This window comes from Streptomyces sp. CB02058, assembly GCF_001905505.1.
Classification (GTDB): Bacteria; Actinomycetota; Actinomycetes; order Streptomycetales; family Streptomycetaceae; genus Streptomyces.
Genome location: NZ_LIPG01000009.1, coordinates 115343 through 156726 on the forward strand (window position 1 = coordinate 115343; position 41384 = coordinate 156726).

36 protein-coding genes and 3 pseudogenes (1 of these 39 cut by a window edge) are annotated in these 41384 nt (G+C 70.1%); 16 read left to right on the forward strand and 23 right to left on the reverse strand.

From position 1 onward, the window contains the following. Positions 1-288 (reverse strand): annotated as a pseudogene (locus AMK10_RS38830) (transposase); its annotated part reaches 27 nt to the left of the window's first position; the annotation flags it as partial. A 205-nt stretch (positions 289-493) separates the two neighbouring features. Continuing rightward, a complete protein-coding gene (locus tag AMK10_RS35525; RefSeq protein WP_073753705.1) occupies positions 494-1318 on the reverse strand; it encodes an NAD(P)H-binding protein in 825 nt (274 codons plus the stop codon). Positions 1319-1400: 82 nt separating this feature from the next. Between AMK10_RS35525 and AMK10_RS35530 the strand changes: the two genes are divergently transcribed. Then, positions 1401-2375: a helix-turn-helix transcriptional regulator gene (locus AMK10_RS35530; RefSeq protein ID WP_073753707.1), complete on the forward strand. Its 975-nt coding sequence runs from the start codon at positions 1401-1403 to the stop codon at positions 2373-2375. A 24-nt stretch (positions 2376-2399) separates the two neighbouring features. On the opposite strand, the gene AMK10_RS35535 is transcribed toward AMK10_RS35530, so the two are convergent. Then, positions 2400-2669, reverse strand: a complete 270-nt coding sequence (locus AMK10_RS35535) for a hypothetical protein (RefSeq protein ID WP_073753709.1) — start codon at positions 2667-2669, stop codon at positions 2400-2402. A gap of 271 nt (positions 2670-2940) precedes the next feature. On the opposite strand from AMK10_RS35535, the gene AMK10_RS35540 reads away from it, so the two are divergent. Continuing rightward, complete coding sequence (locus AMK10_RS35540) at positions 2941-4035, forward strand: winged helix DNA-binding domain-containing protein (RefSeq protein WP_073753711.1); 1095 nt, start codon at positions 2941-2943, stop codon at positions 4033-4035. Between the two features lie 117 nt (positions 4036-4152). Here AMK10_RS35540 and AMK10_RS35545 read toward each other — a convergent pair whose 3' ends face one another. Together AMK10_RS35545 and AMK10_RS35550 are read right to left on the reverse strand one after the other, a co-directional pair. Then, positions 4153-4626: an FAD-dependent monooxygenase gene (locus AMK10_RS35545; RefSeq protein ID WP_241839800.1), complete on the reverse strand. Its 474-nt coding sequence runs from the start codon at positions 4624-4626 to the stop codon at positions 4153-4155. A gap of 111 nt (positions 4627-4737) precedes the next feature. Further along, positions 4738-5844, reverse strand: a pseudogene (locus AMK10_RS35550) (MFS transporter); the annotation flags it as partial. Between AMK10_RS35550 and AMK10_RS35555 the strand changes: the two are divergent. Continuing rightward, positions 5843-6100, forward strand: a pseudogene (locus AMK10_RS35555) (hypothetical protein); the annotation flags it as partial. The pseudogenes AMK10_RS35550 and AMK10_RS35555 sit on opposite strands and share 2 nt — an antisense overlap. Positions 6101-6242: 142 nt before the next feature. Here the strand turns inward: AMK10_RS35555 and AMK10_RS37230 are convergent. The 5 genes from AMK10_RS37230 to AMK10_RS35585 all read right to left on the reverse strand — a co-directional run bounded on the left by AMK10_RS37230 (position 6243) and on the right by AMK10_RS35585 (position 14148). Next, positions 6243-8603 (reverse strand): ATP-binding protein, encoded by a 2361-nt coding sequence (locus AMK10_RS37230; protein ID WP_143195008.1) that lies wholly within the window; start codon positions 8601-8603, stop codon positions 6243-6245. Between the two features lie 153 nt (positions 8604-8756). Then, on the reverse strand, positions 8757-9269 hold the full coding sequence (locus AMK10_RS37235) for a hypothetical protein (protein WP_143195009.1): 513 nt from the start codon (positions 9267-9269) through the stop codon (positions 8757-8759). A 193-nt stretch (positions 9270-9462) separates the two neighbouring features. Beyond that, a complete protein-coding gene (locus AMK10_RS37560; protein WP_073753715.1) occupies positions 9463-11565 on the reverse strand; it encodes a tetratricopeptide repeat protein in 2103 nt (700 codons plus the stop codon). A gap of 818 nt (positions 11566-12383) precedes the next feature. Then, positions 12384-13235, reverse strand: a complete 852-nt coding sequence (locus tag AMK10_RS35580) for a hypothetical protein (RefSeq protein WP_073753719.1) — start codon at positions 13233-13235, stop codon at positions 12384-12386. 328 nt (positions 13236-13563) lie between these two features. Beyond that, complete coding sequence (locus tag AMK10_RS35585; RefSeq protein WP_107428565.1) at positions 13564-14148, reverse strand: TetR/AcrR family transcriptional regulator; 585 nt, start codon at positions 14146-14148, stop codon at positions 13564-13566. A gap of 110 nt (positions 14149-14258) precedes the next feature. On the opposite strand from AMK10_RS35585, the gene AMK10_RS35590 reads away from it, so the two are divergent. The 3 genes from AMK10_RS35590 to AMK10_RS35600 all read left to right on the forward strand — a co-directional run bounded on the left by AMK10_RS35590 (position 14259) and on the right by AMK10_RS35600 (position 16640). After that, positions 14259-15272 carry a zinc-binding dehydrogenase gene (locus AMK10_RS35590; protein ID WP_073753723.1) on the forward strand — a complete coding sequence of 338 codons (1014 nt, stop codon included), beginning with the start codon at positions 14259-14261 and terminating at the stop codon, positions 15270-15272. Between the two features lie 410 nt (positions 15273-15682). Continuing rightward, the gene (locus AMK10_RS35595) at positions 15683-15892 is read left to right on the forward strand and encodes a hypothetical protein (protein WP_032769956.1); all 210 of its coding nucleotides are present in this window, start codon (positions 15683-15685) and stop codon (positions 15890-15892) included. Positions 15893-15908: 16 nt separating this feature from the next. Next, the gene (locus AMK10_RS35600; protein ID WP_107428566.1) at positions 15909-16640 is read left to right on the forward strand and encodes a restriction endonuclease; all 732 of its coding nucleotides are present in this window, start codon (positions 15909-15911) and stop codon (positions 16638-16640) included. A 239-nt stretch (positions 16641-16879) separates the two neighbouring features. Here AMK10_RS35600 and AMK10_RS35605 read toward each other — a convergent pair whose 3' ends face one another. Continuing rightward, positions 16880-17452, reverse strand: a complete 573-nt coding sequence (locus AMK10_RS35605; RefSeq protein WP_073753725.1) for a hypothetical protein — start codon at positions 17450-17452, stop codon at positions 16880-16882. Between the two features lie 428 nt (positions 17453-17880). Between AMK10_RS35605 and AMK10_RS35610 the strand changes: the two genes are divergently transcribed. Next, positions 17881-18540, forward strand: a complete 660-nt coding sequence (locus AMK10_RS35610) for an MSMEG_1061 family FMN-dependent PPOX-type flavoprotein (RefSeq protein ID WP_073753727.1) — start codon at positions 17881-17883, stop codon at positions 18538-18540. A gap of 65 nt (positions 18541-18605) precedes the next feature. Here AMK10_RS35610 and AMK10_RS38390 read toward each other — a convergent pair whose 3' ends face one another. Next, complete coding sequence (locus tag AMK10_RS38390; RefSeq protein WP_241839807.1) at positions 18606-18974, reverse strand: IS3 family transposase; 369 nt, start codon at positions 18972-18974, stop codon at positions 18606-18608. A 45-nt stretch (positions 18975-19019) separates the two neighbouring features. On the opposite strand from AMK10_RS38390, the gene AMK10_RS35620 reads away from it, so the two are divergent. Then, positions 19020-20408, forward strand: a complete 1389-nt coding sequence (locus AMK10_RS35620) for a CoA transferase (protein WP_073753729.1) — start codon at positions 19020-19022, stop codon at positions 20406-20408. A 220-nt stretch (positions 20409-20628) separates the two neighbouring features. Here AMK10_RS35620 and AMK10_RS35625 read toward each other — a convergent pair whose 3' ends face one another. The 7 genes from AMK10_RS35625 to AMK10_RS35655 all read right to left on the reverse strand — a co-directional run bounded on the left by AMK10_RS35625 (position 20629) and on the right by AMK10_RS35655 (position 27240). Beyond that, positions 20629-21084, reverse strand: a complete 456-nt coding sequence (locus AMK10_RS35625) for an SgcJ/EcaC family oxidoreductase (protein ID WP_073753731.1) — start codon at positions 21082-21084, stop codon at positions 20629-20631. 45 nt (positions 21085-21129) lie between these two features. Further along, entirely contained in the window at positions 21130-21585 is a 456-nt protein-coding gene (locus tag AMK10_RS35630; RefSeq protein WP_073753733.1) for an SgcJ/EcaC family oxidoreductase, read from the reverse strand. A gap of 34 nt (positions 21586-21619) precedes the next feature. Continuing rightward, positions 21620-22102: an SgcJ/EcaC family oxidoreductase gene (locus tag AMK10_RS35635; RefSeq protein ID WP_073753735.1), complete on the reverse strand. Its 483-nt coding sequence runs from the start codon at positions 22100-22102 to the stop codon at positions 21620-21622. 45 nt (positions 22103-22147) lie between these two features. Beyond that, positions 22148-22603, reverse strand: a complete 456-nt coding sequence (locus tag AMK10_RS35640; protein WP_073753737.1) for an SgcJ/EcaC family oxidoreductase — start codon at positions 22601-22603, stop codon at positions 22148-22150. A 189-nt stretch (positions 22604-22792) separates the two neighbouring features. After that, complete coding sequence (locus AMK10_RS35645) at positions 22793-24376, reverse strand: MFS transporter (protein WP_073753739.1); 1584 nt, start codon at positions 24374-24376, stop codon at positions 22793-22795. Positions 24377-24563: 187 nt separating this feature from the next. Next, positions 24564-25745, reverse strand: a complete 1182-nt coding sequence (locus AMK10_RS35650) for an acyl-CoA dehydrogenase family protein (RefSeq protein WP_073753741.1) — start codon at positions 25743-25745, stop codon at positions 24564-24566. Positions 25746-25794: 49 nt separating this feature from the next. Then, positions 25795-27240 carry a nucleotide disphospho-sugar-binding domain-containing protein gene (locus tag AMK10_RS35655; protein WP_073753743.1) on the reverse strand — a complete coding sequence of 482 codons (1446 nt, stop codon included), beginning with the start codon at positions 27238-27240 and terminating at the stop codon, positions 25795-25797. Positions 27241-27439: 199 nt separating this feature from the next. Here AMK10_RS35655 and AMK10_RS35660 point away from each other — a divergent pair, with 199 nt between their 5' ends. From AMK10_RS35660 to AMK10_RS35695, 8 genes are all read left to right on the forward strand, one after another. Next, the gene (locus AMK10_RS35660; RefSeq protein ID WP_073753745.1) at positions 27440-28105 is read left to right on the forward strand and encodes an O-methyltransferase; all 666 of its coding nucleotides are present in this window, start codon (positions 27440-27442) and stop codon (positions 28103-28105) included. 3 nt (positions 28106-28108) lie between these two features. Beyond that, entirely contained in the window at positions 28109-29686 is a 1578-nt protein-coding gene (locus tag AMK10_RS35665; RefSeq protein ID WP_079181010.1) for a 4-hydroxyphenylacetate 3-hydroxylase N-terminal domain-containing protein, read from the forward strand. Between the two features lie 98 nt (positions 29687-29784). Continuing rightward, a complete protein-coding gene (locus AMK10_RS35670) occupies positions 29785-31017 on the forward strand; it encodes a cytochrome P450 family protein (RefSeq protein WP_073753747.1) in 1233 nt (410 codons plus the stop codon). Between the two features lie 248 nt (positions 31018-31265). Next, positions 31266-32675, forward strand: a complete 1410-nt coding sequence (locus AMK10_RS35675) for a nucleotide sugar dehydrogenase (protein WP_073753749.1) — start codon at positions 31266-31268, stop codon at positions 32673-32675. Beyond that, positions 32672-33658 (forward strand): NAD-dependent epimerase/dehydratase family protein, encoded by a 987-nt coding sequence (locus AMK10_RS35680; protein WP_073753751.1) that lies wholly within the window; start codon positions 32672-32674, stop codon positions 33656-33658. Before AMK10_RS35675 ends, AMK10_RS35680 begins: the two co-directional genes overlap by 4 nt. 191 nt (positions 33659-33849) lie before the next feature. Further along, positions 33850-34866, forward strand: coding sequence for an alcohol dehydrogenase catalytic domain-containing protein (locus AMK10_RS35685; protein WP_073753753.1), 1017 nt, complete (start codon positions 33850-33852; stop codon positions 34864-34866). Positions 34867-34917: 51 nt separating this feature from the next. After that, positions 34918-36309: an FAD-dependent oxidoreductase gene (locus AMK10_RS35690; protein ID WP_073753755.1), complete on the forward strand. Its 1392-nt coding sequence runs from the start codon at positions 34918-34920 to the stop codon at positions 36307-36309. 32 nt (positions 36310-36341) lie between these two features. Continuing rightward, a complete protein-coding gene (locus AMK10_RS35695) occupies positions 36342-37463 on the forward strand; it encodes a hypothetical protein (RefSeq protein WP_073753757.1) in 1122 nt (373 codons plus the stop codon). Between the two features lie 166 nt (positions 37464-37629). Here the strand turns inward: AMK10_RS35695 and tpx are convergent, their stop codons facing one another. The 4 genes from tpx to AMK10_RS36820 form a co-directional block, all read right to left on the reverse strand. Beyond that, a complete protein-coding gene (tpx, locus tag AMK10_RS35700; protein WP_073753759.1) occupies positions 37630-38163 on the reverse strand; it encodes a thiol peroxidase in 534 nt (177 codons plus the stop codon). Then, positions 38163-39398, reverse strand: a complete 1236-nt coding sequence (locus AMK10_RS35705; RefSeq protein ID WP_073753761.1) for a class I SAM-dependent methyltransferase — start codon at positions 39396-39398, stop codon at positions 38163-38165. Before AMK10_RS35705 ends, tpx begins: the two co-directional genes overlap by 1 nt. Positions 39399-39526: 128 nt before the next feature. Continuing rightward, entirely contained in the window at positions 39527-40312 is a 786-nt protein-coding gene (locus AMK10_RS36815) for a helix-turn-helix transcriptional regulator (RefSeq protein ID WP_079181012.1), read from the reverse strand. A 27-nt stretch (positions 40313-40339) separates the two neighbouring features. Continuing rightward, positions 40340-41209 carry a ParB/RepB/Spo0J family partition protein gene (locus AMK10_RS36820; protein ID WP_241839802.1) on the reverse strand — a complete coding sequence of 290 codons (870 nt, stop codon included), beginning with the start codon at positions 41207-41209 and terminating at the stop codon, positions 40340-40342. Positions 41210-41384: the final 175 nt, after the last annotated feature.

Here is a 41384-nt window from a genome sequence, read left to right on the forward strand (position 1 = left end):
CGTCTGGGACTTGCAGGCGGTCGCGTCGATCACTTCTCGGTGATCCCGCCACCGGCCACCCCGCCGCGGTGTCCGATCTGGAAGTAACGGCTCGATTCGCGCCCACTGCGCGTCAGCCAACCGCACACACGAGCAACAACTGGCGGGGCTGGTCGGAACGGCGTTGCTGTCAGGCGGTCGGCCCAGCGTGGAGTCGCCGCGCGTCCCGCACAAGCGTGTACGAAGCGCTGAGGAAGACCACGGCCCCGGCCACGAGCCAGAGAACCGAGGCCCCAGAGCGGTACTCACGCACGCCCGCAACGACGGGCATCACGCTGGCAAGGACGCCGAAGGACGAGATCAAAGCGCTGATGCGGTGAGTCACATGGACATCATTGATGACAACCTCCACGAGCGGAACTGATCCAAACGAACCGGCCTGGCCTCCGGCCGTGCTCGAACGGCCGGAGCCGGGCGGGTGAGGACCCGCCCGGCTCCGGCGGGCGCCGCTCGGTCAGGCGTTGAACGCCGCGGCGTTCTCACCCACCCACTGGGCGAAGGTGCGCGCGGGCTTGCCCGTCACCTTCTCCACCGTGGGCAGTACGGTGTAACCGGCCTCCGGCGGGTTCGTCCGCATCATCAGGAAGAACTCGATGTCATCCTCCGGGTAGCCGGTCCGGCGCCACTGCTCGACGATCTCGTCCCTGGACAGTTCGATGTAGCGGACCTCGCGGCCCAGCGTCTCTGCGATCGTGCGCACCTTCTCCGCGGGTGTCAGCGCCTGTGGGCCGGTGAGCCAGTACTCCTGCTCCGCGTGCCCGTCGGCGGTCAGCGCGACCGCCGCGACGGCGGCGATGTCCGCCTCGTGCACCATGGCGCTCCTGACCTCGGCGAACGCCTCACGGACAACACCCTCGGTCTTCACCGACTCGGCCCACTCCAGGGCATTGGACATGAACTCCACCGGCGAGAGGTATGTCCACTCCAGGTCGCTGGCCTCGATGGCCTGCTCCAGCGGGCTCTTCCCCGTGTCGCCCTTGAGCACGGTCACCTTGCGTACGCCGGCCTTCTGCGCCAGGTCGACGATCTCCTCGCCATTGGTCAGCGCCGAGTAGTCCTCGCCGTTGAAGCTGATGAGATGCGCGGCGGTCACTCCGTCGAAGGCCTTGGCCAGGCTGGCGGTATCCGCGAGGTTGCCGACGAACGCCTCCGTCCCGGCCGGGAAGTCGGCCTTCTGCGGATTGCGGGTGAGGGCACGGACCTGCTGCCCGGAGGCAACGAACTGCTCGACGAGGGGGCGTCCGACGTTGCCTGTGGCGCCGGCGACAAGAATGGTCATGGAATGCTCCTTCCGTCCTGATGCCGACGCTAGGAGCATTCGCGGTCAACTTCCGTCCGCGTTCGGTGCGAAACTTTTCGCCATGTTGGAGACCTCGGCCCGGCTGCTTCGTCTGCTCGGGTTGCTACAGACACAAAGGGACTGGTCGGGCACGGAGCTGTCCGACCGTCTCGGCGTGAGCCCGCGGACGGTACGCCGCGATGTGGGGAAACTGCGGACGCTGGGCTATCCGATCAATGCGATCGGCGGCGTCGGCGGCGGCTACCAACTGGGCGCCGGCGCTTCACTGCCGCCGTTGCTGCTGGACGATGAGGAGGCGATCGCCGTGGCGGTCGGGCTGCGTACGGCGGCCGGAGGCGCAGTCACGGGCATCGCCGAGACGTCCGTACGAGCCCTGGCGAAGCTGGACCAGGTGCTGCCGTCGCGGCTGCGCCATCAGGTCAACACGCTCAGCGCGGCCCTGGTGACGATGCCTATGCCCGGCCGTACCGTCGATCCCTCCACTCTGAGCGCGATCGCCTCGGCGGTGCGCGACCGCGAACGGCTGCGGTTCGACTACCAGTCATACGACGGCTCGCAGAGCGTACGTGACGTGGAGCCGTACCGGATGGTCCTTGACGCGCGGCGGTGGTACCTCTTCGCCTGGGACACACAGAGGTCTGACTGGCGCAGGTTCCGGGTCGACCGGCTGAAGATCCGCACTCCCACCGGCCCCAGGTTCAGCCCGAGAGCGCTGCCTGCCGAGGATCTGGCCAGCTACTTCGCACTGGGGCGGAACACCGCCCGGTTCCGCTACCGGGCGGTGCTCACCATGCATGGATCGGCGATGGAGGTGGCCGACGAGGTTCCGTCCACGCTCGCAGGGGTGGAACCCATCGACGACGAGACATGCCTGCTGCGGATCGGCTCGGACAGTTTGGACCACCTGGCCGTGTGGGTGGCCGCGTTCGGTTTCGACTTCGTGGTGCACGAACCGCCCGAGCTGGTGGAGCACCTCCGAACGCTGACCACACGCCTCCGGCGGGCGGCCTGGCCGGAGGGTGACGACTGCCCCTGAGGTCTGCCCCCCCCACCGGCCCGGTTACTGGCTGATGGCCTTCTTGTACCGGTGGACGGCCAGCGGTACGAAGATCGAGAGAATGAGGGCCACCCACACTCCTTCATCACCCGCGTCCCGCGAGCTCGCGTCGTCACCCTGACAGTTCCGGTCGGAGCGCTCCACACCGTAGGACCGGTCGCTGCCGGCTTGTGTCCCCGATTGCTGGGTCACCGCGAAGAGGGAACACCCGGTCGCTTCGTCGTAGGCCTGCTCCTGGAACGGCACGAACGGGTGATGGGCGTCCTTGAACACCTGCGGAGCGAAGGCCAGGGAACCGGCGACCTTGAGTTCTCGCGACTCCGGCTCCTTTCACTCGTCTGCCGGGCATCGACGACCGTGCGCCGGTCGTCGTGCTTCGGACCCGGTGCTCGGGGCAGCGGCCGGGTCGTCCGACCGTCGCTGCAAGCCGCAGCGAGGTGTGCGGTCCGCGGCGCATTCGCCCGTGATCGCGGTCAGTAGCTGACCGCGACGGGGAGTAGCTTGGGCCCCTCGCGGGGCGCCGTGCCCCAGGTGAAGGGACACCATGGCAGTGCTACTCACCCGCCGGAGCCTCAACCGGGCGACACTGGAACGACAACTTCTTCTGCGCCGCACGGACTTGGCCGCTCCGGCCGTGACCGAGCAGGTGGCCGGACTGCAGGCACAGGACCCCGACCCGCCGTACATCGGGCTGTGGAGCAGGATCACGGATTTCCATCTCGACGATCTCACCAAGCTGCTGAACGACCGGACGGTCGTACGGGCGACACTGTTCCGCGGCACCCAGCACCTGGTCACGGCGGAGGACTATCTGTGGCTGCGGCCTCTGCTGCAGCCGATGCTGGACCGCTGGCAAAAGGGTGCCTTCGGCAGATCCACCACCGGGCTGGACCTCCCCGAACTCGCCGCCGCCGCCCGGGCGGTGCTCGGCGCGTCCACGCTCACCAGGCCCGAACTGGGCCGGGCCCTGGTGGAGCGATGGCCCGGACGGGACCCGGTCGCGCTGGCCAGGTCGGTGCAGGGGCTGCTGCCTGTGGTGCATCCACCGCCGGACGGCACGTGGGGGCGGCGCGGTACGACGCCGTTCATCCTTGCCGACCAGTGGCTCGGGCGTCCGTCGGCCACCGATCCCTCGCCGCGTGAGCTGGTCCGGCGCTACCTCGCGGCCTTCGGTCCCGCCACGGTGAAAGATATCCAGGCGTGGAGCGGCATGACGCGGCTGCGCGAAGTGGTCGAGGCTCTGCAGCCGGAGTTGCGCGTGTTCCGGGGGGAGGCGGGCGAGGAACTGTTCGACCTCCCCGAGGCGCCACGACCCGACCCGGACACAACCGCGGCCGTCCGGTTCCTTGCCGCGCTGGACAACGTGGTGCTCGGCCATGCCGACCGGACACGGATGATGACGGACTCCCAGCGCAGGCACATCATCGTCGAGGCGGCGGTGATCGTGGACGGCTTCGTCCGAGGTCTGTGGGCAATCGAGCGGGACAAGGGCTCGGCGGTGCTGGCCGTGAAGCTCTTCTCGCCCTTGAGCGCGAACGAAGAGGAAGCGGTGACCGATGAGGGTGCCCGCCTGCTGCGGTTCGCCGCCGAGGGCGCCGACCACTACGACATTCGGTACCGCCCGGTCGACACGCCCTGACTGTGTCGCACGGGCGGCCGCCAAGCCCCGCCAGCAGCGGGCCGCCGGCACGGCGACGGCCTGCACCACGCGGTCCAGGTCGTCGCCCATATGCACAATCTCGCCCTCAGCAGCCGATCAGATCAGGGCGGGAGGCGCTTTGACCTGCACACTCCCCGACTTGTGCAACACGCTCATCCACTCCTTCCCCGTGTCCGACAGTTGTGTGATCTCATCCCCGAACAGGTACTCGGTGTGCGGGTGGGTGGCCTCGTAGAGGATGCGTGACAGGTCGGCACGGAGGATCTCCAGGTCGGCGATCGGGCCCTGGCCGCCGAACGCGCCGCTGGTGAAGGCGGCTTTGGTTCGGTTCGCCGCGTCGACGAAACGGATGCCTTCTTCGCGGGTGGCATGGGCCCGCAGGGTGCGTTCCAGGCCCATCTTGCGGGCGACGTCCCACCCGGCACCGCGCAGGTCCACGGTCTGTCCGCCCTCCCGCGGGGCGGGGGCACGCTCGACGAGGGTGGCCTGCATTCCGTGCCGGTCGAGCCAGTGGGCCAGGGCCGGACCGGCGATGCCGGCTCCCGCGATCAGCACGTTCCGGTGTGTCATGACGCTCCTTTTCGGCTTCCTCGTCATCCCTCGCCTCGGGCGGCGGTCCCGGTGCGGCCTGTTCGGGCCGGCCCGGGGCCCGCGTGTCGTGCGCGGTCCCCGGGCCGGGGCTCAGATGGCGAGGTGCTGCTTGGTGCTGGAGTCTTCGGCAGCCGTCTCGGGGGTGATGCCGTGCTGCTCGTCTTCGGGGCGGCCCTTTTTGGGCAGCAGGAAGGTGATCGCCAAGAAGACCACCAGCAGGCATGCCTGGACGATCAGGGCCCGGTGGAAGCCGCCGGTGAAGTCGCCTGACTTGGCCTGGGCGAAGAACACCGAGCCGAAGACCGCGACGCCGATGGAGCCGCCGACCGCCTGAACCGCCGACAGGACCCCGGAGGCGGAGCCGATCTCGCCGTCGTCGACCGCAGCCAGGATGAAGCTGAACAGGGCGGCGATCACCATGCCGGCGCCGATGCCCGCCACTGTCGTGCCCGGGACGATGTCCCAGATCGAGAACGAGGCGGCGTCGAGGCCGTCGAGCTCGAACCACAGCACGGCCGCGCCGGCCAGCTGGACCAGCGGTCCGATCTGGAGCACCTTGCGGCCGATCCTGTCGGCGAGGAGTGCGCCGCTGATGGCGCCGCCGATCGCGGTTCCCACCGCGAGGGGCAGGTTGCCCAGTCCCGCCTCACCGGCGGTGAAGTGCTGGCCGATCTGGAGGAACAGGGTCAGCACGAGCTGGGTGCCGATGAGCCCGCCGAAGAACAGGGCGATGCCTCCGAGGCCGACGGTGAAGGCGGGCTTGCGCAGCAGACCCGGGGTCACCAGCGGCTCGCGGCCCGCGGCTGCCGTGCGGCGCTGCTGGAGGGCGAAGAGGGCGAACCCGATTGCCGAGGCGGCCATGGACAGCCACGTCCACAGCGGCCAGCCGTTCTCCTGGCCCTGGTTGAGCGGCAGCACCAGCAGGGCGCAGGACGCCACGACCAGGGCGGCGCCGGTCATGTCGACCCGGACCGTGCGGTCGCCCGCCTTCTTCGGCACGAATTTCGCGGCGACGATCAGTGCCGTGATGCCGATGGGCAGGTTGATCAGGAAGACCGAGCGCCAGCCCAGGCCGAAGAAGTCGCCCTCGATGAGGAAGCCGCCCAGGACCGGGCCGATGATGCCGCCCAGGCCGAGGACGGGGCCGAAGATCGCGAAGACCTTGGTGAGCTCGGGGCCGGAGAAGTTCTCGCGCACCGTCACGGGCGCCCTGACCCGCGCCAACTGGGAGACCTACAAGTACGGGGGCTACACCAAGCAGCCGGTGAAGCTCCAGTTCAAGAAGAAGGGCACCAGCACCTACAAGACCCTCAGGACCGTCACAACGGACGGCAAGGGAAACCTGAGGACGACGGCGACGGCGACGGCGGACGGCTACTTCCGCTACTCCTTCGCAGGCACGTCCACCACCCCGGCGGTCGCCTCCGTGGCGGACTACGTCGACGTGAAGTAACCCTCGGGAGGGTCGTCGATCCTCCAGCAAGCGCAGAAGGCTCAGGCCGGAGACTCTTCGGTCTGAGCCTTCTGAACCCTGGCTGTTTCCCGGCCGGCGGGCCGGTCAGCCGCTGCATCCCTTTGCGCTCCCAAAGTGCGGGCTATGCGCCCGCCCCTGTACCCGCACCAGAAGACGGTTCACTGCGGAAAGGGGGGCAGGACCTTGTAGGCAACTGCTCTTTCAGGAACTCTGTGCTGTCTGCGTGGGCTTGGGAAGCAGCGGCCTCCTCGTCCGCGTCCGCCCGGGTGTACGCGGTGGCGGATTCGAGCCAGGCCTCACGCACTCCGGCCGGGTCGGTTCCGGCGGTGGCCAGGGTTGTTGCCAGCTCACCCCACGCCTCCCCGGTCCGGAACCAGTCCTGCGTCTGGGCCAGCATGGAAGCAGCCCGCCGGCCGGCGTCCACGGCCTCGTCGAAACGCTCCAGCCCTCGGTAAGTGATGCCGAGGTTGTTCCAGACGTCGGCCTCGCTGTGGGTATCGCCGATCTGCTGGAACAGGGTGCGGGCGGTTGTGTGGGCGTCGTGGGCTTCGTCGAAGCGGCGGAGTTCCCTGAGCGTGATGCCGAGGTTGTTCCAGGCGGTGGCTTCGCTGTGGGTATCGCCGGTCTGCTGGTAGAGGGTGCGGGCGGTTGTGTGGGCGTCGTAGGCTTCGTCGAAGCGGCGGAGTTCCCTGAGTGCGAGGCCGAGGTTGTTCCAGGCGGTGGCTTCGCTGTGAGTGTCGCCGGTCTGCTGGAACAGGGTGCGGGCGGTTGTGTGGGCGTCGTGGGCTTCGTCGAAGCGCCGCAGTTCTTGGAGTGCGAGGCCGAGGTTGTTCCAGGCGCCAGCGGCGCCTTGGGTATTGCCTGTCTGCTGGCAATGGTTGAGATCGATTTGGTGGGCGTGGAGGGCTTCGTCGAAGCGCCGCAATTCCCTGAGTGCGAGGCCGAGGTTGTTCCAGGCGTCGGCTTCGCCGTGAGTGTTGCCGGTCTGCTGGAACAGGGTGCGGGCGGTTTCGTGGGCGTGGAGGGCTTCGTCGAAGCGCCGCAGTTCCTTGAGTGTGAGGCCGAGGTTGTTCCAGGCGCCGGCTTCATTACGGGTGTCGTTGAGCGTTCTGCAGGCGTCGAGGGCGAGGGAGCGGACCACGACGAGGTCTTGGAGGCGCCGCCGCCATTCCAGATAGCGGCCGAGGGCGAAACCCAGGTCAAGTCCGGCGTGGGGGGTGGCGTGGGCGGTGGCGATGAGGTTTTCGCGTTCGGAGTCGAACCAGGCCAACGCCTCCTCCCGGACAGTGAACCGGGAGGAGGCCGAGCTGCCCGGCGGGAGGAGATACGTGTTGGCTGCTTCTGCGTGCTGGATGTAATGGTCGATGAGCCGGTCGCGTGCCTGGTCGTAGCGGCGGCGCGGGACGCGGCCGCGTGCCATGACCGCTTCGGCTTGTTCATGGGCGTAGGCGCGCAGTAGGTCATGCATCTGCCACCGGCCGCGGACCGCCGGGTTGCGCTCGATGAGGTGGCTGGCGGCAAGTCGGCCCAGGAGACGTTCGGTGGCCGGCTGGGGTTGGTCGGCCAGGACGGCGGCGGCTGGGGTGGAGATGTCGGGGCCAGGGTTGAGGGAGAGCAGGCGGAACAGGTCCTGTTCCTGCGGCAGGAGCCGGTCCAGGGACTGGTCGAACATGGCCCGCAGGCTGCGTTCCCCGTCGTTCAGCCCGTCCAAGACACCTTCCGTCCGGCTGAGGGCGTCCGCGCGCTCCGACAGCGGCTGACCGGGGTCCTGGGCCAGAAGCGCAGCGGTGATCTGCAGGGCCAGCGGCAGACACCCGCACGCCAGTGCCACCCGCTCTGCCGCACCGGGGTCCTCCTCTACCCGCACATCACCAGGATCGTTGCTCTTCAGTGCTGCTTCCAGAAGGGCGACGGCATCCTCGGGCTGAAGATGGTTGACGGTCCGCAGCCGACCGAGCCCGGTAAGACTGTGGCGGGAGGTGATGAGCATCCCGTGATGCCCCGGCGGCAACAAGGGCTGCACCTGGCCGACGGCGGAGGCGTTGTCGGCGATGACCAGCAAGCGCTCTCCCGTTTCCTGCCGCGCGTTCAACTGCGAGCGGTACAACGCTTCCCGGTTCGCGCCCGGCGGTGGGAGATGCTCGGGCCGCACCCCCAGCGACCGCAGCAACGCCTCCAGGGCGTCCGCCGCCTGTGCGGGGTGAGGGTCGTAACCGTGCAGATCGACCAACAGGACACCGGTGAACCAGCCCCGCCGCTGCGCGGCATGGCCCGCGGCGTAGGCCAGGGTGGTCTTTCCGACCCCGCCCCACCCCGACAAAACGGCCACAGCTGGTCCGTCATCGCGACCATCGGGATCCAGGACACCCAGAATGAACGCCAGGTCGTCCGCACGCCCGGTGAACTCCCGCGGCAGTGTCGGCAGGGCGTCCAGCGCGGTGGGGACGGGCGCGTACTGCTGCACGTACGTGTTCGCGGTCAAGGACCCCTGCCCCAGCACCTGACTACCCTCGAACCGGGAACCCCTGAAGTCGGTCCGGACCGCGGTGTCCGCCCGCCCCTGTCCCCCGCCCTTTCCGCTCTTATTGCCCCTGCTCTTGCGCTTGGCGCCGCTCTTACCCCCCACGACGATGTCCTACTTGTCGTAGTTGTTCGTGACGGTCATGTTCCCGCTGCCCAGCACCTGACTGTTCGTGAACGTCGCACGGCTGAAATCGTTGTGCACCGTCCCTTCCGGCTTGGCAGCCTCGGCCTGGGCAACCAGGGCCTGCAGCTCCGCCACCACCACCTGCTGCTCCTCCTCCGGCAGCTCCTCGAGCAGGGTCTCGAGGCGGGTCTGCCACCGGGCAACCTGCGCGATCTCCACCCGCTGCGCCTCTTCGCCTTCCCGCGCGGCCTCGAGTACGGCCTGGGTCTGGTCAAGGCGCTCAAGTTCCGCCTGCTCGCGTCCGGCTTCCCCGCGACCGAAGATCCGGGCGAAGCCGCCCCGGATCCCGTTCCACGCATCCGTTCCCGCGGCCTGCACGATCGCGCCGCCCCCGGCAGCCGCCACAGCGATAAGTCCCTCGACCAACATGTCATCCCCCAGATCACGAGAAAGGACCATCAGCGTAGTTCGGCCACACGCCGATAACAGCTGGTTCGTCACAAGAGCCCTCAGCTCTGACGAGGGGGGCAACCGGTCCCGCGTCGGCCCTGACTTCCCCTTGCACTACTGGTTCGCCTTGGCTGTGGGGGTGGTGGATCGGGCGGCCGGTAGTGGGCGTTGCCTTGGGAACGCGGCAGTGCTGCGCTTGCTCTCTTGCCTGCCTCCGTTCCCGCATGGGCTGCCAGGAAGACGATCAACCGTCTTCCGACGCCGGCTCACCTTCGCAAGACGGGAGGGCACCCGCGGGCGACTGTCCTTCCACGGTCTGCGTGCTGTCTGCGTGGGTTTGGGAAGCGGCGGCTTCCTCGTCCGCGCCTGCCTGGGTGTACGCGGTGGCGGACTCGAGCCATGCCTCGCGCACTCGGGCCGGGTCGGTACCGGCAGCGGTCAGGGTTGCCGCCAGCTCACCCCATGCCTCGCCGGTCCGGAACCAGTCCTGCGCCTGGGCCAGCTTGGCAACAGCCTGGCGGCCGGCCGACAGGGCCTCGTCGAAACGCTCCAGCCCTCGGTACGTGATGCCGAGGTTGTTCCAGGCGTCGGCTTCGTTGTGGGTGTCGCCGGTCTGCTGGAACTGGGTGCGGGCGGTTTCGTGGGCGTCGTGGGCTTCGCCGAAGCGCCGTAGTTCTTGGAGTGCGCTGCCGATGTTGTTCCAGGCGCCGGCTTCGCCGTGGGTGTCGCCGGTCCGCTGGTGGAGGATGCGGGCGGTTTCGTGGGCGGTGAGGGCTTCGTCGAAGCGGCGTAGCTCCTTCAGCGCGAGGCCAAGGTTGTTCCACGCGCCGGCTTCGCCTCGGGTGTCGCCGGTCCGCTGGTGGAGGGTGCGGGCGGTTTCGTGGGCGTCGCGGGCCTCGTCGAAGCGGCGTAGCTCCTTCAGCGCGGTGCCGAGGTTGTTCCAGGCGCCGGCTTCATTAGCGGTGTCGTTGAGTGTTCTGCAGGCGTCGAGGGCGAGGGAGCGGACCACGACGAGGTCTTGGAGGCGCCGCCGCCAGTCCAGATAGCGGCCGAGGGCGAAACCCAGGTCAAGGCCGGCACGGGTGGTGGTGTGGGCGGTGGCGATGAGGTTTTCGCGTTCGGCGTCGAACCAGGCCAGCGCCTGCTCCCGGTCGGGGAACTGGGATGACACCGGACCACCCGGGGGACGCAGATGGGTGTCGGCTGCCTCGGCGTGTTCTGTGTAGTACTTGATGAGTCGGTGGTGTGCCCGGTCGTAGCGGCGGCGCGGGACGCGGCCGCGTGCCATGACCGTGTCGGCTTGTTCATGGGCGTAGGCGCGCAGAAGGTCATGCATTTGCCACCGTCCCCGGACCACCGGGCTACGGTCGATGAGGTGGCTGGCGGCGAGTCGGTCCAGGAGGCGTTCGGTGGCCGGCTGGGGCTGGTCGGCCAGGACGGTGGCGGCTGGGGTGGAGATGTCGGGTCCCGGGTTGAGGGAGAGCAGACGGAACAGATCACGTTCCTGCGGCAGGAGCCGGTCCAGGGACTGGTCGAACATGGCTCGCAGGCTGCGTTCCCCGTCGCTCAGCCCGTCCAGGACACTCTCTGTCCGAGCCAGGGCGTCTGCACGCTCGGCCAGCGGCTGACTGGGGTCCTGGGCCAGGAGCGCCGCGGTGATCTGCAGAGCCAGCGGCAGACACCCACACGCCAGCGCCACCCGCTCCGCGGCCTCCGGATCCCGCTCGACCCGCAGGTCGTCAGGGTCGTTGTTCTGCAACGCCGCTTCCAGCAGGGCGACGGCGTCCTCGGGCTGAAGATGGTTGACGATCCGCAGCCGGCCGAGCCCGGGAAGACGGTTCCGGGAGGTGATGAGCATCCCGTGATGCCCCGGCGGCAACAGCGGCTGCACCTGGCCGACGGCAGAGGCGTTGTCGACGACCACCAGCAACCGCTCACCCGCCACCTGCCGCGCGTTCAACTGCGACCGGTACAACGCCTCCCGCCCCGCCCCAGGCGGCGGCAGATGCTCCGGCCGCACACCCAGAGACCGCAGCAGCGCTTCCAGAGCATCCTCGGCCTGCGCGGGGTGAGGGTCGTAGCCGCGCAGGTCCACCAGCAGTACCCCGGTGAACCAGCCCTGCTTCTGCGCTGCATGCCCAGCTGCGTAGGCCAGGGTGGTCTTTCCGACCCCGCCCCACCCCGACAGCACAGCCACCGCGGGCCCGCCGGCACGGTCGGGATCCAGCACACGCAGAACGAACGCGAGGTCGTCCTCACGCCCCGTGAAACCCACCGGCGGCTGAGGCAACGCGTCCAGCGCCGTAGGCACCGGCGCGTACTGCTGCACATACGTGGTCGCGGTCATGGACCCATGCCCGAGCACCTGACTAGCCGAGAATCGGGCACCGCGGTAGTCATTCCCGGCCGCAGCTGCGCCCGTTACCGCCCCTTGTACCTGGCTCTGCTTCGGGACCTTCCCGCCCTCGCGGCCCCTCGCGCCCTTCTTGCCCTTGCGTTTGGCACTGTTCTTGCCCCCCACGACCCAGCCCTACTTGTTGTCGTAGTTGTTCGTGACTGCCATGCTCCCGCTGCCGAGGACCTGACTGTTCGTGAACGTCGCCCGACCAGAATCGTCATGCATGCCCCGCGCCGACTTCGCAGCCTCGGCCTGCACCACGGAGCTGCCCCCAGCAGCCGCGGCAGCGATGAGTCCCTTGACCAACATGGCATCCCCCACACGCAGCCAGAAGTGGACCATCAGCCTAATCCGACCACACCACCACCCTCAGCCGCTTTGCATCACCGCTCCCGGTCTGTGGGGTCGCGGACGATCGCCGGTGTGGACCCGGATCGTGAAGTCGTCGGCTAGCCCGGGCGGGTTGGCCGCATCGGTCCGGTGAGCGATCCCCTCGTAGCCTCGGCGAGCCGGATGCCGAGCGTGCGCAGCCTTTCGGCCATGGCCCGGGTGCTGATCGGGCCGCCCGGCTGGTCGCCGGGGAAGAGCCAGGGCGAGTCGGTCCGGGCGAGGACCGCGTGGCTGCGGCGGGCGGACGGCTGCTGCAGGGCCGGCTCGGCAACGGGGCTCGGCCAGGGTGAACCCCCTGGCCACGGGACCAGAGAATCAGCGGGGCTCAGGGGAACTCGCGGGATCTCGCGGGATCTCGCGGGATCTCGCACACCAGGTCAGGGGCGGGGCGGCAGCAGTGCGCCGGGTCGTAGTGGTGCGCCGAAGACCTGCAGGACGAGGTTGCGGTGGGCGGAGTGCAGGGTGCGTACGGCGGCCCGGGTCAGTCCGGGCTTGGGAGGTTCCTCTCCGCCGCGGGGGCGGCCCGGTTTCGTGGGGATCCAGAGGTAGCCGGGGTCGCTGCCTTCGAGCTGGTGGGTGATGCCGGCGCGGACGTCGAGCCAGCGGCGCAGGATGTCGGCGGTGTCCTTGTCGAGCGGGTGGGGCCCGGTGTCGAGGTTGATCCGGGGGAAGGGCCGGTGCTCCAGGTCGAGGTCTGCGACGTCCAGGCGGTGGAGGCCCGGTACGGAGCGGCCGGTGGCGGCGACGAGGGCGGCGACCGCGGCGGTGCGGATCGCGGTGGCCGCGTTGGAGCCGACGGGGCGCTTCACCGCGAGGGTGCGCAGCAGCGTGTGGGATTCCTCGGGTTCCAGCCAGTCGCCGTGTGCGGCCGGTGGCGTTTCCAGGCGCAGAGGGAGACCGAGGTGTTCGGCGAAGGAGTTCCAGGTCTGGATGCGGGCGCGCTGGGTGTTGCTCGAGGCGACGGCGTGGGGCCCGGTCAGGGTGTTGCGGGTCCGGGTCCTGCCGGCGGCTGCGGCTGTGAGCCAGGCACCGGCGCGGGTGAGGTTCATGAGCTCGTCGACGGGGAGGGTGGTGGCCTGCTCCTCGCCGAGCGCGTGCTCCAGGTACTCGTTGAGGAAGTGGGCACGCAGCCGTCGGGTCTCGTACACGTACCCGCGGGCCTCGAGCGCGTCGAGGAACTGGCTGATCGCGGTGAAGGCGTCGGCCGGGCGGGTGCGGGTGGACGGCATGGGCCCCAGCGTACGGATCCACTCCAGGAAATCAAGATAACAGCAAGAAGCCCCATGGCCTTCCTTCCCCGTTCTGCTGCAGCTTTCGTCCCGGTCCGTGTCGAACCGAATCGCAACGTCGCGATTCGATACGGTCATCACGCCCCACCGGGCATCCCGCCACGCGGCTCCACCCTGCCGAAGGATCCTCCTGCTTCTTGCTGTTATCACGAGTTGGGCAGCGCGGCGGGGCCGCGGTTCTTCGGTCCTCGGCTCAACCGTCCCTGACGGGCGCATGGTTCCCCCGATCCGAGCCTTCACATGAGCGGTCCGGCAGGCGCCGGACCGCTCACCGGGGGCGGGCCCCGTCCAGGGCCAGGTCCACGAGCCCCTGGACGAGCACGTCGTCCAAAGGCCCCCCGCTGAGCAGTACCCGCACGAACAGCGGGCCGCTGACCGCCTCGATCAGCAGCCCGGGATCGGTGTCGGCGGCCAGCTCGCCCCGTCCGACGCCCCGGCGGACCATCACGACGGCCCGGTCGAGACGCTCGCTCCAGTAGGGGCCGCGCCGGTCCTCAAGGGTGTCGTCGTGCTCGACACTCAGCCGCAGCAGAGCCCGGCCCTGTGCGGTGCTCAGCAGCCGGGCCAACGCCACGAAGAACTCCAGCAGGTCGTCCCGGACCCGCCCGGTGTCCGGGACCGGCAGCGCGGCGTCCAGCTCCGTGGTCAGCGCGTCCAGGATCAGGTTCTCGCGCGTGCCCCACCGCCGGTACACGGAGGTCTCGTGCACCCCGGCTGCGCGGGCTACGGCGCCCACCGTCGCACCCGCCAGTCCCTGGCTCGACAGCAGGTCGACCGCGGCGGACAGTACGGCCCGTCGCATTCGCTCCCCACGGCGGCGCAGGGGTGGGGCGACGGGTTCTGGTGAGCTCATGCGATCAGCGTAAAGCAAGTCCTCATGCGTTGGATGTACAGTTAACGCAAGTCGAACTGCGATGACCTCCTCAAGGCCGTTCGGGTTCGCCCCACATAGGAGGTCATGACATGGCACAGATGCTCGCCGCCCGCCTGCACGTCCCGAGCCGCACCCTGCGGCTCGAAGAGGTGCCCCGCCCACAGCCCGGCCCCGGGGAGGTGCTGGTCCGGGTCGAGGCGGCCGGCGTCTGCCTGTCCGACGTGCACCTCATCGACGGCACCCTCACCCCGCTCTTCCTCCGGGGAGACACCGTCACCCTCGGCCACGAGGTATCCGGCGTCGTCGCCGAGACCGGGGCGGGCGTCACCACCTGGTCGCCCGGACAGCGGGTCGTGCTGCACGCCGGCGAGATACAGGACGGCGTCACCTACACCCGCGGCGTCGACTACGACGGCGGCTGGGCCGAATACGCCCTGTCCGCCGCCGATGCCATGACGCTGCTGCCCGACACCATCCCCTTCGAACAGGGCGCGATCATCCCGGACGCCGTGTCGACCCCGTGGGGCGCGATCACCGAGACCGGAGCGATCCGGCCCGCCGAGGCGGTCGGCGTGTGGGGCGTCGGCGGGCTCGGCATCCACGCCGTGCAGCTGCTCCGGGCGATCGGCGCCTGTCCGGTCGTGGCCGTCGACCCCAACCCTGTCGCCCGCGAACGGGCCCTGGCCGCGGGCGCCGACCTGGCCCTGGACTCGGCCGACCCCGAGCTGAGCCGGACGGTCCGCGAGGCGACCGGCGGCGCCGGGCTCGCCGCCGCCTTCGACTTCGCGGGCGTGCCGGCCGTGCGGGAGCAGGCGGTCTCCGTCCTCGCACCCAAGGGACGACTGGTCCTGGTCGGCCTGACCGACAAGCCGCTCACCGTCTCGGACGGGACCCGGTTCAGCTACTTCCAGCAGCGCATCCTCGGCCACTACGGTTCCGACATGCCGGTGGCCCTGCCGCAGCTCATGCGGCTGATAGAGGGCGGACGACTGGACTTCTCCGGTTCCGTCAGCGGCATACTGCCGCTCGCCGAGGTCGCTGAGGCGGTCGCCCGGCTGGAGAAGAAGGAGGGCGACCCGATACGGCTGGTCCTCCGCCCATAGAGCGAGGCGCGTGATTGCGTCGCGCCTCGACGGTGGTAGCGCCCCGCTTCTCATGCGTTGTGCGGGAGAGACAGTCGTCCAGTGCGGCGTCCAGGAGGGTCCTGACAGGCTCGCGGCGTGCGGATCCAGCTGGCGCCGCGCCACTCGCGTGCCCCGCGCTCGCCGCCGGGCATCGCCGGGCAGGTGGAGCCGGCGATGCCCACCGCCCGGTCGCAGGAGGCCACTTGCCGGAAAGGGCGTCGCTCATGGCGGCGAGCCTCTCGGGCAGCCCACAGAGCATTCCGTTGTGACAGATCCGGCCAACTGGTCACTTTGCGTCATCATCCGGCAACTGCCAGGCGCGACGCTGCAGGTTGCGGATACATAAGGGGGTCGGAACGGGACCGAGGGTGATCCAGGGGTGGAGCGGGATGCTGACCATCAACGTAGGCGTGCTGCTTGCCGTGATCGTCCTGCTGCGGCTGCGCCGACGCACCGAATCCCGCAGCCGGAACGACGAGAAACTGACCGTGATCATCGTGCTCGCTCTAGGCGTCGTCATCGCCCCGACCCCGTTGGGGGAGGGCATTGGCGACTTCCTGGGCCAGCTCGCCTCCGGCATCACCGACTCCTCCCGCTGAAACCGGAGCGCGCCCGATGGCCAACCGCCGTCCCCCGTCCCGACGCCGGCCCCCGGTGCGTCGTCCGTCCCGCCGCAGCGCGCCCCCGCGCCGCCGTCGCTCGCGCCGGCAGCAGCGACGCGACACCCAGCTGCTCCTGTTCGGGTTCGGCGCCGCCGCAGGACTCGCGCTGGTCTGGGCGGTGATCTCCTGGCTGCTGGTGAACTGGTGGGCGCTGATCGTACTGGGGGCCCTCGCGACCGTGGGCGGGACGGCGTGGACCCACCGGTATCGCCGGCAGCAGGCCTGGGAGCGGGTACGGCAACAGGCACTGCGCTACGGGCTCCCGCAACTGGACGCCCTGCACCACCGCGACTTCGAGTACGCCATTCGCGACCTGATGCGCCGCGACGGGTGCACCGACGCCCGGCAGATCGGCGGGGCCGGCGACAACGGCGCCGACGTCCTGGCCACCGACCCCCTCGGTCGCACCTGGGTCATCCAGGCCAAGCACCGCAAGGACGGCGACCGCGGCTCAGCCGTCGGCACCCCCGACCTCCAGCGCGTCAACGGCACCGCCCGCCAGCTGTACGGAGCCGACGTCGTCCTGGTCGTCACCAACGGCCGCTTCTCCACCCCATGCGCACCACTGGCCGAACAGCTGCACATGCACCTCGCCGATCGGCGCACCCTCGCGGCCTGGGCCGGCGGCGGACGTCCCTTGTGGGAGCTCCTCCCGAAGGTTCCACCACCTCGCAGAGGCCGGTAGCCCGCGTGCCGGACGACGAAGCGGTGATGCGGTCAGCTCTGCGGCCCCGGGGAACATCGGTACAGCCGTTGAGCGTCCACCCATGGGCCGGCTCATCCCACCAGTGCCGTCGCACTGGCACGTGATGCGCCTTCAACCGCCCGCTGGCACACGCCTGGGGGACGGCTTGGACAGCGCTTCGCAGTACGTGAGATCCGGGTCGTACGGAGACTTCTGCGTCGTGGACGGCCACACACGGCTCACCCCGCGAGTGCCGCGCGCGCCTTCTGCAGCTGCTCCACGCCGATCGTGCCGGTGTCCGGGAGGCCCGCTCGCCCCCACGCGTCCTGAGCGCGCGCCACGACGCCGCCCGCGTCGTCCAGGAGGACCTTCTTGGCCACGTTCACCGAGATCGCCCCGTCGCCCAGGTCGACGAGGTGGGCGAGCATGCGCACGTTGTGCTGCCGGTTGCCGGCCTTCTCCTCGTTGTACCGGTAGACCAGCACCCACCGGCCGACCAGGGAGCGGGCCCGCTCGATGAGCTGGCGGCCACGGTCGGTTTCCTCCTGCTCGGTACGGATGTTCTCCGCGTCGCCGGACGGCGGCCGAAGGGTGAGCAGGCCGCGCCGACTGGTCTCCTCGATCTCGACCTTCTCCAGGAAGGCGACGAACGTCTTGGCGCTCTCCAGCCGGTCGACGTCCTGCGCGGCCTGCTTGGCAATCATGTGCAGGTCGACGGTGAGGGTCTGCACGCGGCGGCCCCAGGAGGCTTCCTCACCGGGCGGGCAGGGGCCGGCGGCCTGGGCGGCGGCGATGACAAGGCTGTAGTCCACTCCCCCATCATCTCGCCGGGTCTGTCGGTCGAGGAGTGTGACCGAGATACCCGTCAAAGGGGCAACGGGATGATCTTGAAGCCCTGAGCGCCCGGCCCGTCACCCATTTGGCCAAGGCCCGTAGGATCGTCGAGCAGTCTGGCCGTACCTGACCGAGCACATCAACCGGTTCGGCGAGTACTCCACACACGAACTCGGCATCCAGCCCGACGCGTACGACCCGACGCTCGACGTCGACTTCACCCCACTGCACGAGCAGGACCTGACCGCCGCCGGCCTCGGCCAGGCCGCCTGAACCAGGGAGGCACCCCACATGGCTGCACGGCCCTGTTCGATCTTCATACGCCAGACGACTCGCGAGGCTGTCTCTCTGTCCCAACGCTCACCGGCCAAGAACAACCGCAGGTCGGCCCATTAGGGTCGGCGGCATGACGACACCCCTTGCCACCAGCGCCTTCGACTCGCTCCGCCTCGACGCCGTGCCCGACCAGGAGACGCTGCGCCAGACCTACGAACTCCCCAACGACGCGGCCGTGCGCAAGCAGATGACCGAACTCACCGAACAGACCCGGCGGCTGATCGGCTGCTCATCACTGGTCCTGGTCGCCAGCGCGGACGCCGAGGGCAACTGTGACGTCTCCCCGCGCGGCGGCCCCGCCGGGTTCGTCGCCGTCCTGGACGCACGGACGGTGGCGATACCGGACGCGACTGGCAACAAGCGTCTGGACACCCTGCAGAACGTCATCGCCACCGGACGGGCCGGGCTACTGTTCCTCGTCCCGGGGCGCACCACGACGCTCAGGGTGAACGGCCGGGCCTGCGTCTCCACCCGCCCGGAGCTGCTGTCGCAGCTGACCGCCGTGGGCAAGCCGCCGGCCAGTGCCCTGGTGCTGGGGATCGAGGAGGTCTATCCGCACTGCCCCAAGTCGCTCCTGCGCAGCGGAGCCTGGAAACCGGAGCAGTGGCTGCCGGCGGACGCCCAGCCGACCTCGGCCGAGGTGACGCTGGCCCAGCTGCGGATGCCGGAGCTGACGATCGCGGACATCGAGCAGGCGGAAGCGGACTCGCTGAAGTACCGGTACGAGTAACGAGCCGACCAGCGATTGCCGAACCACCGGGCCTTCCACCGTGAAGGTGGGCACGCGGTTATTGATCACGCGGCGAGCGTGAGTTCAGCGGTTTGGTGTCGGCGTTCGTATTCGTTGGGGCTGAGGTGGCCGTTGACGGAGTGCCGACGGCGGGTGTTGTAACGGGTCAGCCAGTCGAAGACGGTCCTGCGGCAGGTGTCGGCATCGCCGTAGTCGTGGGCGCCCTGGAGGGTCTCGCGTTTCGTGTTCCCGCAGACGCCGAGGAGCTTCGCAATCGAGGTGACGGTGTTCACCGGGCGGGCGAGCAGGTGGCGGGCATGGCGTACCTGCTCCTGCGTCGTCGCCGACGAGCGGCCGTCCGCCGAGGGCTCCGCGGGCGCGGGCGGCGTCTCTGGCCGGATCTCAGTAGTACGTCGGCGAGGTCCTGGGTCCATGACGCAACCCTTCCCACAGGTGGCACTCAGTGCCACAGTGTGGGCATGGATTCTCCAATCCTCTCGGGGGCCTCGCAGGCTTGGGCGGCACTGGGTGCCGATTCTTCGCTGCTCGACCGGGTGTCCTACGGCGGTCCGTCCGGAGGGCTGCCGGCGCGGCTGCCCGTCATGGAGTTGGCGCGAGCCACCGTCGCGGTGTGCTCGCTCGCGGCCGCGGAGCTCACTTCCGTACGCACGGGGCGCCCCGTGCCCCGTGTGCGGGTCGATGACGAGGCAGTCGCGACGGCGTTCCTCAGCGACCGGTTGGTGCGGGCCGACGGGCGAGCGTGGTCGACCTTCGCGCCGCTGTCCCGGTTCTGGCGGGCAACCGACGGATGGGTTCGTACGCACGCCAACTACCCGCACCACCGGGCCCGATTGCTCGCCGCTCTCGGGGTGCCGGGGAACGCCGACGAGGAGGCGGTGGACGCGGTGGCCCAGGCGATCGCGGGGCTTACCGCGCTAGAAGTGGAGGAGACCGTGTACGCGGCGGGCGGTTTGGCCGTCGCTGCACGCGGCCCCGAGGACTGGGCCAAGAGCGAGCAGGGAGTCATGGTTGCGGGGCAGCCGCTGCTGACGACGGCGCGCATCGATGATGCCCCGGATCGCATGCTCGGTGGTGCCGCGCTACCGTGCGCGGGGCTGCGCGTCCTGGATCTGACCCGAGTACTGGCCGGACCGGTCGCCACCCGAACGCTTGCGTTGCTCGGCGCTGACGTGCTGCGGATCGACGCCCCACAGCTGCCGGAAAGTCAGGAGGCCCACAACGACACAGGGATGGGGAAACGCTCGACCACCCTGGACCTGGGAGAGGACACCGACCGTAGGCTCTTCGAGGAACTGCTCGATGCGGCAGACGTGGTGGTCACCGGTTACCGGCCGGGCGCGCTGGAACGGTTCGGACTGACGCCCGAGGCGCTCGCCGAGCGCCGACCGGGTCTCGTCATCGCCCAGCTCTCCGCGTGGGGCCGTTACGGACCGTGGCGCGAGCGGCGCGGCTTTGACAGCCTGGTCCAGGTGGCCACCGGCATCGCCGAGCTGGAGGGCTCGCCGGACTCGCCCGGTGCTCTGCCCGCTCAGGCGCTCGACCACGGCACCGGCTATCTGCTCGCGGCCGGTGTCCTGCGCGCGCTCACCGAGCAGCACCGCACGGGCGGCACACGGCTGGTCCGCCTGGCGCTGACGCAGACCGCGCACTGGCTGGTCCACGACCTGGCACCCGCTCCGGGCGAGGAAGAGGGCTTCGACGCCGAACACTGGCTGACCGAGACCGACAGCCCCATGGGCCGACTGCGGCACGCGCTGCCGCCGGTGTCGTACGACGGGGGCCCAGTGAACTGGGCACGTCCGCCGGGTCTATGGGGAACGGATGCCCCGGTCTGGGGCGGCGCCTGACGAATACGGAGGCCGGCGCCGGAGCGCTCCCCGGCGGGCACCGGCCTCCGGGGGCGCGTCGGTACACGTCACTCGGCCTGCCAGGCTCGCTGCGGCCGTCGCCTGACGCACGGATGTCCGGCCCGGACCCTGAGCGGGTTCCGGGCCGGACATCCGTGCCGGCGGCTCACGGTGCGCCGGCGCGTGCGGCCGGTCCGGGGAGGGGCCGTGCCGCGCCGGGTCAGCCCTCGACCGGGCTGGTCTGCCGGCAGACGACCTGCCAGTCGCCGTCCCGCTTGGCGAGGACCCACATCGCCCGGTACCCGTCCTCGGGCGCCCAGGTGTCGGCCCCCTCGGCGACGCGGCCGCCCTGGGTGATGGCGAGGGCGACGTCCGGGGCGAGCAGCTTGACGTCCAGGGGCTCTTCGGGGATCCGGGTACCGCGGTACCCCTCCTGGAAGGCCGTCCTGAGGAAGTCCCTGATCTCATCACGGCCCGTCAGCTGCTCGTCGCCCACGAGCAGGCTGCCGTTCTCCGCGAACATCGCGGCGACCGCGTCGGCGTCCTGGGCCTCCCAGGCGGCCCGGACGCGCAGGGGCGCTGTGTACGCGGCGCCTTCTTCACCGTTGGAGTACGGGCCGTAGTTGCCGGCCCACCGCTTGGCCTGGTCGACCAGCGTCGCCGCCTTCGAAGACATGTGTGTTCTCCCTGTGTGTCGGTGTGCGTGGGTGGGTTGTGGCTGTTACCAGCGCAGAGTGGCGCCCGAGCCCCGGGGGCTGTTCTGGTAGCCCGCGAGCTTCCACTCGTCGTCGTCCTTCACGAGCACCCAGGTCGAGCGCACCGCCAGCTCCGGGGCGATCTCCGACTCACCCGGCGCGAGGATCCCGCCGTGCGTCCGCAGAAGGGCCACGTCCTCACCGACGAACCGGACGTCCACCGGCTGGCCCGTCACACCCGTGCCCTTGAACGGACCCGCGTAGGCCGCCGCCATGAACGAACGGATCTCCTCACGGCCCCTCTTCAGCACGTCCCCGGGAAGGATCAGAACCCCGTCCTCGGTGAACTGGTCCGCCACACCGTCCGCGTCGTTCTTCGACCACGCCGCCACCAGACGCAACGGAACACCCAGAGCGGCCTTCTCACGCTCACTCGTGAACGACCCGTAATAGGCATCCAGCTCGGCACCCACAACAGACATCACAACCTCCACATCAACGGGATCCGGGGCAAGGTCAGCTCTTGACGGGGCTGCTCTGGTGGGACAGGAGCCGGGGAGTGCCGTCGTCGCCCCTGACGATGATCCACACGGCGCGGATCTGCCCCTCGGGGGAGACGGCGTCCTGGCCGCTGGGGATGATGCCGCCCTCGGTGACCACCATGGCGGCGTCATCGCTGAGGAACCTCACCAGCAGGGGGCCGCCTTTGACCCGGGCGCCCTTCAGCGGTCCGGCGAAGCCCGCGGTCATGAAGGCGCGGATCTGGTCGCGGCTCAGGAGCTGCTCGTCCTGCATGAGCAGGCTGCCGTTGTCGGTGAACAGGTCGGCGAAGGCGTCCGCGTCGTTGGCGGCCCAGGCGGCCTGGATCCGCATGGCCACGGACAGGACGGCCTTCTCGTCCTCGCTCGTGAACTCCCGGTAGTAGGCGGGATCTTCCTCGACACCGTCGGCGGCGAGCAGCTGTGAGGCGTCGCCCCACGTGGAGACTGCGGTGGACATGTGTGTTCTCCCTGTGTGTGGGTGTGCGTGGGTGGGTTGTGGCTGTTACCAGCGCAGAGTGGCGCCCGAGCCCCGGGGGCTGTTCTGGTAGCCCGCGAGCTTCCACTCGTCGTCGTCCTTCACGAGCACCCAGGTCGAGCGCACCGCCAGCTCCGGGGCGATCTCCGACTCACCCGGCGCGAGGATCCCGCCGTGCGTCCGCAGAAGGGCCACGTCCTCACCGACGAACCGGACGTCCACCGGCTGGCCCGTCACACCCGTGCCCTTGAACGGACCCGCGTAGGCCGCCGCCATGAACGAACGGATCTCCTCACGGCCCCTCTTCAGCACGTCCCCGGGAAGGATCAGAACCCCGTCCTCGGTGAACTGGTCCGCCACACCGTCCGCGTCGTTCTTCGACCACGCCGCCACCAGACGCAACGGAACACCCAGAGCGGCCTTCTCACGCTCACTCGTGAACGACCCGTAATAGGCATCCAGCTCGGTACCCACAACAGACATCACAACCTCCACATCAACGGGATCCGGCGGACCTGACGAACGCCTCCCGGAAAGGGTCGCGTCTCGGCGTGGAAGGGACATCTTTCGAGTTGCGCAGTTCCGCGGGCGCATGCGGCAGGCCGGGCCCCGCTCGCGCGGGGCCCGGCCTGCCTGCCGTACCGGTGGTGCTTCGGCCCGTCGGACCGCCCGTCAGGTGGTGACGGCGCCCTCGGTGGCCGTCTCGCCGGCGTCCTCGGCCGGCGGTGCCGGGGGCTGCCCCGGGATCGGGACGTGCCGGATGGTGACGTAGGCGAGGACCGCGAGGGCGACGAACGCCACGGCGCAGATCGCGGCCGTGGAGTTCAGCGCGTGGGTGAACGCCTCCTGCGAGGCGGAGAGGATGCCGGCGGCCACCTCGGGCGACTGCTCGCCTGCCGTGGCCGCCGCACTGGCGATGCTCTCCTCCGCGGCGCTCGCCGCGGAGGCCGGTACGTCGTCCGGCAGGGAGAGGGAGTTGGTGTAGAAGCCGGTGGCGATGGTGCCCACGGTGGCGATGCCCAGGGCGACACCCAGCTCGCCGCCGGTCGACTGCAGCGACGCGGCCGAGCCCATCCGCTCGGGCGGCGCCGCCCCCATCACGACCTGGTTGACCAGGACGCCGATCGGGCTTCCGCCGAGGTAGATGACGCTGTTGCCGAGGATCAGCATGGCCGTACCGCCGACGACGTCCACCTGCGTGAGCAGGAACATGCCGACCGAGGCGATGAGGAGACCGGTCACCAGGACCACACCGGGGCGCAGCTTCTGGCTGATCGGGGTGACCAGCTGGATGCCGACCACCATCACGCCCGCCGGGATGAGCAGCCACAGGGCGGTCTCCAGCGTCGAGTAGCCCCCGACGAGCTGGAGGAACTGGGTGATCAGCAGACCCATACCGCCCTGGATCATGGCGAACAGCAGGCCGAGGACGAGGCCGCCGCTGACGGTGCGGATGCCGAACAGGCTGAGGTCCAGCAGGGGGTGTTCCAGCCTGCGCTGGCGTACGACGAAGGCGATGCCGCAGGCCAGACCGATCACGGCGGCGATGACCGGGGTGGCCGCCCAGCCGTGGCTCACGGTCTCCTTGAGGCCGTAGATCACCGGAAGGATCGCGAGCAGGGACAGCAGGACGCTCAGCAGGTCCAGCTTGCCCGCCATGGGGTTCTTGATGTCCGGGAGCAGCTTGGGGCCCGCGATGAGCAGGACGACCATGACGGGCACGGCCACCAGGAACACCGAGCCCCACCAGAAGGTGCTGAGCAGCATGCCTCCGATGGCCGGGCCGACGGCGATGCCGGCCAGCATCGAGGTGGCCCACACGCCGATCGCCCGGCTCATCTGCACCGGGTTCTGGAACATCGTCATGATGAACGCGAGTGTCGACGGCATGATCGTGGCGCCGGCGATACCCAGAAGCGCACGGACGATGATCAGCATCGTCGGGTTCGTCGAGAACGCGGCGACCACCGACAGGACGCCGAACGCGGTGGCGCCGACCAGCAGCACCTTGCGCCTGCCCACCCGGTCGCCGAGGGTGCCCATCGTGACCAGGAAGCCCGCGATGAGGAACCCGTAGACGTCGGTGATCCACAGCTCCTGGGTGGCGGAGGTGTGGAGGTCCGCAGAGATCTGAGGGAGGGCGAGGAAGAGGACGGTTATGTCCATCGCTGCCATGAAGGTGGGCAGCGCGAGCACAACCAGAGCCCACCAGTGCCGCCTTTCGGCGCCGGGTGGTGCCGCGTCTGTGCCGGTCATGTTCTTTCTCCTAACAATGGCGCCTGCCATTCGAAGTCCTGGCGTTTCACCGCGTGCACAAAAGACGACGTGCACGCTGCGCGAGCGTCCCAGGCTCGCGCAGGCGCGACAACTTCCATCGTGCGTTCTCTGCGCGGGTGGTGAACGCCGGGTGGGGGGAGGGACATCGCGGTGGCTGGGCCCGCCGTCAGATGTAAGGGGTGTCCGGTTCGAGACCGCACAGGATCCGGCCGTACAGCTCGGCGTTGGTGGCCGGGTTGATCAGTGCGTGCAGGGCGGCCGCACGCAGGTCGTTGGCGATCCGCTGGATCGGTACGTCGCGGTAGACCGAGGATCCGCCGCTCGCCGCGGCGTAGGTCTCCGCGGCGGACTGGGCGAGGGAGCAGACCGTTCCGACGTCGGCGCGGGCGCGGGCGCGTTCCTCCAGTTTCCACGGGGTGCCGTCGGCGGCCTTGGTGTCGACGGTGGTGGCGAGCCGGTACGCGTGGAACTCGGCCTGGTCGATCTTCTGCGCCGCCTCGGCGACCTGGAGGTGGGTGACCGGTGCGGCGCGCTGGCTCTCGTAACCGGTGTAGGTGATCTTGCGGTCGGGCAGGCGCTCGACGAACACCTCCCGGGCCGCCTTGGCGAGGCCGAGGAGTGTGCCGACGGTCGCGGCCGTGGCGACCGGCAGCAGAGGGCTCCGGTACATCGGGATCCGCGCGCTGGCCTCGGAGGCGGGCCGGCCCTGGAGCACCGCGGGCAGCGGCACGACGCGTTCCGCGGGGACGAACAGGTTCTGGGCGGCCGTCGTGATGCTGCCGCTGCCCTTGAGGCCGTGGGCATACCAGTCGTCGACGGTCGTGAGGTCCGACATGGGGACCAGGGCCATCACCGGGTACGGTTCGCCCTCCTCGGGGAAGAGCACCGAGATGGTCACCTGCCAGTGGGCGTGGTGGGCGCCCGAGATGAAGCCCCACCGGCCGTCGACGACGATGCCCCCGGGTGCCGGGCGGGCGGTCCCCGACGGGCTCAGGGTGCCGCAGACCCGCACGTCCGGGGTGGCGAACACCTCGTCCTGCACGCTGTCCGGGAACATGCCCGCCATCCAGCCCGGGATGGCGTAGACCTGGGCTACCCAGGCGGCCGAGCCGTCGCCTCGGCCGAGTTCGGTGGTGACGTCGACGAGTGTGCGGGTGTCCACCTCGTAGCCCCCGTACCGGGCCGGTACGCGCAGGCGGAACACCCCGGCGTCGGTGAGGGCTTCGATCACCTCCGGAGACAGCCTGCGCTCCTCGTCCGCCCGTGCGGCGCTCGACCGCAGCAGCGGCACCAGCGCGGAGGCGCGGGCCACGAGTTCGTCCCGGTCCGGTGTTTGCGTGGTGAGCACAGTGCCTCCAGAGGTGTCGCTTCGCGGCATGAGGGGTGGTGGGCGGTGGTCAGCGGCGGCGGTTCTGGACGACGAGCCGTTCGAGGTCCGGAATGATGTCGCTGGGGCTGGGCATGGCGAGCCACTCGCTGCGCAGGTTGACCGCGGCGTGGTGGTACGCCGGGTCGTGGGCGGTGCGCCAGATCAGCTCGCGGATCTCCTCGACGGACTGCGCGCGGTGGTCGAGCCGGTCGCCGACGCCCCTGGAGATGACGAACTCGGACACCGGGGTCGCCTCGATCTTCTTGGCCGGCAGTTCCCAGTGCACGCCGGAGGCCGCCTCCTCGCGGAGGCCCGCCTCGTAGCCGTTGCGGTACGTGCCGGTGCGCAGTTCGTCCTGCTCGTCGTCGACCAGCTTCAGCAGGACCGACTCGTCCTTGATGTCGCAGACGAGCTGGGGCACCTGGAAGGCGACGGCGGACGCGTAGGTGCCGTTCCCGCCGTGGTGGATGAGGGTGGAGCAGGTCGGCATCAGCGCGGGCAGCGGCACCCAGTCGAACGTGCGCACGTTGCTGGGGATCTTGTCGACGTCGGCGAGCTGCATCTTGTCGAGGGTGGCGATGAACTCGATGTCGTCGAGGCCCTCGCACGCCTTGAGGATCTTCGGCGCGCGGTCCCAGTCGCCAGGGATGAACCGGCGGACCGACTCGCCGAGCGACAAGGCCACCCGGCGGGTGCCCCGCCGTCCGCAGCAGTCGCAGCGGGCGCCTTCGGGCCGCTCGTGCAGCCAGCTCGCGGAGACCTGCGGGTCCACGTAGGGCACCTGGCGCATGGCGAGCTTCTTGGTGCTCGTCGGCAGGCGGAAGTCCTCGAACATCGGGTCGACCGTCCACTGCCCGACGAGGAGTTCCCGGTCGACCTCCAGCCCGTACTTCTCGGCGAGCGGGGCGAGCAGGGTCGCGATCGGGTTCTCGTCCAGGCCCGCGGCGCGCAGTGCCTCGGCGTTCTCGGCGAGCCGGTCCAGGGACCAGCCGAACTGGTCCTGGCTGATCAGCAGGCGGGCGTGGGCGGCGCCCGACACCTTGCCCGCGACGCCGCCCGCCGGGTGGGTGGGGTCCCAGAGGATCAGGTCGGGCTTCCAGGTCTTGGCGAACTCGACGAGGTCGCTCGCCTCGTCGCGGTCCACGCGGACGTAGTCGGAGATCGGGTTCAGCAGGTACTGGAAGAACACGATCCAGTGTTCGCGGTCCTCCTTGCTCAGCCCCATGACGTCGGCGTACTTCAGTACCACGTCCGGGTGTTCGGGCTGGCTGCAGTCCTCGGTCAGCCGGACGGGGACCAGCTCCGGGTTGCCGAGCGGGACGGGGGTGAGGCCCGTGCCGAGGATCATCTCGGCGGAGCTGTGGTGCGTGGCGACGCGCACCTCGTGGCCGGCGCTCTGGAACGCCCACGCCAGCGGCACGACCGGGTACAGGTGAGCGTAGGAGTTCGGGTAGATGGTGAACAGGACACGCATGGGCGTTCTCCAATCGGCGGCAGGGGCCCACCACCTTCCGCGCGGGCAAGTGACCGCTCCGATCCTCCGGCCGCCCGCGCCGCGCCCGCATCTCTCCGCGTGCGGACGACGAATCCCAGTGCACGCAGGGAGATGCGGGCGCCGGAGCGGCCGCCGGACACTGGCGCACGGACATCGGACCAGCGCCGTGGGAGGTCGCATGAGCACGTTTCGCGTCGACGAGTACGCGAGCAACTACATCGTCTCGTCGTGCACGCGACCGGACCCCGTCGTGAACGCGGTGATCGCGGACACCCAGGAGCTCGGCGCCCTGTACGAGATGCTGACCCCGGTGGAGCAGGCCGGTTTCCTGACGACGCTCGCCAAGACGATGGCTCCGCGCACGGTCATCGACATCGGTACGTTCACCGGGCTGTCGGCGATGTGCTTCGCCCGCGGTCTGGCGCCGGGCGGGCGCGTCCTGACCTGTGACGTGACGGAGGACTGGATCCACATCGCGCGCAAGCACTGGGACGCCGCGGGGGTGAGCGACCGTATCCAGTTCGTGCTCGGGCCGGCCCGTACGACGCTGCCCAAGCTGGTCCGCGACGGCGAGGCAGACCTGGTGTTCGTGGACGCCGACAAGCTGTCCTACCCGCACTACGTGGAGACGGCCGCACGGCTGCTGCGCTCCGGGGGTCTGCTGATCCTGGACAACGTCCTGCTCAACGGCACGGTCTTCGCTCCGGAGCAGGTCGGGGACGACCTGCGGCGGTACGCGGCGGAGACGATGCGCGAGGTCAACGCGAAGCTCGCCGTCGACGAGCGGTTCGAGACGGTGATGCTGCCGTTCGCCGACGGTGTGACGCTCGCGCGGAGGCTCTGACCGATGGCCACCGGCGAACCCGGGCACAGCGGGCACCAGGACGGCGGCGCGGTGAGCGGGAACGGCGCGGGAGAAGGGAACCGCAGGCGCACCCGCCCGCTGACCGGCGACGAGTACGTCGAGAGTCTGCGCGACAGCCGTGAGGTCTACATCTACGGCGAGCGGGTCAAGGACGTCACCTCGCACGTGGCGTTCCGCAACCCGATCCGTATGACAGCGCGTCTGTACGACGCGCTGCACGACCCGGCGACGAAGGACGTGCTGACGGCGCCCACCGACACGGGGAGCGACGGCTACACGCACCGGTTCTTCCGTACGCCGCACAGTGTCGAGGACATGGTCGCCGACCAGCAGGCGATCGCGCAGTGGGCGCGGATCGGTTACGGCTGGATGGGGCGCAGCCCCGACTACAAGGCGTCCTTCCTCGGCACGCTCGGTGCGAACGCCGAGTTCTACAAGCCGTTCGACGACAACGCGCGCCGCTGGTACCGCGAGTCGCAGGAGAAGGTCCTCTACTGGAACCACGCGCTGGTCAACCCGCCGGTGGACCGCAAGCTCCCGCCGGACCAGGTGGGAGACGTCTTCGTCCACGTGCGCAAGGAGACCGACGCGGGTCTGGTCGTGAGCGGGGCCAAGGTCGTCGCGACGGGTTCGGCGCTCACCCACTACAACTTCATCGCGCACCACGGTCTCCCGGTCAAGAAGCGGGAGTTCGCGCTCGTGGCCACCATCCCCATGGACGCCAAGGGGATGAAGCTGATCTGCCGCCCGTCGTACACGAAGCAGGCGTCGGCGACGGGCTCACCGTTCGACTACCCTCTCTCCTCGCGCCTGGACGAGAACGACACGATCCTCGTCCTCGACAACGTGCTGATCCCGTGGGAGAACGTGTTCGTCTACGGCGACCTCGGCAAGGCGCAGACGTTCACGGGCGAGTCGGGTTTCATCGAGCGCTCGACGTTCCAGGGATGCACGCGTCTGGCGGTGAAGCTGGAATTCATCGCCGGTCTGCTGTCCAAGGCCCTGGAGATCACCGGGACCGAGGACTTCCGCGGGGTGCAGACCCGGGTCGGCGAGGTCCTGGCGTGGCGGAACCTGTTCTGGGGGCTGTCGGACGCGGCGGCGCGCAACCCGGTGCCGTGGCGCAACGGGGCGCTGCTGCCCAACCCGCAGTACGCCCAGGCGTACCGGTGGTTCACGCAGATCGGTTATCCGCGGGTGCGGGAGATCGTGATGCAGGACGTGGCGAGCGCCCTGATCTACATCAACTCCGGTACGGAGGACTTCGCGAATCCCGACATCCGCGGGTACCTCGACACCTATCTGCGGGGTTCCAACGGGATCGACGCGGTGACCCGCGCCAAGGTCATGAAGCTCCTGTGGGACTCGGTGGGCACGGAGTTCGCCGGCCGGCACGAGCTGTACGAGCGCAACTACGCCGGCAACCACGAGAACACCCGGATCGAGCTGCTCTTCAGCCAGATGGCGTCGGGCCAGATCGACGACTACCGCGCCTTCGTGGACTCGTGCCTCGCCGAGTACGACCTCGACGGATGGACCGTACCGGACCTGTCCCGCTAGGACGCGTCCCCCGGAGCCCCGAGGGCTGGGGCTCCGGGAACCCGAGAACCCGAACACCGACAACCCCGAGACGATGATCACGCCCGAGGAGATAATCGATGTCTGAGCGAGACGCCGCCCCGGTCGCGCTGACCGCGGCCGAGCTGACCAACCCGGTGGCCCTGCTCGAAAGGCTCGGCACCGACAAGCCGGTCCACAAGGTGCTGCTGCCCGACGGCATGCCGGGGTGGCTGGTGACCGGCTACAAGGAGGCCCGCCGCGCCCTGTCCGACCCGCGTCTGGCCCGCAGCAACGAGCACGCCGACGACAGCCTGCAGAAGTACCTGGCGCTGTACAACGACGAGTTCTTCCGGCACTCGATGGTCTTCAACGACCGGCCGCGGCACACCCGGATGAAGAAGCTCGTCTCGCAGGCCTTCACCCCCCGGTACCTGGAGAACCTGCGGCCCAAGGTGCAGCGGATCACCGACGAGCTGATCGACGCGGTCGTGTCGTCGGGTGAGACGGAGGTCATCGAGTCGCTGGCGGTTCCGCTGCCGAACTCGGTGATCTGCGACTGGTTCGGTGTGCCGATGGCCGACCGGGAGGAGTTCCGGTACCACTGCGGTGTGGTGACGGGCCTGTCGGTGAGCACGAACGAGAACGAGCTGTCCGAGGCGGGCAAGTACTTCGACCGGTACCTCGGTGAGCTGATCAAGAACCGCAAGGTCGACAGCGACGGGGACGACATGATCTCCGCGATCCTCCACGGCCAGGAGGACAACGCCACGCTGTCCGACATCGAGCTGCGGGCGAACATCTTCCTGATGCTGACCGGTTCGGTCGAGACCGCGGTGAACATGATCGCCAACGGTCTGCTGCAGCTGATCCGCAACCCGGAGCAGACCGCCCGGCTGCGCGCCGACCCGTCGCTGGTGCCGCAGGCGGTCGAGGAGATCCTGCGGATCGACCCGCCGGTGGTGACGGTGGCCTATCACTTCGCGAAGGACTCCGTCGCGATCGGGGACGTGACGGTCGAGGCGGGCGAGCACGTGGTGATCTCGATGCCGGCCACGAACTACGACGCCCGGGAGTTCCCGGAGCCGGAGAAGTTCGACATCGACCGGCAGAAGCCGCACCTGTCGTTCAGCCACGGCATCCACTTCTGCCTCGGTGCCCCGCTGGCCCGGCTGGAGGGCGATGTCTTCTTCACCACCCTGCTGAACCGGCTCCAGGACATCGAGCTGGCCGTGCCGGAGGCGAGCCTGGCGTGGAAGCCGAGCTACTTCGTGCACCGCCTGGAGGCGCTGCCGATCCGCTTCACCCCGGCCGTGGAGCGCGCGGCCGCCTGACGCCCGGCCGCCCTGCCCCGGCGGGCGGCCGGCGGGAGCGTGCCCCGCGCCGGGGCAGGACGGCCGGGTGCGGTGACCCCCCGGGGTTTCACCGCACCCGGCCGCGGCGCGAATCCCTTGATCCGGACACTCTTCGCACCGGGGCCCGGCACGGGAGAAGACGCGCCCGCCGCACCGTTCACCCACGATGGGCGCAGGGCCACCGGGCGGGCCCGGCCCGCGCTCGGATCACTGGATGGGAGACGGGAATGCGATTCCTGCCTGAGAGCGGGCGACTCACCGTTGCCGTGATCGGCTTCGGATACGTCGGCTCGTGTATCGCGGCGACACTGGCCGACCGGGGATGCGACGTCGTCGCGGTGGACGCCGACGCCCGGCTCGTGGACGAACTCGGCCGCGGGCACTTCCGGCTGGAGGAGCCGGGCCTCGCCGAGAAAGTCTTCGCGGGCCTGGACTCGGGCCGGCTGCGGGTCACCGCGGACATCGCCGCGACCGCGGCCGCCGACGTCGTGCTGATCACCGTGGGCACCCCCGTACGCGACGACGGTTCACTGGCCGACGAGCAGCTGCGCGGCGCGTCCCTGGCGCTGGCCGATCACCTGCGGCCCGGCCAGCTCGTCGTCGTCAAGAGCACGGTGCCGCCGGGCACGACCCGGGAGACCGTGCTGCCGCTGCTGGAGAGCGGCGGGCTCACCGGCGGGAGCGACTTCGGGCTGGCGTTCACCCCGGAGCGGCTCGCGGAGGGCTCGGCGCTGCGGGAGCTGGTCACCTTCCCGATCGTGGCGGGCGGGTACGAGGACGAGAGCGTCCGGGCCGCCACCGCCTTCTGGCAGCGGGCGCTGGGCGTCGAGGTGATCCCCTGCGACTCGCTGGAGGCGGCCGAGATCGTCAAGCTCGCCAGCAACTGGTGGATCGACGTGAACATCGCGCTGGCCAACGAGCTGGCCAAGTTCTGCGCGCTCTACGGGGTGGACGTCCTCGACGTGACCGGCGCGGCGAACACGATCCAGAAGGGCACCGGGAACATCAACATCCTGCGGCCCAGCGTCGGCGTCGGCGGATCGTGTCTGACGAAGGACCCGTGGATGGTGTGGAACACCGCGCGGCGCTTCGGTGTGGACATCCGGACGGCCGGCACCGGCCGGGAGGTCAACGCCGGTATGCCGCTGTACGCCGCGCGCCTGATGACCGACGAGCTGGAGGCGCAGGGCAAGGACCCGGCGCACGCCACGGTCGCCGTGCTCGGCCTCGCGTTCAAGAACGACACCGGTGACCTGCGGGCGACCCCGGTGCTCGACACGGTCCGGGCGCTCACCCGGGCGGGGGTGACCGTCCGGCTGCACGATCCGCTCGTCGACGCGGAGGAGGCTCGGGCGATGTTCGGGCTCCCGCTGACCGCCACCGTCGAGGAGGCGGTGCGGGGTGCCGACTGCGTCGCCGTCCTCGCGCTGCACCGGGACTTCGCGGGCATCGACTACGCGGCGCTGCCCGTCGCGGAGAACTGCGTGCTGTTCGACGGCCGCGCGTACTACCCGAAGGAGCGCGTTGCCCGGTTCGCCGAGGACGGATACGTCTACCGGGGCATCGGCCGCGGCCCGGCCCTGGGCGGTGGCGCGGCGGGCAGGGTGCTCACCCACGGAGCGAAGGCGGGCCGATGAGCGGGCACACACCACAGCGCGTCCTCGTCACCGGCGGCACGGGTTTCGTCGGCCACCACCTGGTGGAGCGGCTGCGCGAGCGGGGCGACGAGGTGACCGTGTTCGACGTGACGGCCCCGGGCGGGGCCCCTCGCCCGGGGGTGCGGACCGTCGAGGGCGACCTGCGTGACACGGCCGCGCTGGAACGGGCCGGGCGCGGTGTGGACGTGGTCTACCACCTGGCCGCGGTGGTCGGCGTCGACCAGTACCTCTCCCGCCCCCTCGACGTCATCGACATCAACTTCTCGGGCACGCGCAACGTCCTCGACATCGCCGCACGGGCGGGCGCGAAGGTCGTGCTCGCCTCCACCAGCGAGGTGTTCGGCAAGAACCCGGCGGTGCCGTGGCGGGAGGACGGCGACCGGGTCCTCGGGCCGACCACGTCGGACCGGTGGTCGTACGCGTCGAGCAAGGCGCTGGCCGAGCACCTCACGTTCGCCTTCGCGCGCCAGCACGGCCTCGACGCGAGGATCGTGCGCTACTTCAACGTCTACGGGCCGCGCCAGCGCCCGGCGTACGTCGTGAGCCGCTCGGTGCACCGGGCCCTGAACGGCCGGCCGCTGGTGGTCTACGACGGGGGCCGGCAGACCCGCTGCTTCACGTACGTCGACGACGCGGTGACCGGCACGATCCGCGCGGCGGACGAACCGGCCGCGGCCGGCGAGGTGTTCAACATCGGCAGCATGGTCGAGACGGACATGGGCACGGTGGTCGGCCTCGTCGCCGGACTCACCGGCAGGACGGCCGTCGTGCACGTCGACACCGCCGCCGCGCTCGGGCAGTCGTACGAGGACCTCGGACGCCGCGTCCCGGACAACACCAAGGCCGGCAAGGTCCTGGACTGGCGGCCGGAGACCTCTCTGCGGGACGGACTGGCCCGCACGATCGAGTGGGCCCGCGCCAGCGACTGGTGGCTCGCCCTGCCCGACAGCGGGGCCGAGTGATCCGGGTGCGGGGCCGAGTGATCCGGGTGGGCTGACCCGGTGACGCACGTCCGCCGGAGGTGCGCCGTCCGGCGGGGGCCGGGCTCCCGCCATGCCGCACGTCCGAAGGTGCGGCACGGTGCGTGCGGGTGCGAGCGTTGCCCCGTGGGCAGCGCAGGCGCCCCGTCCGACTCATACAAGGGTGGTTCTCGATGAAGGCAGTCGTGATCCCGGAGGCAGGCGGCGCCTGGGGGCTCCGCGAGGTCCCCACTCCCGCCCCCGGTCCCGGCGAGGTGCTCGTCCGGGTGCGGGCCAGCGGTGTCTGCTGGAACGACGTGCTGGCCGGCAAGGGAATCCTGCCGTTCCCCTCGACCGATCCGGCGATCCCCGGCCACGAACCGGTCGGTGAGGTCGTCGAGGTGGGGTCCGGCGTCACCAGCCGGTCGGCCGGAGACATCGTCGGTACGACGTGGATCCGCGGGACGTGCGGCACGTGCGACTACTGCGCGCTCGGGGCACCGCTGTCCGCGCGGGCCGCGTTCCTCTGCGCGGCACCGGTCTCCACCGGGTTCACCGTGCAGGGCGGGCAGGCCGAATACCTCGTCGCACGGGCGGAGGAGACCGTCCTCGTCCCTGACGGCGTCACCCCGGAGCAGGCCGTGCCGGTGCTGTGCGCCGGCTACACCGCTCTGAGCGCCCTGCGTGCCGCGCAGGCCGGGCCGCATGAGCGGGTCGCGGTGCTCGGTATCGGCGCGCTCGGCCACCTGGCACTGCAGTACTCCCGTGCGGCGGGCCACGACACGGTGGCGATCACCTCGTCCCCGGACAAGCGCGACCTCGCCACGTCGCTCGGCGCGGACACGGTCGTCGCGGACGGGGCCGGTCTGCTCGCCGCGGGCGGGGCGGACGTCGTGCTGGTCACCGGACGCTCCTACGCGGCGGCGGCCGAAGCGATGGCCGGTCTGCGCCCCGGCGGGCGGCTGGTGCTCGCCGGCATCGACACCGCCGGCACCTTCACCCTGCCGCCGGGGCTGCCGTTCTTCGGGCTCGGGCAGCAGATCGTCGGCGCAACGCACGGCGGGACGCCGATCCTCCAGGAAGCGCTCGAGCAGGTCGCCTCCGGTGCGGTGCGCCCGCTCGTGGAGACCTTCGAGGCGGACCGGATCGCCGAGGCGGTGGCCAAGGTCGAGAAGGGCGAGGTCCGCTTCCGCGCCGTCGTCCGCTACTGACGCAACCATCGTCCCCGGCAGCCGACGGGGCAGAACCAGGAGGGAACGCGCATGCGCGACCACGTCGGAAACCGCGCTGTCGTACTCGGCGGGAGCGTGGCCGGGAGCTTGGCCGCCCGGGTGCTCGCCGAGTTCTACCACGATGTCGTGGTGGTCGACCGGGACACCGTGTCGGGCGTCTCGGTCACCCGGAAGGGCACCCCGCACGCCGGGCACGCCCACGGGCTGCACGCCCGAGGCCAGCTGATCCTGGAGGAGCTGTTCCCCGGCTTCACCGAGGACTTGGTGCGCAAGGGCTACCCGGTCGGCGACCTCGGCGAGATGCGGTGGTACTTCAACGGACGCCGGCTGCCGTACACGAAGACCGGGCTGCTCTCGGTCACCCCGACCCGCCCGATCCTCGAGCACGAGATCCGCAGCCGTGTCGCCGCGCTGGCCAACGTCACCTATCTGGAGCGCCACGACATCCTCGGCCTGATGTCCGCCCCGGGCGGCGGCCGGGTCGTCGGCGCGCGGGTGCGGTCGAGGGACCACGCGGAGGAGGTGGTGCTCGACGCGGACCTGGTGGTGGACGCGACCGGCCGCGGCTCGCGGACCCCGGCGTGGCTGGAGGAGATGGGGTACGAACGCCCCTCCGAGGAGCGGGTGAAGATCGGGCTCGCCTACACGACCCGCTTCTACCGCCGTGTGCCCGGCTCGTTCGAGGACACGTGGTCGATCAACCCGGTCGCCTCCCCCGAGCACCCGCGCGGTGCGTTCTTCGGCCTGTCCGACCAGGACAGGTGCATCGTGTCGCTCACCGGCATCCTCGGCGACCACCCGCCGACCGACCCCGAGGGGTTCCTCGAGTTCGCGCGGTCCCTGCCCGTGCCGGACGTGTACGAGGGCATCAAGGACGCCGAGCCACTCGACGACCCGACGACCTTCGGGTTCCCGGCCAGCGTCCGGCGGCACTACGAGGGTCTGCGCCGCTTCCCGGCCGGCCTGGCGGTGCTCGGCGACGCCGTGTGCAGCTTCAACCCCGTGTACGGCCAGGGCATGAGCGTGGCGGCCTGGGAGGCCATGACGCTGCGCGAGCACCTGCGCGAGGGGCGGTTCGACCCGGCGGTCTTCCTCGGTGAGATCGGCAAGGTCGTCGACAACCCGTGGCAGGTCTCCGCCGGCGGAGACCTCGCCTTCCCCGGGGTGGAGGGGAAGCGTACGCCCGAGACGGAGATGGGCAACGCCTACGTGGGCCGGGTGCAGTACGCGGCCTCGAAGGACCCCGAGGTCGCCAAGGGCTTCATGCGGGTCGCCGGCCTCATCGACCCGCCGTCCGCGCTCATGGAGCCCGGGATGGCCGCCCGGGTCATGGACGCCTCCGGCGACATGACGACTTCGGACGGCGGCGTGCCCGTCATGGTGCACCCGCCGGCCGAGCAGAAGCTCCCCGGCGCCGCTTAGGCCCGCGGGAACCAGCAGACAAGGAGACGACTGTGGCGAACGAAGATGGCTCGATACTCGCGCCGGACGGCAGCGGGCTCTACTACCGCGGGGTCGCCTACGACGTCGGCTCGAACCACCAGACCGGTCAGGGTGACCTGTCCCGCATGGTGTGGAGCGACGAGCTGATGCGGTCGGAGATCGACCTGGTGGCCGACGAGCTCAACGCGAACTCGATCACCATCTACGGCACCGCGCTCGACCGGGTCGAGAAGGCGGTGGCGCACGCGATCGACCGCGGCCTGCACGTGTGGCTGCAGCCGCGCCTGATGGACGGCGAACAGCAAGACGTCCTGGACTTCATCGGCGAGGTCGGCGAGCTGGGCGAGTCGTTCCGCAAGCAGGGCGCGGGCATCCACCTGAGCATCGGCTGCACGCACTCGATCCAGACCAAGGGCATCATGCCCGGCGACTTCTACCACAACCGCATGGGCAACGTCTTCGCCGAGGCCGACCACAACTTCCTCAGGCCGGTCGGCCCGATCGACCAGGAGGACGTCACGCGCAAGCTGAACGACTTCCTGACGAAGGCCGCGGCGGTCGGGCGGGCGTCGTTCAAGGGCGGGATCACCTACTCCGGTGGTCCCTTCGAGGACGTCGACTGGTCGCTGGTCGACTACATCGGCCTGGTGGAGTACTACTTCCCGCACCCCTCGCGGGAGGCTTACGCGAAGGAACTCAACGCGTACCGCAAGTGGGGCAAGCCCGTGATGATCTCCGAGTACGGGTCCTTCACGTACAAGGACGGGCACACCAAGGGGCTGCTGGGCTTCGACATCGTCGACCGTACGGTGGAGCCGCCGACGGTGTTCCCCGGTTTCGTCCGCGACGAGCAGGCCCAGGCCGACTTCCACCTGGAGTCGCTGCGCCTCTTCGACGAACTGGGCATCTACAGCGTCGCGGTCACCGAGCTGGTACACCCCACGCACCCGCACTCCGAGGACCCGAAGTACGACCTCGACACGGCGTCGATGACGATCACGAAGTCGATCCGTGACGACTACTTCGACATGCTGTCGTCCTACAAGGTCGAGCCGAAGGAGTCCTTCCGCGCGATCGCCCGCTACTACGGGGCGGTGGCGGAGCGGGAGAGCCGTCAGGCGGCCGCGGCCTGACAGCCGCCACCGGGTACGGCCCGGCCCCGCGACCGCCTCAGGGTCGCGGGGCCGGGCCGTACCCGGCGCACGTACGCACGCGCAGAAGGCCGCCGCCCGGGGGAAGGGGTCCCGGGCGGCGGCCTTCGCCGTGCACACGGCCGTCCGTGGCCGGACGGCCGGGCGGTCAGGGGGTGCCGGCCTTCCGGGCGGCGTCCAGCGCGGCGTCGAGGTCCGGGAGTTGCCCGACCTCGGGGACGTACTCGGCGTGGACCACCGTGTCGGTGGCGTCCACCACGAACACCGCGCGGGCCAGCAGGCGGAACTCCTTGATCGCCACGCCGTAGGCGAGGCCGAACGAGAGGTCGCGGTGGTCGGACAGGGTCCGTACTCCCTCGACGCCCGCCGCGCCGCACCAGCGGGCCTGCGCGAACGGCAGGTCCACCGACACGGTCAGCACCACGGCCTCGCCGAGGCCGGTCACAGCCTCGTTGAAGCGGCGTGTCTGGAGGTCGCACACGGGCGTCTCCAGCGACGGGACGACCGAGATCACCCGGGTGGTGCCGCTCAGCGAGGAAAAGCTCACGGGCGCCATGTCGTTGCCCAGCACGGTGAAGTCCGGTGCCCGGTCGCCGGCCACCACCTCGGGGCCCAGCAGGGTCACCGGCTTGCCACGGAAGGCCGTGACCCCGGTGCGTTCGGTCTTCGTCGTGGTGCGCATCAGCCGATCACCTCGGGTTCCGGAAGCGGGACGATGAACTTGCCGGTGAAGCCCTCTTCCCGCAGGCGCGAGATCAGCTCCTCGGCGATGTGCCAGGACAGCAGCAGCGCGTACTCCGGCTGCCCGGGGCCGCACAGCCGCTCCTGGTGGACGATCGGGATGTGGGTGCCGGGGGAGAGCTTGCCGATCTTGCGCGGGCTGATCTCCGAGATGAAGTCGATCTCGGCCGGGCCCAGCGAGCAGTAGTTCAGCAGGGTGACCGCGCGCGCCGGGGAGGACGCGGCGGCGACGCGTGAACCGTCGCTCGTCAGTTCGTCGAGCAGGCCGCGGAGACGGTCGCGGTGCTCCTGGACGCGCGCGGCGAACTTCTGGTAGACGGCTTCGCCGGTGAGTCCGAGCCTGTCCTCTTCCTCGCGCAGCGCGGCGACGGACCCGTGCACCTCGTGCGCGCCCTTGAAGCCGGCGTAGACACGGACCGACCCGCCGTGGGTCGGGATCCGGTCGATGCGGAAGACCTCCAGCCCGTGGAGTTCGAAGGCCGCCTGGAGCGCTGTCAGCGAGTAGTACCGCGCGTGCTCGTGGTAGGCGAAGTCGTACTGGAGCGTTTCGAGCAGGTCCGGCAGGTAGTGGGACTCGGAGACGAACATCCCGTCGTCGCCCATGAGCGAGCGCACCCCGTCCAGGAAGTCGTGCATGTTCGTGATGTGCGCGAACGTGTTGAGCGCCAGGACGACGTCCGCCGGCCCCTCGGTCTCCAGCATCCGCGCGGCGGTCTGTGCGCTGAAGTACTCCTTGACGACCCGTGACCCGGCCGGTGTCACCTCACCGTTCGGGTCGACCCCGAGGACCTCGAAGCCACGTGCGGCCAGCTCGTCCAGGAGGCTGCCGTCGTTGCTTCCGATCTCGACGGCGAAGTGCCGCCGGCCGGCACCCGGGCGCGACTCGTGGAGTTCCGCCAGTTCGTCGGCGAGACCCCGCAGGTGCAGCCGGTAGCCTCCCGTCAGTCCGGCGAGGTGGTGGTAGTCACCGGAGAAAAGGATGCGTTCGCTGACCGGCTCCATGATCTGGACCAGGCTGCACCGGGGACAGAACCCGAGGCTGAGCGGCCATGCCTGTTCGTTCGCCGCCTGCGCCTCGTTCTCCAGGAAGAGGCAGGCGGGTTGCTCACCGAGTGGCAGGAACTCGGTGACCGCGACGTCTCCGCACGTCTGGCAGAGCGTTGCACCCTCACTCACGGCTGGCTCCTCACGCTGACCGGTCATTTGCGGGATCCGATCGTCCGCCGCGGGCCGAGGTGGGTGCATCTCCCTGATTGCCGCACATTCCCTGCGGGTGCGCGGCGCGCGCCGCGCCGGTGTGCGGCTCAGGCAGCCGCCGGCACAGCGGCGCCGGTGTTCTCGCCGGGCAGGGCGATGAGTACCGGCGGGTCCAGCGGGCCGGCCGGATGCAGGACGATGTCGGCGGGCATGGCCAGCACGCCGGGACGCACGCTGACCGGTCCGTACCGTCCGACGGACAGGAGGTCCGGTCCGCCGGGGAGGCCGCCGTCCGGTGCTTCCGTACCGTAGGGGACGGAGTGCGCGAGTACGTACCAGGTGCCCGGGGGCACGTCCTGGAGCTCGAAGAGGCCGGGCCCGTTCATGAGGGTGTGGCGGACGGGGCGGCCCTGCGGTATGGAGCCGGGGAAGAGCCCGACGAAGACCTGGCCCAGGGCCCGGTCCCCGGGGAGCACGACGCGGCCCCGCAGGGAGAGGGAGCTGCGGGTGCCGTTGGAGGTGGTGGTGGGGGATGCCTCCGGGTGCAGGGCCGTGCCGTTCCCGTCGAGCTCCCGGTATCTGCTCGGTGAGACACCGACGCACGATTTGAAGCGGGAGCTGAATGTGCCGACGCTGCTGTATCCGACCTGGCTGCTGATATCGGCGACACTGCACTCGGTGTTGACGAGGAGGTGTTTGGCCTCCTGCATCCGGAGTGCGGACAGAAAACGTCTGGGAGACGTTCCGGTGACCTCCCGGAAGACCCGGGTGAAGTGGAACTTACTGAACATTGCCGTACGGGCCATGTCGTCGAGGGTCAGGTCCTGGCCGAGGTACACATGCATCTCGTCGATGACGAGGCGGACGGCGTGCTCGACGGAGATGGTGCTCATGGATATCCCTTCCAAGCGCCATAAGTGTCATTCGTGGGACCGGTTGGCAACCGCCGGAACGGAATTGCGGCGGTCGGACAGTTCCTGGGCGAACCTGAGCCAGATGTCCGAGCATTTCAGGGCCACTTCCGCCACGACGTCCGTGCAGTGCGGCGGGACGGCGTCGATCTGCCTCCGCCACGCCTCGTCGGTGAAGAAATGGGAGTGGAGCCAGCGGAGGAAATCGCGGCCCGCTTCCGAATTCCGCAGGGCCGGATCGGCGGCGAGGCTGCGCAGGAGGTCCAGGGAGCTGCGCGACGCCGCGGGCCGCACCGGACGCCTGAGGGCGCGCTGCTGTGGGCGGCGGCCAGGACCGGTTGCGCCGCCGCCCGCGGAGGGGGCCTCCTGGAGGCCGGGCGCCCGCGGGGAGGGGACGTCCGGCCGGGGCGCGGGCACGGCCCCCGCGCCCCGAGGCTGCCGGGGCACCTCGGGGAGAAGGTGCCCCGGCGTGTTGGGGCCCTGGGCGCCGGCTTCCGGCGCCGGTTCGGGCGGGAGCGGCACGGCCTCCAGGGGCCCCCGGCGTGCGGAGGCGCGTGTGCGCGGGGGTTCGGGGGCCGAACGTCGGCGCGCCTCGGCCACGGTCTTGGCGTAGAGGCCGGTGTACAGGGCGACGCTCCGGTTGGGCATGGCGGGGAAGGCGGCGAGGATGCGCAGGGCTGCCGCCTTGCGGTCGGCGAGCGACAGGGGCAGGCCGTGGGCGATGTTCCGGGCGACCGCCTGGATGAACGCCTCGTTGTCGTCCCCGTCGAAGAACTGGGCGTCGATGACGTCCAGTCCGGCGATGACCGCCGCCCTGACCCGGTGCATTCCGTCGATCACCCGCATGGTGGGGCGGTGGACCAGTATCGGCGGAAGCATTGCGTGAACTTCGGCAAGTTTCCGTGCATGGGCTTCGTCGATCCCCGAGAGGCGAGGCGAATCCGCGGGCACGAGTTCCGCGACCGGCACAGGCCGGGTGAAGTGGGGAGGAAGTCCCATGACGCCGTCGACAGAGCTTTTCATGAGGCCCTCCAGTCAGGGGGCACCGATACGC

Coding starts and splice junctions, on each gene's coding strand:
- AMK10_RS35680 (WP_073753751.1), top strand. CDS start 32,672: ATGAGCGGGCACACACCACAGCGCGTCCTCGTCACCGGCGGCACGGGT.
- AMK10_RS35645 (WP_073753739.1), bottom strand. CDS start 24,376: ATGACCGGCACAGACGCGGCACCACCCGGCGCCGAAAGGCGGCACTGG.
- AMK10_RS35600 (WP_107428566.1), top strand. CDS start 15,909: ATGGCCAACCGCCGTCCCCCGTCCCGACGCCGGCCCCCGGTGCGTCGT.
- AMK10_RS35660 (WP_073753745.1), top strand. CDS start 27,440: ATGAGCACGTTTCGCGTCGACGAGTACGCGAGCAACTACATCGTCTCG.
- AMK10_RS35545 (WP_241839800.1), bottom strand. CDS start 4,626: ATGACACACCGGAACGTGCTGATCGCGGGAGCCGGCATCGCCGGTCCG.
- AMK10_RS35590 (WP_073753723.1), top strand. CDS start 14,259: ATGGCACAGATGCTCGCCGCCCGCCTGCACGTCCCGAGCCGCACCCTG.
- AMK10_RS35640 (WP_073753737.1), bottom strand. CDS start 22,603: ATGTCTGTTGTGGGTACCGAGCTGGATGCCTATTACGGGTCGTTCACG.
- AMK10_RS35580 (WP_073753719.1), bottom strand. CDS start 13,235: ATGCCGTCCACCCGCACCCGCCCGGCCGACGCCTTCACCGCGATCAGC.
- AMK10_RS35620 (WP_073753729.1), top strand. CDS start 19,020: ATGGATTCTCCAATCCTCTCGGGGGCCTCGCAGGCTTGGGCGGCACTG.
- AMK10_RS35670 (WP_073753747.1), top strand. CDS start 29,785: ATGTCTGAGCGAGACGCCGCCCCGGTCGCGCTGACCGCGGCCGAGCTG.
- AMK10_RS35585 (WP_107428565.1), bottom strand. CDS start 14,148: ATGAGCTCACCAGAACCCGTCGCCCCACCCCTGCGCCGCCGTGGGGAG.
- AMK10_RS35665 (WP_079181010.1), top strand. CDS start 28,109: ATGGCCACCGGCGAACCCGGGCACAGCGGGCACCAGGACGGCGGCGCG.
- AMK10_RS35630 (WP_073753733.1), bottom strand. CDS start 21,585: ATGTCTGTTGTGGGTGCCGAGCTGGATGCCTATTACGGGTCGTTCACG.
- AMK10_RS35675 (WP_073753749.1), top strand. CDS start 31,266: ATGCGATTCCTGCCTGAGAGCGGGCGACTCACCGTTGCCGTGATCGGC.
- AMK10_RS35525 (WP_073753705.1), bottom strand. CDS start 1,318: ATGACCATTCTTGTCGCCGGCGCCACAGGCAACGTCGGACGCCCCCTC.
- AMK10_RS35530 (WP_073753707.1), top strand. CDS start 1,401: ATGTTGGAGACCTCGGCCCGGCTGCTTCGTCTGCTCGGGTTGCTACAG.
- AMK10_RS37560 (WP_073753715.1), bottom strand. CDS start 11,565: ATGACCGCGACCACGTATGTGCAGCAGTACGCGCCGGTGCCTACGGCG.
- AMK10_RS38390 (WP_241839807.1), bottom strand. CDS start 18,974: ATGGACCCAGGACCTCGCCGACGTACTACTGAGATCCGGCCAGAGACG.
- tpx (WP_073753759.1), bottom strand. CDS start 38,163: ATGCGCACCACGACGAAGACCGAACGCACCGGGGTCACGGCCTTCCGT.
- AMK10_RS35625 (WP_073753731.1), bottom strand. CDS start 21,084: ATGTCTTCGAAGGCGGCGACGCTGGTCGACCAGGCCAAGCGGTGGGCC.
- AMK10_RS36820 (WP_241839802.1), bottom strand. CDS start 41,209: ATGCTTCCGCCGATACTGGTCCACCGCCCCACCATGCGGGTGATCGAC.
- AMK10_RS36815 (WP_079181012.1), bottom strand. CDS start 40,312: ATGAGCACCATCTCCGTCGAGCACGCCGTCCGCCTCGTCATCGACGAG.
- AMK10_RS35595 (WP_032769956.1), top strand. CDS start 15,683: ATGCTGACCATCAACGTAGGCGTGCTGCTTGCCGTGATCGTCCTGCTG.
- AMK10_RS35540 (WP_073753711.1), top strand. CDS start 2,941: ATGGCAGTGCTACTCACCCGCCGGAGCCTCAACCGGGCGACACTGGAA.
- AMK10_RS35685 (WP_073753753.1), top strand. CDS start 33,850: ATGAAGGCAGTCGTGATCCCGGAGGCAGGCGGCGCCTGGGGGCTCCGC.
- AMK10_RS35655 (WP_073753743.1), bottom strand. CDS start 27,240: ATGCGTGTCCTGTTCACCATCTACCCGAACTCCTACGCTCACCTGTAC.
- AMK10_RS35690 (WP_073753755.1), top strand. CDS start 34,918: ATGCGCGACCACGTCGGAAACCGCGCTGTCGTACTCGGCGGGAGCGTG.
- AMK10_RS35610 (WP_073753727.1), top strand. CDS start 17,881: ATGACGACACCCCTTGCCACCAGCGCCTTCGACTCGCTCCGCCTCGAC.
- AMK10_RS35635 (WP_073753735.1), bottom strand. CDS start 22,102: ATGTCCACCGCAGTCTCCACGTGGGGCGACGCCTCACAGCTGCTCGCC.